This is a genomic window from Streptomyces taklimakanensis, assembly GCF_009709575.1.
GTDB lineage: Bacteria > Actinomycetota > Actinomycetes > Streptomycetales > Streptomycetaceae > Streptomyces > Streptomyces taklimakanensis.
Genome location: NZ_WIXO01000001.1, coordinates 1954302 through 2010021, shown reverse-complemented (window position 1 = coordinate 2010021; position 55720 = coordinate 1954302). Strand labels below are relative to the sequence as shown.

General features: G+C 73.7%; 51 protein-coding genes and 4 tRNA genes (1 of these 55 running past the window's edge). 28 read left to right on the top strand and 27 right to left on the bottom strand.

The window, feature by feature from the left end; all coding sequences use genetic code 11:
- Together F0L17_RS08780 and rdgB are read left to right on the top strand one after the other, a co-directional pair.
- A protein-coding gene (locus tag F0L17_RS08780) for a hypothetical protein (protein WP_155070629.1) crosses the window boundary here: on the top strand, window positions 1–315 show its 3' portion. Its footprint begins 63 nt before the window's first position; only the last 315 of its 378 coding nucleotides appear in the window; its start codon lies off the left edge, out of view; its stop codon occupies window positions 313–315.
- 84 nt (window positions 316–399) lie between these two features.
- Window positions 400–1005, top strand: a complete 606-nt coding sequence (gene rdgB, locus F0L17_RS08775; RefSeq protein WP_155070628.1) for an RdgB/HAM1 family non-canonical purine NTP pyrophosphatase — start codon at window positions 400–402, stop codon at window positions 1003–1005.
- 79 nt (window positions 1006–1084) lie between these two features.
- On the opposite strand, the gene F0L17_RS08770 is transcribed toward rdgB, so the two are convergent.
- Window positions 1085–1168, bottom strand: a tRNA-Leu gene (locus F0L17_RS08770).
- Window positions 1169–1378: 210 nt separating this feature from the next.
- Window positions 1379–1846: a thioredoxin-dependent thiol peroxidase gene (bcp, locus tag F0L17_RS08765; protein WP_155070627.1), complete on the bottom strand. Its 468-nt coding sequence runs from the start codon at window positions 1844–1846 to the stop codon at window positions 1379–1381.
- A gap of 217 nt (window positions 1847–2063) precedes the next feature.
- Between bcp and F0L17_RS08760 the strand changes: the two genes are divergently transcribed.
- The gene (locus F0L17_RS08760; RefSeq protein WP_162465974.1) at window positions 2064–2384 is read left to right on the top strand and encodes a DUF3618 domain-containing protein; all 321 of its coding nucleotides are present in this window, start codon (window positions 2064–2066) and stop codon (window positions 2382–2384) included.
- 64 nt (window positions 2385–2448) lie between these two features.
- A complete protein-coding gene (locus F0L17_RS08755) occupies window positions 2449–2751 on the top strand; it encodes a GroES family chaperonin (protein ID WP_093655608.1) in 303 nt (100 codons plus the stop codon).
- A gap of 88 nt (window positions 2752–2839) precedes the next feature.
- Here the strand turns inward: F0L17_RS08755 and F0L17_RS08750 are convergent, their stop codons facing one another.
- A complete protein-coding gene (locus F0L17_RS08750; protein WP_238419302.1) occupies window positions 2840–5236 on the bottom strand; it encodes a transglycosylase domain-containing protein in 2397 nt (798 codons plus the stop codon).
- Window positions 5237–5425: 189 nt separating this feature from the next.
- Between F0L17_RS08750 and F0L17_RS08745 the strand changes: the two genes are divergently transcribed.
- Together F0L17_RS08745 and F0L17_RS08740 are read left to right on the top strand one after the other, a co-directional pair.
- The gene (locus F0L17_RS08745; RefSeq protein ID WP_155070624.1) at window positions 5426–5839 is read left to right on the top strand and encodes a hypothetical protein; all 414 of its coding nucleotides are present in this window, start codon (window positions 5426–5428) and stop codon (window positions 5837–5839) included.
- Between the two features lie 154 nt (window positions 5840–5993).
- On the top strand, window positions 5994–6236 hold the full coding sequence (locus F0L17_RS08740; RefSeq protein ID WP_420802401.1) for a hypothetical protein: 243 nt from the start codon (window positions 5994–5996) through the stop codon (window positions 6234–6236).
- Here F0L17_RS08740 and F0L17_RS08735 read toward each other — a convergent pair.
- A complete protein-coding gene (locus F0L17_RS08735; protein WP_162465973.1) occupies window positions 6219–7529 on the bottom strand; it encodes a GDSL-type esterase/lipase family protein in 1311 nt (436 codons plus the stop codon). The genes F0L17_RS08740 and F0L17_RS08735 overlap by 18 nt on opposite strands.
- Window positions 7530–7767: 238 nt before the next feature.
- Between F0L17_RS08735 and F0L17_RS08730 the strand changes: the two genes are divergently transcribed.
- The gene (locus F0L17_RS08730) at window positions 7768–9138 is read left to right on the top strand and encodes a DUF445 domain-containing protein (protein WP_155070622.1); all 1371 of its coding nucleotides are present in this window, start codon (window positions 7768–7770) and stop codon (window positions 9136–9138) included.
- Between the two features lie 141 nt (window positions 9139–9279).
- Complete coding sequence (locus tag F0L17_RS08725) at window positions 9280–13464, top strand: non-ribosomal peptide synthetase (RefSeq protein WP_155070621.1); 4185 nt, start codon at window positions 9280–9282, stop codon at window positions 13462–13464.
- A 43-nt stretch (window positions 13465–13507) separates the two neighbouring features.
- Here F0L17_RS08725 and F0L17_RS08720 read toward each other — a convergent pair whose 3' ends face one another.
- Window positions 13508–14635: a Gfo/Idh/MocA family oxidoreductase gene (locus F0L17_RS08720; protein ID WP_155070620.1), complete on the bottom strand. Its 1128-nt coding sequence runs from the start codon at window positions 14633–14635 to the stop codon at window positions 13508–13510.
- Window positions 14636–14691: 56 nt separating this feature from the next.
- On the opposite strand from F0L17_RS08720, the gene F0L17_RS08715 reads away from it, so the two are divergent.
- The 5 genes from F0L17_RS08715 (at window position 14692) to F0L17_RS08695 (ending at window position 18762) form a co-directional block, all read left to right on the top strand.
- Window positions 14692–15981 carry an ROK family protein gene (locus tag F0L17_RS08715; protein WP_420802400.1) on the top strand — a complete coding sequence of 430 codons (1290 nt, stop codon included), beginning with the start codon at window positions 14692–14694 and terminating at the stop codon, window positions 15979–15981.
- 91 nt (window positions 15982–16072) lie between these two features.
- Window positions 16073–16852, top strand: a complete 780-nt coding sequence (locus F0L17_RS08710; protein WP_155070619.1) for an HAD-IIA family hydrolase — start codon at window positions 16073–16075, stop codon at window positions 16850–16852.
- 112 nt (window positions 16853–16964) lie between these two features.
- Window positions 16965–17711, top strand: a complete 747-nt coding sequence (locus F0L17_RS08705; RefSeq protein ID WP_155070618.1) for a hypothetical protein — start codon at window positions 16965–16967, stop codon at window positions 17709–17711.
- A gap of 26 nt (window positions 17712–17737) precedes the next feature.
- Window positions 17738–18442, top strand: coding sequence for a class F sortase (locus F0L17_RS08700; protein ID WP_338018011.1), 705 nt, complete (start codon window positions 17738–17740; stop codon window positions 18440–18442).
- Window positions 18443–18609: 167 nt separating this feature from the next.
- Window positions 18610–18762, top strand: a complete 153-nt coding sequence (locus F0L17_RS08695; protein ID WP_155070617.1) for a hypothetical protein — start codon at window positions 18610–18612, stop codon at window positions 18760–18762.
- An 86-nt stretch (window positions 18763–18848) separates the two neighbouring features.
- Here F0L17_RS08695 and F0L17_RS08690 read toward each other — a convergent pair.
- A tRNA-Lys gene (locus F0L17_RS08690) sits at window positions 18849–18922 on the bottom strand.
- A gap of 149 nt (window positions 18923–19071) precedes the next feature.
- On the opposite strand from F0L17_RS08690, the gene F0L17_RS08685 reads away from it, so the two are divergent.
- The 3 genes from F0L17_RS08685 (at window position 19072) to F0L17_RS08675 (ending at window position 21150) form a co-directional block, all read left to right on the top strand.
- On the top strand, window positions 19072–19725 hold the full coding sequence (locus F0L17_RS08685) for a nucleoside/nucleotide kinase family protein (protein ID WP_155070616.1): 654 nt from the start codon (window positions 19072–19074) through the stop codon (window positions 19723–19725).
- Window positions 19726–19828: 103 nt separating this feature from the next.
- Entirely contained in the window at window positions 19829–20422 is a 594-nt protein-coding gene (locus F0L17_RS08680; protein ID WP_155070615.1) for a lytic polysaccharide monooxygenase auxiliary activity family 9 protein, read from the top strand.
- A 236-nt stretch (window positions 20423–20658) separates the two neighbouring features.
- Complete coding sequence (locus tag F0L17_RS08675; protein WP_338018010.1) at window positions 20659–21150, top strand: phospholipase; 492 nt, start codon at window positions 20659–20661, stop codon at window positions 21148–21150.
- A gap of 66 nt (window positions 21151–21216) precedes the next feature.
- Here F0L17_RS08675 and F0L17_RS08670 read toward each other — a convergent pair.
- From F0L17_RS08670 to ehuB, 5 genes are all read right to left on the bottom strand, one after another.
- Window positions 21217–21290: transfer RNA gene (locus tag F0L17_RS08670), tRNA-Lys, on the bottom strand.
- Between the two features lie 133 nt (window positions 21291–21423).
- Entirely contained in the window at window positions 21424–22239 is an 816-nt protein-coding gene (gene ehuA / locus F0L17_RS08665) for an ectoine/hydroxyectoine ABC transporter ATP-binding protein EhuA (RefSeq protein WP_155070613.1), read from the bottom strand.
- Window positions 22229–22879 carry an ectoine/hydroxyectoine ABC transporter permease subunit EhuD gene (gene ehuD, locus F0L17_RS08660; RefSeq protein ID WP_162465972.1) on the bottom strand — a complete coding sequence of 217 codons (651 nt, stop codon included), beginning with the start codon at window positions 22877–22879 and terminating at the stop codon, window positions 22229–22231. The genes ehuA and ehuD overlap by 11 nt, the downstream gene beginning before the upstream one ends.
- On the bottom strand, window positions 22876–23622 hold the full coding sequence (gene ehuC, locus F0L17_RS08655; protein WP_155070612.1) for an ectoine/hydroxyectoine ABC transporter permease subunit EhuC: 747 nt from the start codon (window positions 23620–23622) through the stop codon (window positions 22876–22878). The genes ehuD and ehuC overlap by 4 nt, the downstream gene beginning before the upstream one ends.
- Complete coding sequence (ehuB, locus tag F0L17_RS08650) at window positions 23619–24575, bottom strand: ectoine/hydroxyectoine ABC transporter substrate-binding protein EhuB (protein WP_155070611.1); 957 nt, start codon at window positions 24573–24575, stop codon at window positions 23619–23621. Before ehuB ends, ehuC begins: the two co-directional genes overlap by 4 nt.
- A gap of 133 nt (window positions 24576–24708) precedes the next feature.
- Here ehuB and F0L17_RS08645 point away from each other — a divergent pair, with 133 nt between their 5' ends.
- Window positions 24709–25209 (top strand): DUF3830 family protein, encoded by a 501-nt coding sequence (locus F0L17_RS08645; protein WP_155070610.1) that lies wholly within the window; start codon window positions 24709–24711, stop codon window positions 25207–25209.
- On the opposite strand, the gene F0L17_RS08640 is transcribed toward F0L17_RS08645, so the two are convergent.
- The gene (locus tag F0L17_RS08640; protein ID WP_155070609.1) at window positions 25190–26698 is read right to left on the bottom strand and encodes an amidase; all 1509 of its coding nucleotides are present in this window, start codon (window positions 26696–26698) and stop codon (window positions 25190–25192) included. The genes F0L17_RS08645 and F0L17_RS08640 overlap by 20 nt on opposite strands.
- Window positions 26695–27705 carry a D-2-hydroxyacid dehydrogenase gene (locus F0L17_RS08635; protein WP_155070608.1) on the bottom strand — a complete coding sequence of 337 codons (1011 nt, stop codon included), beginning with the start codon at window positions 27703–27705 and terminating at the stop codon, window positions 26695–26697. Before F0L17_RS08635 ends, F0L17_RS08640 begins: the two co-directional genes overlap by 4 nt.
- 234 nt (window positions 27706–27939) lie before the next feature.
- On the opposite strand from F0L17_RS08635, the gene F0L17_RS08630 reads away from it, so the two are divergent.
- The 3 genes from F0L17_RS08630 to F0L17_RS08620 all read left to right on the top strand — a co-directional run bounded on the left by F0L17_RS08630 (window position 27940) and on the right by F0L17_RS08620 (window position 31051).
- Window positions 27940–28887 (top strand): maleate cis-trans isomerase family protein, encoded by a 948-nt coding sequence (locus F0L17_RS08630; RefSeq protein ID WP_155070607.1) that lies wholly within the window; start codon window positions 27940–27942, stop codon window positions 28885–28887.
- 109 nt (window positions 28888–28996) lie between these two features.
- On the top strand, window positions 28997–29725 hold the full coding sequence (locus F0L17_RS08625; protein WP_155070606.1) for a maleate cis-trans isomerase family protein: 729 nt from the start codon (window positions 28997–28999) through the stop codon (window positions 29723–29725).
- Window positions 29726–29896: 171 nt separating this feature from the next.
- Window positions 29897–31051, top strand: a complete 1155-nt coding sequence (locus tag F0L17_RS08620; RefSeq protein ID WP_155070605.1) for an LLM class flavin-dependent oxidoreductase — start codon at window positions 29897–29899, stop codon at window positions 31049–31051.
- On the opposite strand, the gene F0L17_RS08615 is transcribed toward F0L17_RS08620, so the two are convergent.
- A complete protein-coding gene (locus F0L17_RS08615) occupies window positions 31021–32847 on the bottom strand; it encodes an EAL domain-containing protein (RefSeq protein WP_162465971.1) in 1827 nt (608 codons plus the stop codon). The genes F0L17_RS08620 and F0L17_RS08615 overlap by 31 nt on opposite strands.
- 377 nt (window positions 32848–33224) lie before the next feature.
- Here F0L17_RS08615 and F0L17_RS08610 point away from each other — a divergent pair, with 377 nt between their 5' ends.
- A complete protein-coding gene (locus tag F0L17_RS08610) occupies window positions 33225–34571 on the top strand; it encodes a M6 family metalloprotease domain-containing protein (RefSeq protein WP_155070603.1) in 1347 nt (448 codons plus the stop codon).
- A gap of 91 nt (window positions 34572–34662) precedes the next feature.
- On the opposite strand, the gene F0L17_RS08605 is transcribed toward F0L17_RS08610, so the two are convergent.
- From F0L17_RS08605 to F0L17_RS08580, 6 genes are all read right to left on the bottom strand, one after another.
- A tRNA-Lys gene (locus F0L17_RS08605) sits at window positions 34663–34736 on the bottom strand.
- The gene (locus tag F0L17_RS08600; protein ID WP_155070602.1) at window positions 34727–35380 is read right to left on the bottom strand and encodes a hypothetical protein; all 654 of its coding nucleotides are present in this window, start codon (window positions 35378–35380) and stop codon (window positions 34727–34729) included. The genes F0L17_RS08605 and F0L17_RS08600 overlap by 10 nt, the downstream gene beginning before the upstream one ends.
- A 120-nt stretch (window positions 35381–35500) precedes the next feature.
- Window positions 35501–35860 carry a hypothetical protein gene (locus F0L17_RS08595; protein ID WP_155070601.1) on the bottom strand — a complete coding sequence of 120 codons (360 nt, stop codon included), beginning with the start codon at window positions 35858–35860 and terminating at the stop codon, window positions 35501–35503.
- Between the two features lie 112 nt (window positions 35861–35972).
- Window positions 35973–37250: an AAA domain-containing protein gene (locus F0L17_RS08590; protein WP_338018249.1), complete on the bottom strand. Its 1278-nt coding sequence runs from the start codon at window positions 37248–37250 to the stop codon at window positions 35973–35975.
- A 116-nt stretch (window positions 37251–37366) separates the two neighbouring features.
- Window positions 37367–38902 (bottom strand): hypothetical protein, encoded by a 1536-nt coding sequence (locus F0L17_RS08585; RefSeq protein ID WP_155070600.1) that lies wholly within the window; start codon window positions 38900–38902, stop codon window positions 37367–37369.
- Window positions 38893–40080 (bottom strand): hypothetical protein, encoded by a 1188-nt coding sequence (locus tag F0L17_RS08580; RefSeq protein ID WP_338018009.1) that lies wholly within the window; start codon window positions 40078–40080, stop codon window positions 38893–38895. The genes F0L17_RS08585 and F0L17_RS08580 overlap by 10 nt, the downstream gene beginning before the upstream one ends.
- Before the next feature lie 209 nt (window positions 40081–40289).
- On the opposite strand from F0L17_RS08580, the gene F0L17_RS08575 reads away from it, so the two are divergent.
- Window positions 40290–40886, top strand: a complete 597-nt coding sequence (locus F0L17_RS08575) for a histidine phosphatase family protein (protein WP_155070599.1) — start codon at window positions 40290–40292, stop codon at window positions 40884–40886.
- 52 nt (window positions 40887–40938) lie between these two features.
- On the opposite strand, the gene F0L17_RS08570 is transcribed toward F0L17_RS08575, so the two are convergent.
- Complete coding sequence (locus F0L17_RS08570) at window positions 40939–42423, bottom strand: NsdA family TPR-like regulatory protein (RefSeq protein ID WP_155070598.1); 1485 nt, start codon at window positions 42421–42423, stop codon at window positions 40939–40941.
- 176 nt (window positions 42424–42599) lie between these two features.
- Here F0L17_RS08570 and F0L17_RS08565 point away from each other — a divergent pair, with 176 nt between their 5' ends.
- A complete protein-coding gene (locus F0L17_RS08565) occupies window positions 42600–43058 on the top strand; it encodes a hypothetical protein (RefSeq protein ID WP_420802466.1) in 459 nt (152 codons plus the stop codon).
- A 33-nt stretch (window positions 43059–43091) separates the two neighbouring features.
- Window positions 43092–43970, top strand: a complete 879-nt coding sequence (locus F0L17_RS08560; protein WP_155070597.1) for a spermidine synthase — start codon at window positions 43092–43094, stop codon at window positions 43968–43970.
- Window positions 43971–43992: 22 nt separating this feature from the next.
- Here F0L17_RS08560 and F0L17_RS08555 read toward each other — a convergent pair whose 3' ends face one another.
- Window positions 43993–44583 carry a hypothetical protein gene (locus F0L17_RS08555; protein ID WP_155070596.1) on the bottom strand — a complete coding sequence of 197 codons (591 nt, stop codon included), beginning with the start codon at window positions 44581–44583 and terminating at the stop codon, window positions 43993–43995.
- A 97-nt stretch (window positions 44584–44680) separates the two neighbouring features.
- Between F0L17_RS08555 and F0L17_RS08550 the strand changes: the two genes are divergently transcribed.
- The 3 genes from F0L17_RS08550 (at window position 44681) to F0L17_RS08540 (ending at window position 47212) form a co-directional block, all read left to right on the top strand.
- Entirely contained in the window at window positions 44681–45397 is a 717-nt protein-coding gene (locus tag F0L17_RS08550; RefSeq protein WP_155070595.1) for a response regulator transcription factor, read from the top strand.
- A gap of 40 nt (window positions 45398–45437) precedes the next feature.
- Window positions 45438–46847 (top strand): ATP-binding protein, encoded by a 1410-nt coding sequence (locus tag F0L17_RS08545; RefSeq protein ID WP_162465968.1) that lies wholly within the window; start codon window positions 45438–45440, stop codon window positions 46845–46847.
- 140 nt (window positions 46848–46987) lie between these two features.
- Window positions 46988–47212: a hypothetical protein gene (locus F0L17_RS08540; protein ID WP_155070594.1), complete on the top strand. Its 225-nt coding sequence runs from the start codon at window positions 46988–46990 to the stop codon at window positions 47210–47212.
- Between the two features lie 200 nt (window positions 47213–47412).
- On the opposite strand, the gene F0L17_RS08535 is transcribed toward F0L17_RS08540, so the two are convergent.
- From F0L17_RS08535 to F0L17_RS08520, 4 genes are all read right to left on the bottom strand, one after another.
- Entirely contained in the window at window positions 47413–48843 is a 1431-nt protein-coding gene (locus F0L17_RS08535; protein WP_155070593.1) for a GH1 family beta-glucosidase, read from the bottom strand.
- A 78-nt stretch (window positions 48844–48921) separates the two neighbouring features.
- Window positions 48922–49854, bottom strand: coding sequence for a carbohydrate ABC transporter permease (locus F0L17_RS08530; protein ID WP_155070592.1), 933 nt, complete (start codon window positions 49852–49854; stop codon window positions 48922–48924).
- Window positions 49851–50891: a carbohydrate ABC transporter permease gene (locus F0L17_RS08525; RefSeq protein ID WP_162465967.1), complete on the bottom strand. Its 1041-nt coding sequence runs from the start codon at window positions 50889–50891 to the stop codon at window positions 49851–49853. Before F0L17_RS08525 ends, F0L17_RS08530 begins: the two co-directional genes overlap by 4 nt.
- Window positions 50892–50898: 7 nt before the next feature.
- Window positions 50899–52182 (bottom strand): ABC transporter substrate-binding protein, encoded by a 1284-nt coding sequence (locus F0L17_RS08520; protein ID WP_155073349.1) that lies wholly within the window; start codon window positions 52180–52182, stop codon window positions 50899–50901.
- 340 nt (window positions 52183–52522) lie between these two features.
- Here F0L17_RS08520 and F0L17_RS08515 point away from each other — a divergent pair, with 340 nt between their 5' ends.
- Window positions 52523–53560, top strand: a complete 1038-nt coding sequence (locus tag F0L17_RS08515; protein WP_155070591.1) for a LacI family DNA-binding transcriptional regulator — start codon at window positions 52523–52525, stop codon at window positions 53558–53560.
- Between the two features lie 224 nt (window positions 53561–53784).
- Here F0L17_RS08515 and F0L17_RS08510 read toward each other — a convergent pair whose 3' ends face one another.
- Entirely contained in the window at window positions 53785–55539 is a 1755-nt protein-coding gene (locus F0L17_RS08510) for a glycoside hydrolase family 6 protein (RefSeq protein ID WP_155070590.1), read from the bottom strand.
- Window positions 55540–55720: the final 181 nt, after the last annotated feature.

Sequence of the window (55720 nt, the reverse complement as noted above, 5' to 3'; positions counted from 1 at the left end):
GGCTGCAGCGCGGTCCAGAACGCCCTGGACTGCGCCAACACCGCCGTCGTCGTCGACAGCGCCGGCGCCCTCCAGCAGGCCGTCGCCGACGGCGTCGAGAACCCCGCCGAGATCAACGAGTCCCTGGACCGCATCGACACCAACCTCGACAAGATCGCCGACAGCACCGAAAACCCCGACATCACCAAGGTCGTCGACGACCTCCGGCAGGCCGCCGACAACGTCCGCGAATCCGTCGAACAGGGCAAGGCCCCCGACGCCGGCCCCGTCGTCGACGCCGCCGACGAACTCACCCAGGTCTGCTCGCCCGCCTGACCGAGGGCGCTTCGGCGGACGGGCCACCCGGTGACGGCCGACCGCCCCCGCGGCACGGCCGGCACACCGGGATAATCGGATCCCATGAGCCAGCGCCTGATCCTCGCCACCCGCAACGCCCACAAGGTCCGCGAACTGGAGGCCATCCTCTCCGCCGCCGGACTCGACCTCGACCTCGTCGGCGCCGACGCCTACCCCGAGGTCCCCGACGTCAAGGAGACCGGCACCACCTTCGCCGAGAACGCGCTCCTCAAGGCCCGCACCCTCGCCCGCGCCACCGGCCTCCCCGCCGTCGCCGACGACTCCGGGCTGTGCGTCGACGTTCTCGGCGGAGCCCCCGGCATCTTCTCCGCCCGCTGGGCGGGACGCCACGGCGACGACAAGGCCAACCTCGACCTGCTGCTCGCCCAGCTCTCCGACATCGCCGACCCCCACCGCGCGGCGCACTTCACCTGCGCCGCGGCCCTGGCCCTTCCCGACGGCACCGAACGCGTCGTCGAGGGGCGCCTCCCCGGCACCCTCCGCCGCGCCCCCGCCGGCGCCGGCGGTTTCGGCTACGACCCCATCCTCCAGCCCGAGGGCGAGACCCGCACCTGCGCGGAGCTGACCCCGGAGGAGAAGAACGCCATCAGCCACCGCGGCCGGGCGTTCCGCGAGCTGGCGCCGGTGATCAGGGAACTGCTGAGCTGACGGGCGGGCCTGCCGGACGGTTCCGCCGGCAACGCCGAAGGCCCGGCTCGTCGGGCCGGGCCTTCGAAACCGAGGTCTGTGCGGCCGGAGGGACTCGAACCCTCAAGGGATTTCTCCCACAGCATCCTAAGTGCTGCGCGTAGGCCAATTCCGCCACGGCCGCCGGTCGTACGTCATCGTATCGGTCGCCGGGCACCGTCCGCAGGCAGGTGGAGCCGGCCGGTGACGGCGCGGCCCCTCCCCCGGTGGACGATCCGCGCGGTGGTGGATCGGTCCCCCGTCGCGCGGACCGCACCGGTCGACGGCTCCGGTGACGGTCGGTCACGCCGTCCGGGGAGGGCGGGGGAGGGCGGGGGAGGGGCCGAGGCGCGGGTCAGATGGCCAGGTCCCGGATGAGCTTGGCGACGTGGCCGGTGGCCTTGACGTTGTACAGGGCCCGCTCGACCTTCCCCTCCTCGTCCACGATCACCGTGGAGCGGATGACGCCGGTGACGGTCCTGCCGTAGAGCTTCTTCTCGCCGAAGGCCCCGTACGCCCGCATGACCTCCTTCTCCGGGTCCGAGACGAGGGTGACCTTCAGGTTCTCCTTATCGCGGAACGCCGCCAGCTTCTCCGGCTTGTCGGGGGAGACGCCGATCACCTCGTAGCCCGCCTCGGCGAGGAGGTCGAGGTTGTCGGTGAAGTCGCAGGCCTGCTTGGTGCAGCCGGGAGTGAGGGCGGCGGGGTAGAAGTAGACGACGACCTTGCGGCCGGCGCGGTCGGCGAGCGAGACGGGGTTGCCGTCGGCGTCGGGCAGGGTGAAGGCGGGGGCGGTGTCGCCGGGTTGCAGTCGCTCGCTCATCGGTGGCTCCTCGGGCGGGGCTCTGTGCGGTCGGGGCCGTCGGATACGCGGGCCCGCTGTCGGTTCGAAAGCCTAGCCACGGGGTGTGTCGGGGGTGGCGCGGGGCACCGGAGGTGGGGAGCTGCCACACTGTCCGATGGCCGGATGCCCGGTGCGGGGCAGCCCGGGTGGGGCAGACGAGACGGACGAGACGGACGAGACCTACGGAGGCAGTGCGGTGTCGGAAGCCAGGACCCCCGCGGAGATCGAGGCGGCGATCGTCCGCAGGCGGCAGGAGCTCGCCGCGACGCTGGACGAGTTGGCGGTGCGGGTGCACCCGAAGACGATCGCGGGGGACGCGAAGGCGCGGGCCGCGGCGGTGGTGGACCGTACGGCGGGGCGGGCGTACGTGGCGGTGAACCGTGCGGTGTCCGACGTGCGGGAGAGGTTCACGGACGAGGAGGGGCGGCCGCGGACGGAGCGGATCGTGCCGGTGGCGCTGGTGGCCGTCGGAGTGGTGGGCCTGGTCGTGTTGTCGGCTCGGCGTCGGCGCGGTTGAGCGGCTGAGATACGGTCTTGTCGTGAGTTCCCAGACGTCCCACCATGACAAGCTGCCCATCCGGATGCTGCACGACCGGGTGCTGGTGCGTACCGACATTCCCGAGGGCGAGCGCCGGTCCTCCGGTGGCATCGTCATTCCCGCGACGGCCGCGGTCGGCCGCAGGCTGAACTGGGCCGAGGTGGTCGCCGTGGGGCAGAACGTGCGTACGGTGGAGCCCGGCGACCGGGTGTTGTTCGATCCGGCGGACCGTGCCGAGGTGGAGGTGCGGGGCGTGGCGTACGTGTTGATGCGCGAGCGCGACCTGCACGCGGTGGCGGCCGAGCGGTTGCAGGGCTCCGAGGATTCCACCGGCCTGTACCTGTAGCGGTTCTTCTCGACGCGTCACCTCGTGGGCCCGGACCGGTGGCGGTCCGGGCCCCTGGCGTGCGTGCCGCGGTGCCGCGGTGCCGCCGTCACCGGGGCCCGGCGACGGCGGCGGGGGAGTGGTGCGCCGAGGGGGCGGGAGGCTTCGGGGTGGGGGAGGCACCGGTCCCGTGGCGGTCGTCCGCCTTGTCGGTCCCGGTCCGCCCGCCGTGGCCGGCGGGCCCGTCGGGGTTCTTCCCGGCGTCCCCCGGGGGCGACGGCTCGGTGCCGGGGGCCCGTGCGTCCCGGTGGGCGGGGTCGTCGTGCCCGTTGCGTCCGTCGTCCCGGTCGGCGGCGCCGTTCTCGGCGTCGTTCTCGATGTCGTTCTCGGCGTCGTCGCTGTCGGTGCCGGGGCTCCCGGACCCGCCCGGACCGGGGGCTTCGGGCTCCTCGGTGCCGGTGATCGGCGTGGCGTCCTCCTCGGGCGGGGACGAGGCCCCGTCGGAGGGGTCGGGGGAGGCCGATCCGGGGGCGCGGTTCTTGCCGGGCTTGAGCCGGAAGTCCTGCACGGGCGTGCCGCGCAGGGCGCGTTCGGTGTAGGCGGCCCAGATGCGGGCGGGGAAGTCGGCACCGTTGACGCGGGGGAGCCCGGCGGCGCCGTAGAGGGGTTTGTGGGCGCCGGTCTTGGGGTCCTGGCCCATGACGGCGACGACGGTGGCCAGTTCGGGCGTGTAGCCGGCGAACCAGGCCGCCTGGTCCTCCTCGGCGGTGCCGGTCTTGCCCGCCGCGGGGCGGCCGGCGGCCTGGGCCGCGGTGCCGGTGCCCTCCTTGACGACGCCGCGCAGCACGGCGGTGGTGGCGTCGGCGGAGGAGCGGGAGACGGCCTGTTCGGTGCGGCGTTCGGGGAGACGGACGGGGTCGCCGTTGTGGGTGATCTTCTTGACGAGGGTGCGGTCGACGCGTTCGCCGTGGTTGGCGAGGGTGGCGTAGGCGTGGGCGAGGTCGAGGGTGCTGGGGGTGGAGGTGCCCAGCGCGACGGCGCCCAGGGCGTCGCTCATGCCGGGGGTGTCCCGGGGCAGGCCGAGCGCGGTGGCGGTCTTCTTGATCTTCTCGGGGCCGACGTCCATGCCCATCTGGGCGAAGACGGCGTTGACGGACTTGTTCATGGCGGTGGTGACGGGGATGTCGCCGTAGTCGACGTCGTCCTCGTTCTCGGGCCGCCAGTCGGTGGGGCCGTGGGGGCCGACGACCGTGCGTCCGCTGGTGCCGTCGTAGGTGGTGCCGGGGCCGATGAGGTCGCCGCCGCGGGTCCTGGCGCGGTGTTCCAGGGCGGCGGCGTAGACGATGGGCTTGAAGGTGGAGCCGGCCTGGTAGTCGCGGCGGGTGGCGTTGTTGACGTACTGGCGGGTGTAGTCGACCCCGCCGTACATGGCGACGACCTCGCCGGTGTCGGTGTCGATGGAGGTGGCGCCGGCACGGACGTAGCGGTCGATCTCGCGTTCGTCGTCGAGTCGGGAGAGGAGTTCGCGTTCGACGGTCTCGACGAGGGCGTCCTGCTTCTTCCGGTCGATGGTGGTGGTGATGCGGTAACCGCCCTGGGAGAGCTCTCGCTCGGTGAGGACGTCGTTGGCGGCGAGGTGCTGTTTGACGGCTTCGACGAGGTAGCCGCGCTGACCGGAGAGGCTGTTGGGGGGAGTGGCGGGGTTGGGCTCGGGGAATTCCATGGCGTCGCGTTGGCGGGGGGTGAGCCAGCCCTCGTCGACCATGCCGCCGAGGACGTACTTCCAGCGGGCGACGGCGCGGTCGCGGTTCTCGGGGTGGGCGGCGACGTCGTAGAGGTTGGGGGAGTTGAGGAGGGCGGCGAGGTAGGCGCCCTCGGCGGTGGTGAGGTCGCCGGCGTCCTTGCCGTAGTAGGCGTGGGCGGCGGCCTGGATGCCGTAGGCGTTGCGGCCGAAGTAGCTGGTGTTGAGGTAGCCGGTGAGGATCTCGTCCTTGCTGGCCTCGCGGTCGAGCTTGAGGGCGATGAAGAGTTCCTTGGTCTTGCGGGCGAGGGTCTGCTCCTGACCGAGGTAGTAGTTCTTGACGTACTGCTGGGTGATGGTGGAGCCGGACTGTTTCCCCTCGCCCTGGAGCATGTTCCAGCCGGCGCGGATCATGGCTTTGGGGTCGATGGCGGGCTGGTGGTAGAAGTCCCGGTCCTCGGCGGCGAGAACGGCCTGTCGGGTGGTTTCGGGGATGTCGGAGAGCTCGACGTTCTGGCGGTTGACCTCGCCGTCGCGGGCGAGGGGGGTGCCGTCGGCGTAGAGGTAGACGTTGTTCTGGGCGGCCGCGGCGGAGTTGGGCTCGGGGATGTCCACGAGCAGGTAGCCGGCGACCAGGGCGCCGGCGCCGGCCAGGACGGTCACGGTGCCGGCGGCCAGGGTGGTCCGCCAGGTGGGCAGCAGCCGGCGCAGGCCGGCGCGCCGCGGCTGCTCGTCGCCGTTCGGCGCCTCGGGATCCTCGTTCATGACCGCAGGGCTCCTTGTCGGTGGGTGAGCTTTGTGCCGTTTTCCGGTGGATTGCCCCGTAGGACACTCTGGCACCATCCGGGCCGTTGGGCGAGGGCAGATCACACCTGTGGTGGTGCGCGGCGCGCGAGCCGTCCGAACGGACATTCGGTGTGGCCGTGGTGTGCCGCCGACCGGTGGCGGTGCGCTGTGCGGGCCGGCCGGGCCCTGACGTTCCGCCTCCACCTGGCCGCCGCGCGCGGTGATCTCCGCGGGTACGTCACCTACCGGGTCGCGACCTTCCCGGGAATCCTCACCGACACCGTCTTCGGGTTCTTCCTCTCCGACGCGTTCGTCGCCCGGTGGGACGAGCGGCCGAACCCGGGCGGTCACGGCCAGGCGCAGGCGCTGACGTTCGTGTGGACGGGGCGGGCGCTGCCGGCGGCGATGGCGATGGCGGGCGGCGGGTTCGAGGGGGAGCTCCGGGCGCGCACCCGTTCGGGGGACGTGGTGGCGGATCCGTACCGTCCCGCGGACCTCCGGGCGTGGTGGCCGCCGACCGCTCCGCCCTGCGGCGGCCGGGCCGGGTCGGCCAGGGCGGGGCGGCGCTGGTGTGGGCGCTGACGCGGGTGGAGGTGGCTGGACACCGGGGAAGGCGGCGACGCGCCGGACGTCGGCGCCGTGAGGTTCGCGAGGCGCGGTCCCTCCTGCGGGAGGTCGACGCCGAGCGCGGGGTCACCGTCCCGCTGACCCCCACGATCCGACCGACACCCGACGGTTGTGCGACCGGGTGATGGTCGTCGACCACGGCCGTCCGGTGTACGACGGCGCTCTGGCGGGACTGCACCGGACGGGTGACGGGGAGCGCACGCTGGTGGTGGACCCGTCGGTGCGCGAGCCGGAGATCGAGGACGTCATCGCCCGGATGTACGCCCGCGACACCGTCGGCGCGCCCGCGCCCGCGCCCGTGCCCGCCGGCCCCGCGCCCGCGGGGCCGGACGCGTCACAGGACGGCCGGTGAGGGGGCGTCGAGCAGCCGCAGGTCCACCGCCTCGGCCATCGCGCGGTAACCGCTGTCGCTGGGGTGCAGGTGGTCGCCGGAGTCGTGGACGGGACGCAGCCGTCGCGGGTCCGCGGGATCGCGCAGGGCCGCGTCGAAGTCGACGACCGCGTCGAAGACGCCGCCGCGCCGGATCTCCTCGTTGACCTGCCGGCGCACCGCCTCCAGCCGCGCGGTGTGCTTGCGGTGGCCGCCGAACGGCGTCAGCGTCGCCCCGATCACCCGTACCCCGCGCTCGTGGGCGAGCCGGGTCATCCGCCGCAGGCCGGCCACGATCTTGTCCGGGTCGGTCTGGTGGGGCGTCTTGAGGATGTCGTTGATGCCGAGTTGGACGACCAGGACCTCCACCCCGGTGCGGGAGAGGGCGTCCCGGTGGAGTCGGGACAGTCCGCTGGGGCCGCTGTCGGGCGAGTTGGGGGCGGCGTCCAGAAGGACGCGGTTCCCGCTGATGCCCTGGTTGACGACGCTGTAGCGGGGAGCGTCGCGTTCGGTGCGCAGCCGGTCGGCGAGGAAGTCCGTCCAGCGCCGGTTGGCGCCGAGGCTGGAGGTGATGCCGTCGGTGATGGAGTCGCCGAGCGCCACGACGGTGCCCTCGGCCTCGTCCGTCCACACGTCCACGGCCGTCAGGTACCGCCAGTGGGTGGTCCGTTCGGTGTAGGCGGTGCCGTCGATGTCGGCGGCGTGGTCGCCCCGGGCCAGGTAGCTGGTCTGACGGGCGTGGGGGTGGTGGGTGACGGGGCCGGAGCCGGTGGGGGTGTAGAGGGTGACGAGCAGGTCGGCGGCGGCCGGCACGTTCAGCCGGACGGCGTCGCTGGTGACGGCGGAGCCGGCCGGGATCACCACCTCGGCGCGTTCGCCGAACGTCAGCCGGCGCATGCTGCCCGGGGCGGCGGCCGGACTGCTGGGCTCGGCGGCCAGGGCGAGGGTGGCGCCGGTGACGGTCAGCGGCCGGGTGCCGAAGAGGTTGGAGAACCTCACGCGGGCGGCGGTCCCGCCGACCGAGGTGTGCACCACGTTCCGCAGGGACGAGTCGGGGTGGCCGTCCGGTGCGTTCGGCTCGGCGGAGGCGGGGGAGGCGGACCAGGTGCCCACCCAGGTGCCGGTGGAGGCGGGGGCGACCGAACCGCCGCCGCGTGGCGCGGTGGTGTCCGGGCCGGGGGCCACGATCCCGGCGCCGACGAAGAGGGCGGCGGAGATCAGGACGGCCACGGCCGCGAGTCCCACCGGCAGGGCGTATCCCGTGTTCCTGGTCACGACCGGCGTCCTCGCTCGTACACGGTGAAGAATCCCCCCTCGGGCACGGCGGCCCACAGGCGTGGAAGTGATCGGCGGTCCCACCATGATCCCATGGGCGGCGGGGTGCCCCGGACCGGAGCCCCACCCGTTACGCGATCGATGACGACCCGTGGGACGGGGCGGTGGGGCGTCGTCCACGTCCCGCGACCGACCCTTGCGACAATGCGGACGGGGAAGGCGCGAACGGGTGGAGCTGATGGAACGAACGACATCGCACGACGGCACCCCGACGGACGGCGTCCCCGGGGGCGGACCCCGGGAACGGCGGAAGGGGCGGGCGAGCGGGACGCGGCCCGCCTTCGATCCGTCGGCCTTCACGGCCGCCGACGAGGAGAAGCAGCGCGGCGTGCGCCGCATGAAGGCCATCGCCACGGGGGCGCTGCTGCTGGCGGCGCTGGTGTTCGCGCTGGCGACCTGGGCGGAGAGGTCGGGGGCGGGCGCCTGGGCGGGCTATGTCGCGGCGGCCGCCGAGGCCGGCATGGTGGGCGCGCTGGCCGACTGGTTCGCGGTGACCGCGCTGTTCAAGCGGCCGATGGGCCTGCCGATCCCGCACACCGCGATCATCCCCACCAAGAAGGACCAACTGGGGCGCAGCCTGGGCGACTTCGTCGGCGACAACTTCCTGTCGGAGGAGGTCGTGCGGAGGCGGCTGCGGGCGGTGGGCATCGGCGACCGGCTGGGCGCCTGGCTGGCCCGGCCCGAGAGCGCCGACCGGCTGACGGCGGAACTGTCCACCGCGCTGCGCGGCGCCCTGACCGTGCTGCGGGACGCCGATGTGCAGGCGGTGGTCGGCGAGGCGATCACCCGCCGCGCCCAGGCCCGGGAGGTGGCGCCGAGCCTGGGGCGGATGCTGGAACGGATCGTCGCCGACGGCGGCCACCGCCGGGCGGTGGACCTGGTGTGCGCCCGGGCCCACGACTGGCTGGTGTGGCACAGCGACTCGGTGATGGAGGCGGTGGCCGGGGGCGCCCCCGGCTGGACGCCGCGCTTCGTGGACCGCAGGGTCGGCGAGCGCGTCTACAAGGAACTGCTGCGCTTCGTCGGCGAGATGCGGGACATGCCCGACCACCCGGCGCGCGAGGCGCTGGACCGCTTCCTGCGGGACTTCGCCGTCGACCTGCGCTCCGACGACGAGACCCGGGCGCGGGTGGAGCGGCTGAAGTCGGAGGTGCTGGCCCGTGACGAGGTGCAGGACCTGATCGCCTCGGCGTGGTCGTCGGTGCGGGCCATGGTGGTGGCGGCGGCCGAGGACGAGCGCAGCGAACTGCGGCTGAGGGTGCGTTCCTCGGTGCTCTCGCTGGGCGCGCGACTGTCGGCGGACGGCGGCCTGCGGGGCAAGGTGGACGGCTGGGTCGAGGGAGCGGCGGCGCACGTGGTCACCACCTACCGGCACGAGATCACGTCCCTGATCACCGAGACGGTCGAGAGCTGGGACGCCGAGCACACCTCCCGCAAGATCGAGGCCCACATCGGCCGGGACCTGCAGTTCATCCGCATCAACGGCACGGTGGTGGGCGCCCTGGCGGGGCTGGCGATCCACACCGTGGCCCACGTGCTGGGCGGTTGACCCTACCCCCCTCGGGGGACGGCGCGTTCCGCGGAGCCGCGCCGCCGCGTTGAACCGGGAGAACCGGCGGACGCGGCGGGCGCGACGGACAGGGCCCGCGGCCGGCCGTCCCACTCACGGACGAGAGCACGAGGGGCTACCTTGCAGTCAGACGTACGGGGCACCCGCCTTCCCCTGTCGGCCGCCCAGCGCGAGATCTGGTTCAGCGAGCAGTTGAACCCGGGCGGGCCGGGCTTCCGGATCGCCGAGTACCTGGAGATCCACGGCCCCGTCGATCCGGAGGCGTTCGAGGCCGCGGTGCGCCGGGCGGTGGCGGAGGCCGAGCCGTTCAACGTGCGGTTCGTCGAGTCGGGCGGGGAGGTGGCGCAGATCCACCATCCGGTGACCGACTGGGAGTTCCCCGTCGTGGACGTCGGCGCCGAGGCGGACCCGCGGGCGGCGGCGGAGAGCCGGATGCGCCGGATCCTGGCCCGCCCGATCGACCTGGGGCGCGCGCCGCTGTTCTCCTACGCCCTGTTCCGGCTGGGCCCGCGGCGGTACGCCTGGTTCCACAGCGCGCACCACATCGTCTCGGACGCGGCGGGCGGCGCCCTGGTGGCGCGGCGCGCCGCCGAGCTGTACACCGCGGCGATGACGGGGGTGGCGGACGCAGCGGCGGGCGGTGCGGCGGACGGTGCGGGAACCGGCGGCGGGACCCGGCTCGGCCCGCTGCGGCTGATGTTGGAGCGGGACGCGGCCTACCGCGCGTCCGAGGCGTTCGAGGCCGACCGCGCCCACTGGACGGAGCGCTTCGCCGACCGTCCCGAGCCGGCCCGGCTCGCCGGCCGCCCGGTGGGCGAACCCTCGGCCGTACGGCGCCGCACCCTGCTGCTGCCCGAGGAGGAGGCGGTGTCGCTGCGTCGGGCCGCGCGCCGGGCCGGAACCCACTGGTCGGTACTGGTGATCGCCGCGACGGCCGGCTACCTCCACCGGATGACCGGGGCCCGGGACGTGGTGCTGACCCTGCCGGTGGCGGCCCGCACCGACGCCGCCCTGCGCACCGTGCCCGGCATGTTCGCCAACGTGCTGCCGCTGCGCGTGGCGGTCACCCCGCACCTGACGGTGCGGGAACTGGCGCGGCGGGTCTCGCGGGAGGTGCGGCAGGCGCTGCGGCACCAGCGCTACCGCCGCTCCGACCTGGTGCGGGCGCTGGACCTGCCCGACGGGGGCCGAAGCCACCTCGGTCCACACGTCAACATCATGTCCTTCGACTACGACATCGCCTTCGCCGGGCACCGCGTCACCGCGCACAACATCTCCAACGGGCTGGTCGACGACCTGTCGGTGATGGCGTACGACCGGTCCGACGGCACCGGCATCCGCGTGGACCTCAACGCCAACGCCGACCTCTACTCCGAGGAGTGCCTGGCCGCGCACGGCCGCCGCTTCGAGCGGGTGCTGCGTTTCCTCGCCGACGCCGACGCCGACGCCGACGCCGACGCCGACGCCGACGCCGACGCCGACGTCACCGGCCCCGCGCCGGGCCGGACGGTGGCCGACGTCGAACTGACGACCGCGGCCGAGCGGCACCGCGAACTGCGGGAGGGCAACCGCACCGCGCGGCGGACGCCCGCCACCACACTGCCGGAGATGTTCGCCGCCCAGGCCGCCCGCACCCCCGGTCGCGAGGCGGTGGTGGACGGCGACGGCGCCCGCCTCGACTACGCGGAGCTGGACGGCGCCTCCGCGCGCCTGGCCCGTCTGTTGGCCGAACACGGAGCCGGCCCCGGGCGGACGGTGGCCGTCGCCGTGCCCCGCTCCGTCGACCTCGTCGTGGCCCTGCTGGCCGTGCTGAGGACCGGCGCCGCCTACCTCCCGCTGGACGCCGACCACCCCGCCGAGCGCCTGGCACTGGTGTCGGCGGACGCCGCCCCCGCGCTCCTGGTCGGCCGGACGGACACCGTGGCGAAGCTGCCGTCGGCCGCGGCGCCCGGCGCGGGCGCGCGCCGGCTGTTGCTGGACGACCCGCGGGTGCGTGCGCGCGTCGCCCGACCACGGCCCGGGGAGGGGGCCCCGTCCGCGCTTCCGCCCGGTCCGCGGCCGCAGGACGCGGCCTACGTCATCCACACCTCCGGCTCCACCGGGCGGCCCAAGGGCGTGGTCGTCCCCCACCGGGCGATCGTCAACTGCCTGTTGTGGATGCGGGACACCTACCGCCTCACCGGTGACGACCGGCTGCTGCAGAAGACCCCCGTCGGGTTCGACGCCTCCGTACCGGAGTTCTTCTGGCCGCTGACCTGCGGCGCGACCCTGGTGTTGGCCGAGCCCGGCGCCCACCGGGAACCGGCCCGGCTGGGGCGCGCCATCCGCGACGGGCGCGTCACCACGGCACAGTTCGTGCCGTCGGTGCTGCGGGCCTTCCTCACCGATCCCGACGGCGCCGCGCGGTGCGCCGGCACCCTGCGACAGGTGTTCTGCGGTGGGGAACCGCTGCCGCGCGAGACGGTCGAGCTGTTCCACGCGGTGCTGCCGGGGGTGGCCCTGCACAACCTCTACGGGCCCACCGAGACCGCCGTCGACGTCGCCCACCATCCGTGCGGGCCGGGCGACACCGGGCCGGTGCCCATCGGCCGGCCGGTGTGGAACACCCGGCTGTACGTCCTGGACCCGGCGCTGCGGCCGTGTCCGCCCGGTGCCACCGGCGAGCTGTACGTCGCCGGTGCCCAGCTCGCCCACGGCTATCTGGGGCGGCCCGCGGCGACCGCGGACCGGTTCGTCGCCGACCCCTACGGACCGCCCGGTGAACGCATGTACCGCACCGGGGACCTGGCGCGCCGCCGGCCGGACGGGACTTTGGAGCACGTCGGTCGCGTCGACGGCCAGGTGAAGCTGCGCGGCGTCCGCGTCGAGCCCGGTGAGGTGGAGTCGGCGCTGCGCGCCCTGCCCGGGGTGATGGACGCGGCGGCCGCCGTCCGCGCCGACGCCTCGGGGGAGCCGCGGCTGGTCGGCTACCTCGTCGGGGGCGAGGGCGGACCGCCGGACGAGGAGGAGGCGCGCGAGGCGCTGGCGCGCGCCCTGCCCGAGCACCTGGTGCCGTCCGCGTTCGTCGTCCTCGACGCGCTGCCGCTGGGGCCCAACGGCAAGCCGGACCGCGGTGCGCTGCCCGCGCCCGCGGTCCGGGCGGCTCCCGGCGGGCGGGCGCCCCGCACCGCCGCCGAGCGGACGCTGTGCGCACTGTTCGGCGAGGTCCTGGGCGTCCCCGGGGTCACCGCCGACGACGACTTCTTCCGGCTCGGCGGTCACTCGCTGCTCGCCTCCCGGCTGGCCGCCCGCGTCCGTGCGGCGCTCGACGCGGAGATCACCCTGCGCGACCTGTTCCGGGCGCCCACCCCGGCACGGCTGGCGGAACGCCTGGCCCGCGCGACGGGCACCGCCGGCGGCGGGGAAGGCGGCGGGGAAGGCGGGGCGACGCGCGGCGGTCTGGCCCCCCTGCTGCCGTTGCGTGGCCGCGGCGGCCTGCCGCCGCTGTTCTGTCTCCCGCCCAGCGGTGGCATCGGCTGGGTCTACGGCGGCCTGTTGCGGCACGTGGAGGAGGACCGCCCCGTCCACGCCCTCCAGGCCCGCGCGCTGACGGCCCCGGAGGCGCTGCCCACCGGGGTGAAGGAGGTGGCCGACCACTACGCGGAGCTGATCCGCTCGGTGCGCCGCCGGGGCCCGTACCACCTGCTCGGCTGGTCCTTCGGCGGACTGCTGGCGCACGCCGTCGCCACGCGGCTCCAGGACGACGGGGAACGGGTCGCCACTCTGGCCGTGCTTGACGGCTACCCCGGACGGGGAGTCCCGTCCGGTCCCGGACGGGACGACTGGTTGCGCGCGCTGGTGGGCAGCCCGGCGGACGGTGTGACGGCGCTCTCGGGGGCGGAGCCCTCCAGGGCGGGGCGCACGGCCCCGGTGGGCGCCGAGGAAGGCGCCGACGCGCTGCCGTCGCCCGCCGAGCTCGCACGGGTGACGGGGCTGCCCGTCCGGTTGCTGCGGCCCGTGGCGGGGGAGGGGCCCTGTCCGTTGGAGGCCATCGTGCGCAACGACATCGAACTGGCCGCCCGCTTCACGCCCGGGGTGTTCCGCGGCGAACTGCTGCTGTTCGCCGCGGAACACCCCGGGCCCGCCCCGTCCCGGCGGTCGGCGCCCGGCCCCGAGGCGTGGCGGCCGTACGTCGACGGGCCGATCACGGTCCACCGCGTTCGCGCGCGGCACCACCGGATGCTGCGGGACGAGCACCTGGCGGGGATCGGCCCGCGGCTGGTCGCCGCGCTGGCCGGGGCGGAGGCCGCGGGTACCCGTCGGTGATCGACCCGTGCCCATCGGCGCACCGCCTGGCGCACCGCCCGGCTCACCCCAGGCGGACGGTGCGCCCTTCGGCCGCCGAGGTGCGTGCCGCCTCCAGCACCCGCAGCGCCTCGGCCGCCTCCCGCGCGCCGACCGGGGGCTCGCCCCCCTCGCGCAGGGCGGCGGCGACGGCGGCGTAGTAGGCCGGGTAGTCGCCGGGGCGGGAGGGCACAGGCTCCGCTTCCTGTCCCGGCCCCGCCGGGGAGGCCGACGTGTCCGCGCCGAGCACGCCCCAGGCCGACTCCGGTTCCTCGCCCCAGGGCTCGCCCGGCCGGGGGCGGGCGCCCGCGCGCAGAGCGTCCTCCTGTGGATCCAGGCCGTACTTGACGTAGGCCGCCCGGCTGCCCAGGACCCGCATCCGGGGGCCGAGGGCGGCGGCGGTGGAACTCACCCACAGGTGCGAGCGGGTGCCCGAGGCGTGGTGGAGGGCGACGAAGGTGTCGTCGTCGGTCGCGGCGCCGGGGCGGCGGACGTCGGACTCGGCGTAGACGGAGGTCACCGGCCCGAAGAGGACGAGTGCCTGGTCCACCACATGGCTGCCCAGGTCGTACAGGAGGCCGCCGAGCTCGCTCGGGTCGCCGGACTCGCGCCAGCCGCCCTTGAGCTTCGGCCGCCACCGTTCGAAGCGGGACTCGAAGCGCCACACCTCGCCCAGCGCGTCCTCGGCCAGCAGACCGCGCAGGGTGAGGAAGTCGCTGTCCCAACGGCGGTTCTGGAACACCGACAGCAGCAGCCCGCGGCGTTCGGCGAGGTCGGCCAGCGCCTCGGCCTCGGCTGCCGTGGCCGCCAACGGCTTGTCGACGACGACCGGCAGACCCGCCTCCAGGGCACGGCGGGCCAGCTCGACGTGGGTGCGGTTGGGGGAGGCGACGACCACCAGGTCCAGCTCCCCGGCGCGCGCGAACAGCCCGTCGGCGTCCGCGACGGTGCGCAGCTCCTCGCCGTGTTCGGCGCGGGCCTGCCGCTGCCGTTCGGGGTCGGAGGTGACGACGGTGTCCAGGACCAGGCCGTCGGTGGCGGCGATCAGCGGGGCGTGGAAGACGGCGCCGGCCAGGCCGTAGCCGAGCAGTCCGACGCGCAGCGGGCGGGTGGTGGCGGGGGCCGCCGGGGCGGCGGTGGGATCGACGTCCATGGCGCCCACTTTGGCAACAGTGTTGCGTAAGCGCAAGCGGGCGCCACAATGGCGGGGTGACCCACGACTGCCCCGGCGACCGCCCCGCGTCCCGCACCGGACTGTCCGGCGCCGTGAACCTGCCCGCCCTGCGCGGCCACAACGCCGCTCTCGTCCTGGACCTGCTGCGCGCCGCGGGAGAGACGGGCGCGAGCCGACCGGAGCTGGCCGAGGGCACGGGGCTGACCCCGCAGGCCGTCAGCAAGATCACCGCTCGGCTGCGGGACGCGGGTCTGGTGGCCGAGGCCGGCCGGCGCCCCTCGACGGGGGGCAAGCCGCGCACGGTGTGGCGGCTGGTGCGCGACGCCCGCCACGCGGTGGGACTCCACCTGGAACGCGACGAGCTCACCGCCGTCCTGCTGGACCTGCTCGGCGGTCCGGTCGCCGTCCACCGGGTCCCCTTCGACCTGGGCGCGCCCCCCGAACGTGCCCTGGACGCGGCGGTGGACGCGGTGCGCGCGCTGCCCCTCCCGCGCCCCCTGTCCCGCCCCCTCCCGCACGCGCCGGTCGCGCCGGTCGCGTCGGGAGCCCCCGGAGTCGGGGGCGCCGCAGCGGGGGTGTTGGGCGTGGGAGTGGCCTGCCCCGGTCCCCTGGACCACCACACGGGGGTGCTGGGCAGGGTCACCGGGTTCCCCCAGTGGAACGGCCGGCCGCTGAGGGACGCCCTCGCCGGGCGCCTCGGGCTTCCGGTCGCGCTGGACAAGGACACCAACGCGGCCGCGCTCGGGCTCGCCCTGCGCGCCGGGAGCGGCGGCACGAGCGGTACGGGCGGCCCGGGCGACGCGAGCGGCTCCGCCGGTGACTCGTTCGCCTATCTGCACCTGGGCACCGGCCTGGGCGCCGGACTCGTCCTGGGCGGGAGGCTGTACCGGGGGGCGCGCACCGGTGCCGGGGAGTTCGGCCACCAGGTCGTCCAGCTCGACGGCGGTCCGAGGTGCGGCTGCGGCGGCCGCGGCTGTCTGGAGGCGCTGTGCCTGGCCGCCGTCGCGCGGGGCGACGCCGCCGGGGCGGCCCGCGTCCTGGGCACCGGCGCCGCGGGCCTGGCCGGGCTGTTGGACGTCGACCGTGTGGTGCTCGGCGGCCGCACCGTGCTGGCCGATCCCGAGCCGTACCGCGCGGGCGTCGCGGCCGTCCTCGCCGAACGGGCCGCGCGCACCGACGGCCGTGCCGTACCGGTCTCGGTGGCACCCGACGGCGACCGACTGGTCGCGGACGGCGCCGCGCATCTGGTCCTGGCCCCGGTCTTCGGCCGGCTCGAACAGGGAAGTCGACCATGGAGGGGTCCCCGAGGGGCGGCCAGTGGCTAGGCTGGGGCCGTCGGCGCAGCACGGCGCGGTGCCGCCGCACCCACAGCCGTACCCGCACAGGCGCAGTGCGTACGACGATCAGGAGTGACGAATGGCGGAGCGCAAGCCGATCGAGTCGTGGCTCACCGACATGGACGGGGTCCTCGTCCACGAGGGCGTGCCGATCCCGGGGGCCGACGCCTTCATCAAGCGGTTGAGGGAGTCGGGCAGGCCGTTCCTGGTGCTGACGAACAACTCGATCTACACGCCCCGTGACCTGCACGCCCGCCTCAGGCGCATGGGGTTGGAGATCCCGGTCGAGAACATCTGGACCTCCGCCCTGGCCACCGCCCGGTTCCTGGAGGAGCAGCGCCCGAACGGCACCGCGTACGTCATCGGCGAGGCGGGACTGACCACCGCCCTCCACGACATCGGGTACATCCTCACCGACACCGACCCGGACTACGTGGTCCTCGGCGAGACCCGCACCTACAGCTTCGAGGCCCTCACCAAGGCGATCCGGCTGATCAACGGGGGCGCGCGGTTCATCGCCACCAACCCCGACGAGACCGGCCCTTCCACCGAGGGAGCGCTGCCCGCCACCGGCTCGGTCGCGGCGCTGATCACCAAGGCCACCGGGCGCGAACCGTACTTCGTCGGCAAGCCCAACCCGTTGATGATGCGCGCCGGGCTCAACGTCATAGGGGCCCACTCCGAGACCAGCGCGATGATCGGCGACCGGATGGACACCGACGTGCTGGCCGGGCTGGAGGCGGGGATGGAGACCTTCCTCGTCCTCACCGGGCTGACGCGCCCGGCCGACGTCGACCGCTTCCCCTTCCGCCCCTCGACGGTCGTCGACTCGATCGCGGACCTGGTCGAGCGGGTCTGAGGCCGCCCGGCCACGGGCGGCGGGCGCCCGAACGGAGCAGTGTCCCGCGGTGCCGGGATGCGCCCGGGGACGGGGCGGCGGATCTTCGGGAGTACCGACCCGGAGGTTCGACATGGGCATCTTCCGCACCGCACGACCCGCTCCGCGCGTCCGCACGGTGGCGCTCACCGTCCTGGCCGCGGTCCTGTCCGCCGCTCCCGCGGCGGCCGTCCCGAGCCCGGACCCCGGCGCCGGACCCTCCCGTTCGGCCGACGCCCGGACGGCGGAGGGCGGTGCGAGGGGGACCGACGCGGAGGTCGAGCTGCGGGTGACGCCCGCGCGGGCCCGTCCCGGCGCCGAGATCGAACTGCGGCTGCCGTCCTGTGGGGGCGCGGTGGTGACCGCCCGGTCGGAGGCGTTCGTCACCGACGCGTTGTTGTCCCCGGCGCCCGGCGGAGGGCTGCGCGGCGAGGCGGTCGTCCGGTCGGACGCCGAGGAGAAGGACCACGGGATCACCGTGGAGTGCGCGGGGGTCCGGGTCACCGGCCGGGTGACCGTCCACCGCGGAGCGTCGGGCTCCGGTTCTCCCCCGCCCCCGCCGCACGGGGAGGACCACCCCTCCGCCCACGGCACCCTTCCGCCCACCGGACCGGCCGAGAGCCCCGTCGCTCCCGTCCCCGCAGGAGGCGGTGGCGCCGCCGGGGAGGCGCCCGGCGGCGCCGGAGCGGGGAGCGCCGAGGACACCTCGGATGCCGGACCGGGCGCCCTCCACACCGCCCTGGGCCTCGGTCTGGCGGGCACCGTCACCCTGATCGCCGTCCGCAGGGCCGTGCTCCAACGCCGCCGCGCCGCCGAGGGCACCGACGGCGGCGACGGCTGACCCGGGCCGCCGCGGAGGCGAGAACCGTGTACGACGACGTCCTGGCGCGGGAACCGCGCACGAGCGCCGGAGGACGCCTGGTCGCCCTGGTGGTGTGGACGGTGCTGCTGCTGGGGGTGTGGTGGTGGGGGCGTGAGCTGACCGACCCCACCCCCGCCCCGTCCCCCGCGCCCCCCGCCGTGTCCGCCGTCCCGCCCGACGGATCGGCGCGCGGCGGGGCGGGGATGGGCCGGGCGCTCCCGCCGGCCCGGGAGCCGCTGCCCGGGTCCGAACCCCGACGCGTGGAGGTCGAGGCCGCGGGCGTCGACGCCCGGGTCGTGGCGCGCGGGCTGGACGGCCACGGCGCGGTCGAGCCACCGCCGATGACGGAGCCCGACCTGGTCGGCTGGTACGAGGACGGCGCCGCGCCCGGCGCCGAGGGCGTGGCGGTGCTGGTGGGTCATCTGGACACCGACACCGGGACGGCGGTCTTCCACCGCCTGCCCTCCGTGCGCCCCGACGACCGGGTCCGGGTGGCGCGCGCGGACGGCACGGTCGCGGAGTTCACCGTCGAGGAGGTCGCCACCGCCGAGCGCGAGGGCTTCGACCCGGACGAGGTCTACGGACCCCGTCGCCCCGGGCGTGCCGAACTGCGCCTGATCACCTGTACCGGGGAGTTCGACCGGGAGGACGGCTCCTACACCGCCAACCTGGTGGTGTCGGCCTACCTCACCGGTGTCCGGCCCGCGTGAGGACCGGGCGCCCGGGAGGGGCGAACCGTTGCGCCGCGCCCGCCGGGTGTCCGCACGGGTGAATCCGGGACGATACCGGTGACCGGAGGGGAGCGCCGGGGATTGAACGTCCGGGGGCGCGGTACCCGGACGCCGAGACCCCAGGACACGGAGGCTGTCGTTCCGCCATGTATGACACAGCTGAACCGGAAGCCGAGGACAGGCCCGCCACAGCGCGGCTGCACGAGGGGCTGCCGCTCCTGCTGCCGCCGCTGTTGCGTCTGGCGGGGGACGGCGACGAGGACGAGGGCGAACAGCACATCTGCCGCGGCATCGACTGACCTCGCGCGGACCGCCGCGGCCGGCGGCCGTTCCCGGCGGAACGCGATCGGGCCCACCGCACACGCGGTGGGCCCGATCGGAGAGGTACGCCGCCAGGGACTCGAACCCCGGACCCGCTGATTAAGAGTCAGCTGCTCTAACCAACTGAGCTAGCGGCGCCCGCAGGGACATCGCTCCGCGCCGAGGCGCGGAGAATCATGCCCGCCTGCTGTGACCAGCATACCCGACGTCGGGCGGTGCTCTGTCCACGGTCGCCGGGGGGGACGGGGCGAACAGGACGGGTGGGGACGGGGCGCTAGGTTCCCGCCATGCGTACCGGTGAGTTGATGGATCTGGCGTGGCGACTGGTGGAGGGCGAAGGGGGGAGGGCGCGGGCCGTGCTCGGTCTGGCCGGTCCACCCGGAGCGGGGAAGTCCACCCTGGCCCGCGTGCTGGTGGACGAGCTGCGGCGACGGCACGGCCCCGACGCCGCCGCGTACGTGCCGCTGGACGGCTTCCACCTGTCGAACGCCCAGTTGGACCGGCTCGGGCTGGTCTCCCGGAAGGGGTCGCCGCCCACTTTCGACGTCCACGGGTACGCCGCCCTGCTGCGGCGCCTGGCGGACCGGCCCGGCCACGACGTCTACGTGCCCGACTTCGACCGGAGCCTGGACGAGCCCGTCGCGGCCCGGCACGTGGTCGGCCCCGGGGTCCGGCTGGTGGTGACCGAGGGGAACTACCTGGCCTGCGACCTGCCCGGCTGGTCCGCGGCGCGGGAGTGGATCGACGAGCTGTGGTACGTGGACGCCGACGCGGACGAGCGTCGTCGGCGGCTGGTGGAGCGGCAGCTCGCGGGGGGCCGTACCGAGGGAGGGGCTCGGGCGTGGGTCGAGGGAAACGACATGCCCAACGCCGAAGTCGTCGAGTCCTCCAGGGACTCGGGGTGGGTGAAGCGAGTGTTCCATTGGTCTGGACATGACTAGAAGGAAGGGTTACGGTCACCTTGGTCTAGACCGCAAACCGCAACCCCCTCCTGTGCCGCCTCCCCGCGGATCCTCAGGAACCCCCCATGTCCAGGAGTGAAGGATGCGCAAGAAGATCACCACCGCGCTGCTCGGTCTCGGTGTGGCCGCGACGACCGTGCTCGCCACCGGCGGCAGCGCCCAGAGCCACGGCTACACCCAGTCGCCCACCAGCCGGCAGGCGCACTGCGCCAACGGGACCGTCTCGAACTGCGGCGGGATCCAGTGGGAGCCGCAGAGCGTCGAGGGGCCCAAGGGCTTCCCGGCCGCCGGGCCGGCCGACGGACGGATCTGCTCGGGCGGCAACTCCCGCTTCGCACAACTGGACGACCCGCGCGGCGGCAACTGGCCCACCACGAACCTCACCCCCGGCCAGGGCTTCACCTTCACCTGGAAGATGACGGCGCGGCACAGCACCACCGACTTCCGTTACTACATCACCAAGAACGGCTGGGACCCGACCAAGCCGCTCACCCGGGCCGACCTGGAGCCCTACCCCTTCATGACGGTGCACATGGGCGGCCGCCAGCCCTCCTCCACCGAGAGCCACCAGGGCAGCGTCCCGACCAACAAGTCCGGCAGGCACCTGATCCTGGGCGTCTGGAACGTCCACGACACGGCCAACGCCTTCTACGCCTGCTCCGACGTGAAGTTCTGAGCCGCGCCGAGTGAGGAAGGGGCGGCCCCGACGGGGCCGCCCCTTTCGGTCCCTTCCGTCCGGACAGGCGTCATCCGTCTGTCATGTTCATGGAAAAGATTCGGCCAACGGAGGAGAGGAACCGGCCATGCGGCCGGCGCCGTGCATGGGGCTCCGGGGCGTGGGCGATATCCCCGCCGAAAGGATCGCCAAGATCGCCGTCCCGCCGTTCCGGCGGGCCCCCATCGGAGGTTCCCGTGCGCCGTCGATTTGTCGTGTCCATGATTGTCGGTTCCCTGGCCCTGCCCGCCGTGCTGGTGTCGGCGGGCCCCGCCGCCTCGGCTCCCGCCGACAAGTCCCGGGTCCTCGGCAGTTGGACCCAGACCAGCGCGAGCAGTTACAACGCCTGGCTCTCGGCGAGAAACAACCAGTCGGCCTGGAGCGCCTACGGCTTCGACTGGTCCACCGACTACTGCAGCACCTCGCCCGACAACCCCTTCGGCTTCCCCTTCGGCACCGCCTGCGCCCGCCACGACTTCGGCTACCGCAACTACAAGGCCATGGGGGCCTTCAGCGCCAACAAGGCGCGCCTGGACGACGCCTTCCACGCGGACCTCAAGCGGGTGTGCGCCCGCTACAGCGGCGCGACCAGGACGTCCTGCGACAGCACGGCCTGGGTCTACTACCAGGCCGTCGACAAGTTCGGGAACACCCCGGCGGCGGACGCCGGCCGCGACACCCGGAGCTGACGCGTCCCGGAGGCACCCGGACGCGACGGAGGCCCCTCGCGCCGGCGAGGGGCCTTCCGTTTCCGGTGCGCCGCCAGGGACTCGAACCCCGGACCCGCTGATTAAGAGTCAGCTGCTCTAACCAACTGAGCTAGCGGCGCCTGGTCGGCAGCGGCCCGCGAGAAGCTCGTGGGGCGCGCTGTCCGGAACCATACTACCCGCTCCGGGGAGCGCCCTTGACCACGCGCGCCGGCCGTGGCCCCGACGGGGGCCACGGCCGGCACGGTCGCGGGATCACAGGATCGCGCTCAGGAACTCCCTGGTGCGCTCGTGGTCCGGGTCGTTGAAGATCTTCTCCGGCGGGCCGGACTCGATCACCTTGCCCTCGTTGAACATCAGCACGTCGTCGGAGATGTCGCGGGCGAAGTTCATCTCGTGGGTCACGACCAGCATGGTGATGTCGGTGGTGTGCGCGATGTCCCGCAGGACGTCCAGCACGCCGGCCACCAGCTCGGGGTCGAGCGCCGAGGTGACCTCGTCCAGCAGCAGCACCTTGGGGCGCATGGCCAGCGCGCGGGCGATGGCCACGCGCTGCTGCTGACCGCCGGAGAGCTGCGTGGGGTACTTGTCGAGGTGCTCGGTCAGCCCGACCAGCTCCAGCAGCTCGCGGGCCCGCTGGTCGGCCTCGTCCTTGCTCATCCCCAGCACGTGGACGGGCGCCTCGGTGATGTTCCGCAGCACCTTCATGTTGGGGAAGAGGTTGAACTGCTGGAAGACCATGCCGATCTTCTTGCGCACCTCGCGGACGTGCTTCTCGCCCGCCGGGACGAGCCGGCCGCCCCTCTCCTCGTGGGTGAGGTAGTCGCCGTCGACGGTGATGGTGCCCTCGTCGGGCTTCAGCAGCGTCATCAACAGCCGCAGGATCGTGGTCTTGCCCGATCCGGAGGGGCCGATGAGGGTGACGTGCTTGCCCGCGGACACGTTGAACTCCAACTGGTCCAGCACGACGTGGTCGCCGAAGCGCTTGGTGACCTTGTCGAAGCGAATCAGCTCGCGACCGTCCGCGGCGGTGTTTCCGGTGGCCTTCTCGGGTGTGGTGTCAGCGGGCAAGACGACGCTCCAGGGCTCGGATGAGGAGGGAAGCCGGGTAGGCGATGACGATGAAGGCGATGCCGACGACGGTGATCGGCTCCAGGAGGCGGAAGGTCTCGGCGCCGTAGGCGCGGGCCTCGCCGAGCATCTCCAGGGCGCCGATGATCGCGATCAGCGGCGAGTCCTTCAGCATGGCGATCACGTAGTTGCCCAGCGCGGGCACCACGCGGCGGATCGCCTGCGGCAGGATCACGGCCGTCCAGGTGCGCACCGGCGGCAGGCTGAGGGCGGTGGCCGCCTCCCACTGTCCCTTGGGCACGCCGTCGATGCCGGCCCGGTAGACCTCGGCGGTGTACGTCGAGTAGTGCAGGCCGAGGCCGATCACACCCGTCATCAGCGGGGTCATCGCCGGTCCCCACTCGGGGACCACGTAGAAGAGGAAGAACAGCTGCACCAGCAGCGGGGTGTTGCGGACGAACTCGGTGACCGCGGTCACCGGCATCCGGATCCAGGCCTTGTCGGACCGCTGCGCGATGGCCCACACCAGTCCGAGGGAGAAGGCCAGCAGGGACCCCAGCACCAGCGCCTGGAGGGTGACGAGCACCCCGTCCCAGAAGCGCGGCATGAAGTCCGAGACGACGTCCCAGTCCCAGTTCACTTGTCGCCCCCCGTGATGGTCGCCGTCCCGGTGACGGGGTCGGCGGTCGTCGTCCGTGCGCGCAGCCCGCCCAGCAGGCCGCCGCGCGGCGGCGCCTGCCCGATGCCGGCCTTGGCCTTCCGCTCCAGCAGCCGCATGCCGCGGGTGATGACGAAGGCGAGCACGAAGTACATCAGCAGCAGGAGCGTGTAGATCGGGGCGCTCTCATTGGTGGTGAACCGGATGAGGTTGGCCGCGAAGGTCATGTCGGCGACGCTGATCACCGAGACCAGCGCGGTGCCCTTCAGCAGCTCGATGGAGAGGTTGTTGAAGGGCGGGACCATCTCCGGCCACGCCTGCGGCAGCTCGATGCGCCGCAGCCGCTGCCAGCGGGTGAAGCTCAGGGCGATGCCGGCCTCGCGCTGGGCGGGGGAGACCGCCGCCAGCGCCCCGCGCACGACCTCCGAGCCGTACGCCCCGTAGGTCAGACCCAGCGCCAGCACACCCGCCCACATGGGGACGAGCTGCCAGCCGAAGGCGATCGGCAGCGCGAAGAACAACCAGAACATGAAGACCAGCGCCGACGCGCCGCGGAAGATCTCGAAGTAGGCACCCGACAGGAAGCGCACGATCCACAGGTCCGAGCTCCGCATGATGCCGACGGCGAAGGAGACGGCGGCGGCCAGCGCCGCGCCGTAGACCGTCACCTGGATGGTGATCCAGATGCCGGGCAGCATGTAGGACTCCCACAGGGCCCAGGTCATGAGGCGCACAGCTCCTTCGCGGTCAGGTCGGTCATCTCGTCCTCGGTGAAACCGAAGGGCTTGACGATCTCCAGCAGCTCACCGCTCTGCTTGAGCTTGCGCAGCTCCCGGTTGAAGGCGTCGCGCAGGTCCGTGGAGGTGGGCCGGAAGGCGAAGCCGCCCGCGCCGACCGCGGGCTCGCCGTCCACGACGGGCTGGAAGGGCTCGGTGGCCTCGGCCCGGTTGCTGCCCTCGACCACCTGGCGGACGGTCAGGGAGGTGCCGGCGAACACGTCCACGCGGCCCTGCTCGACGGCCGCCAGACCGGCGACCTGGTCGGGGAGGATGAGGATGTCGTCGCGCGGGACGCCGTTGGCCACCGCGTAGTCGATCTCGGCGTACGCGGTGCCGCTCGCCATTCTGGCGTTCTTCTCGACGATGTCCTGGTAGGTGTACAGGCCCTTCGGATTGCCCTTGCGGACGATGAAGGCGTCGAGCATGACGTATTCGGGATCCGAGAAGATCACCTGCTCGCACCGCTCCGGTGTGATGTACATGCCCGCGGAGACCACATCGAACTGCTGCGAGCGCAGTCCCGGGATCAGCGAGCCGAACTCGGTCGGCACCGGGACGACGTTCTCCACCCCCAGCCGCTTGAAGATGACCTTCGCGATCTCCGGAGCCTCACCGGTCAACTCGCCCTGCTTGTTGATGTAGCCGTAGGGCACCTCGCCCGCGATCCCCACGCGGACGGTGCCCTGTCCCCTCAGCCGTTTCAGCAGGCTCTCGTGGCCCTCGCCGACCTCCGGCACCCGGCTGCACCCGGCCGCCGCGCCCATCACGCCCGCGGCGCCGACGGCGCCCAGGCCCGCCAGCAGCGAGCGGCGGCTTATTCCCCCGAAGGATCTGTTCCGATTACTGGGACTCTCGTGGATGTCCGTTTTTTCTCTCTCGTTCCTTTGTGGTGGAGCCATGGGCGCGCCACTACCCCGCTTCTCGGAAAATATGCCAGTCGTTTCCGGCCCTTGATGTGGCTGTTGCGGGGTTGACCGCACAGCGTGACCACTGCGTCAGTATTGACGGGGAAATCAACGGACAGGAGGCGAAATGACAGACCGTTTCATCGAAGTTTCACTCGACAAGAGGGGAGTGCGCTGCACCGCGAAGCTCCTCGACGACCGCGCGCCCGTCACCTGCGACGCGGTGTGGAACGCCCTTCCGCTGGGCGGGGACGTCTACCACGCCAAGTACGCGCGCAACGAGATCTACACGCTCCTGCCGGCGTTCGCGCCCGACGAGCCGCCGCTGGAGAACCCCACGATCACGCCCATCCCGGGCGACCTGTGCTACTTCACCTTCACCGACACCCAGCTCGGCACCGCCTCGTACGGCTACGAGGACGACGCCGGGCACCGGGGGAGGAAGACGGTGGTGGACCTGGCGCTGTTCTACGAGCGCAACAACCTGTTGATCAACGGGGACGCCGGGTGGGTGCCCGGGATCGTCTGGGGCTCGGTCGTGGACGGGCTGGACCGGATGGCCGACGCCTGCCAGGACCTGTGGCGGGCCGGAGCCCTGGGCGAGACCCTCACCTTCCGCAGGGCCTGAGCCCGGGGCCGGGGTCCGGGCCCGGGGCCGCGTCGGGCCCCGGCTCGGGCCCCGGCTCGGGCCCCGGGCCCCCGGAGGCACCGTCCGCGAGCGGCCGGGGCGGCGGGACGTCGGCGACCCCCGCCCCGTACAGCGCGTGCGCCGCGCGCAGCACCAGCGCGTCGGCGTGCCGCGCGCCCACCAGTTGCACGCCCACCGGCAGCCCGCGGCCGTCCACCCCGCAGGGCACCGACGCGGCCGGCTGCTGGGTCATGTTGAAGGGGTGGGTGAACGGGGTCCATCCCGTCCAGCGGGCGTACGGCGAGCCCGGCGGGACCTCGCCCCCCAGCTCGAAGGCGGTGATCGGCAGCGTCGGGGTGACCAGCAGGTCGTACCGGGTGTGGAAGACGCCCGCGAGCCGGCCCATCGCCATCCGCACGTCCACCGCCGCCAGGTAGTCCAGGGCACTGTAGGACGCGCCCTGGTCGCAGACCTCCCGCAGGCCCGGGTCCAGCAGCGCCCGCCGCTCGTCGTCCAGGTGCTGGGTGACGCGGGCGGCGCCGCTGAACCACAGGGTGTGGAAGGACTCCACCGCGTCGGGCAGTCCCGGATCCGCCTCCTCCACGCGCGCGCCCAGCTTCTCCAGCGCCTCCACGGCCCGCCGCACCGCCGCCGCGACCTCGGGGTCGACCGTCACCCGGCCGCCGAGGTCGGGCGAGTACGCCACCCGCAGCCCCGCGACCCCCTCGTCCAGCCCGTCGCGGAAGCTGCCCGGCACCGGCCCCAACTGCGACCAGTCCCGGGCGTCGGGACCGGTGATCACGTCCATCAGCAGCGCCGCGTCCCGTGCGTCGCGCGTCATCGGGCCGACGTGCGCGAGCGTCCCGTAGGCACTGGCCGGGTACAGCGGCACCCGTCCGTAGGTCGGCTTCAGCGCGAAGATCCCGCAGAAGGAGGCGGGGATGCGCACCGACCCCCCGCCGTCGGTGCCCAGGCTCAGCGGTCCGGCTCCCAGGGCCACCGCCGCCGCGCTGCCACCGCTGGAGCCGCCCGCGGTGAGCGACGGATCGTACGGATTGCCCGTCGCGCCGTGCCGCGGGCTGTCGGTGACGCCCTTCCAGCCGAACTCCGGGGTGGTCGTCTTGCCGGTGAACACCGCGCCGTGCTCGCGCAGCCGGGCCACCGCCGGGGCGTCCTCGTCCCACGGCCCGTCGGTACGGACGGTGCGGGAACCGCGCAGCGTCGGGCCGCCGCGCAGCAGCAGGATGTCCTTCACCGACACCGGCACCCCGTCCAGCAGGCCGGCCGGCTCCCCGCGCCGCCACCGTTCGGCCGACTCGGCGGCCTGCCGCGTCGCCTCCTCGGCGTCGATCCGCACGAAGGCGTTCACCAGCGGCTGGATCTCCTCGGTCCGCTCCAGTACGGCGCGGACCACCTCCACGGGCGTGAACTCCCCGCGGGCGTACCCCGCCACGAGCCGGGCCGCGGTCAGGGTGGTGGGATCGGTCATCGTGCGCTCCTGTCCGGGACGTAACCGAGCTGTTTGTCGACGACGTTGAGGAGCGGCTCGCCGGCCGCCCAGCGGTCGAAGTTCTCGCGGAACTGTCGGGCGAGGTCGTCGCGCCAGCCGACGGTGTCGCCGCTCATGTGCGGGGAGACCAGCAGGCCGGGGACGTCCCACAACGGGCTGTCGGCGGGCAGCGGCTCGTCCGCGAAGACGTCCAGCGCCGCGCCCCCCAGGTGTCGGGAGAGCAGCGCCCGCACCAGGTCCTCCTGCACCACGTGCGCGCCGCGTCCGACGTTGACGAAACGGGCTCCGCGCCTCATCCGGGAGAACGCGGCGGCGTCGAACATCCCGGCGGTCCGCGGGGTGAGGGGCGCCGCGCACACCACCCAGTCGGCGGTGGGCAGCAGGTCGTGGAGCGAGTCGGCGGCGTGCACCTTTTCGAATTCCGGATCGTCGTCCCGTTCCCGGCGGCCCACCAGTTCGACCTCGACACCGAGTGCCAGAAGAGTTCTGCCGATTGCCCGGCCGATCGGACCCGAACCTACGACAATCGCGTGAGTCCCGGAGATCCGCACGGTCTCCCGGTGCCGCCAGCGGCGTTGACGTTGCAATTCCCAGCTTCCGTGAAAATCTTTGGCCAAAGCCAGGACGAGGCCGGCGGTGTATTCGGCGATCGGCTGGTCGAAGATCCCCCGCGCATTGGTGATCACGGTGTCCGAGGCGACGAGTTCCGGACAGGCCAGCAGCCGGTCCACACCGGCGCTGGCGGTGTGCACCCAGCCCGGCCGCGGTCCCGGCCCCGGCCAGGCGTGGCGCACGGCGTCGGAGGCGAAGTCCCATACCAGGAGGGCGTCGGCGGTCGGCAGCGAATCCGCCAGCGACTTCTCGTCGACGTACCGCACCCGGGCGCGGCCGGCGAGTCGGTCGAGGTCCGGCGGGGGAACGTCCCCGGGGGCGTCCGGATCGCCGCCGAGGACGAGGAGGCGGGGCGGATCGGTGTTTTCTGACATGGGCGGGAAACCGTTTCGCAACGAGGGATCAACGAAGGTCGGAAAGCATGGGAGTTACGCGCGCGAAGGCGTCGGGACACCGTTCGGAGGTACGAATCGGCGGAAGGATTGACCACGGTAGGGACCGGTAACTACCTTCGTCAACGAAGGCATCTGTCCCGGCGTCCCGGCGGCTTCCGCCGGTTTTCCCGTCATCGGCCCTCGGCCGCCCCATACCCTCTTTTAGGGGTGCTCATGGATGTCTCGTTCCTCGGTGGGCCACACCCGCAGCGCGGAGTGGGTGTCGTCGCTCCCTTCGACTTCGCCCTCGATCGCGAACTGTGGCGATGGGTGCCCGACGACGTCTCCCTGCATCTGACGCGGACACCGTTCGTCCCCGTCGAGGTGAGCCTGGACCTGGCCCGGCTGGTCAGTGAGCACCAGACCCTGCGGGAGGCCGTCCAGGCGTTGTGCGCCGTGGCGCCCGAGGTGGTGGCGTACGCCTGTACGTCCGGTTCGTTCGTGGGCGGCGCCGCCGGGGAGCGGGCCATGTGCGCGGCCATGGAACTGGCCGGGGAGGCTCCCTCGCTCACCACCTCCGGCGCGCTGTTGGAGGCGCTGGAGGAACTCGACGCGCGGCGGGTCGCCGTCGTCACCCCGTACACCAGGTCGGTGACGGACGCGTTGGGCACGTTCCTGGGCGAGGCCGGGATCGAGGTCACCGGCCGCAGCTACCTCGGACTGACCCGGGAGATCTGGCGGGTGCCGTACCGCGACGTGGTCGACATGGCCCGCCGGGCCGTGGTGGGCGCGCCCGACGCCCTCTTCATCAGTTGCACCAACCTGCCGACCTACGACGTGATCCCGCAGTTGGAGGCGGAGTTGCGGATGCCGGTGCTCTCCGCCAACCAGGTCACCGTCTGGTCCGCGCTGCGGCGCATCGGCAAGCAGGCGGTGGGGCCCTACCAGGCGTTGCTGGACGCGGTGGCGCGCCGCGGTCCGGCGTCGATGTCGGCGCCGCCGCTCTCCTCCGCGCCGCCGGCCGCACCACCCTCGCTGCCGACCCCGGCCATGGAGCCCACTCCGCTCGGACCGGAACCGGAGGCGGCCCTGGCGGGATCGGCGTACGAGTCGGTGGAGAGGGCCGAGGGGCTGGAACCGCCGACCTTCCCGGACGATCCCGGCGGCCGGCCGGGCCTGTGAGGCCCGCCCGTCCCGCCGCGCACGCGCACACGCTCGTGCGCGCACACCGCCCGCACGCCCCGACGTCCCGGGAACGGCCCGGGAACGACCGCAGCAGCAGGAGGACTGGATGACGGACACGGTCGGCTTCCTCTACCCCGGCCACTCGGCCGAGGACGAGTACCCGAGGCTGGAGGCGATCCTCGGCGAGGTGGGCGCGGCGGTCCGACTGCCGCTGGTGCACACCGACATCGGCGAGGACGCGCACCGCGTGGACGCCCTGCTGGAGATGGGCTCGGTGGCCCGGTTGGCCGCCGCGGTGGGGGAGTTGAGGGAGTCGGGGGCGCAGGCGGTGGTGTGGGCCTGTACCAGTGCCAGTTTCGTCTTCGGCTGGGAGGGCGCGCACGAGCAGGTGCGCGAACTCTCCGCACGGGCCGGGCTCCCCGCCTCCAGCACCTCCTTCGCCTTCGCCCGCGCGGTGCGGGCCCTGGACGTGGCGCGGGTGGCCGTCGCCGCCACCTACCCCGAGGACGTGGCCGAGCACTTCAGGGCCTTCCTCAAGGAGGCCGGTGCCGAGATCGTCTCGGTGCGCGGCGCCGGGATCGTCACCGCGGCCGAGGTCGGCACCTGGGGACGGGAGGAGGTGCTCGCCCTGGCGCGGGCGGGCGACCACCCCGACGCCGATGCCGTGCTGCTGCCCGACACCGCCCTGCACACCGCCGATCGGATCCCCGAGCTGGAGGAGGAGTTGGGCAAGCCGGTCCTCACCGCCAACCAGGTCACCGTCTGGGAGGGACTGCGGCTGTTGGACCGCACCGTCGTCTGCCCCGCCCTGGGCACGCTCTTCACCCGGGGGTGACCGGGGGCGCCCGGCTCGGTGACGCCGGTCACCGCCGCGGGCGCGGAGGCGGTGGCGGGAATAACGGACGGGCTTCGGGGGCTGTCTCCTTCCGTCGTCCGCCGCGCGGCCGCGCACGGCGGCGCGGTACGGCGGGCGACGACGCAGAAGCACCATGAGAGGCGGCCCGCGATGGACCAGGCGAACGATCCCGGCACGGCGAACCACACGGCGAACGACACGGCGAACGGCGACCCGGTGCGCGGCACGGCCCGCGGTACCGCTCCCGTACCGCTGTCCGTGCTCGACCTGGCCACCGTGGGCGCCGGCCGCACCGCCTCCGACGCCCTGCGCACCTCCGCGGAGCTCGCCCGGCTCGCCGAGAGCCGCGGCTACCACCGACTGTGGGTGGCCGAGCACCACTCCATGCCCGGTGTGGCCAGCTCCTCCCCCGCCGTGATCCTGGCCCATCTGGCCGCGCACACCTCTGCCATACGCCTCGGCTCGGGCGGGGTGATGCTGCCCAACCACGCGCCCCTGGTGATCGCCGAGCAGTTCGGCACCCTGGAGGCCCTCGCCCCCGGCCGGATCGATCTGGGTCTGGGACGCGCCCCCGGCACCGACGGCGCCACGGCCGCCGCGCTGCGGCGCACCGACCGTCCCCACGAGGCGGCCGACGAGTTCCCGAGGCAGCTCGCCGAGCTGGTCCGCTTCCTCGACGACGACTTCCCCGACGGGCACCCCTACTCCCGCATCCACGCCGTCCCCGGCCCCGTCCAGGGCAGCGTGCCCGGCGGGGTGCAGTCGGCGAACCGGCCGCCGGTGTGGCTGCTGGGCTCCTCCGGCTTCAGCGCCCGGCTCGCCGGGAGCCTCGGGCTGCCCTTCGCCTTCGCGCACCACTTCTCGGCGGCCAACACCCTTCCCGCCCTGGAGCTGTACCGCTCGTCCTTCCGTCCCTCGGCGGTACTGGACGAGCCGTACGCCCTGATCGGCGTCTCGGCGCTGGCCGCGGACGAGGAGGCGGAGGCACACCGCCAGGTGATGACCGGCGCCCTGTCGATGCTGCGGCTGCGCACCGGACGCCCGGGGCTGGTGCCCACCCCCGAGGAGGCCGAGGAGTACGAGCGGAACATGGGCGAGATGGAGCGCGACTTCGTGCGCGGCTGGTTGGCCGACGTGGTGTACGGCACGCCCGAGGAGGTCCGCGACGGGCTGGACGCCCTGGCGAAGCGCACCGGCGCCGACGAGCTGATGATCACCTCGCAGTCGCACGGCGGTGCGGCGCGGCTGCGCAGCTACGGGCTGATCGCCGACGTCTACGGCCTGCCGCCCGCCACCAACAACTGACTGATGCGCTCCGGCGACACCGGCTTGGAGTAGTGCCACCCCTGGCCGGTGTCGCAGCCGATCCGCCGCAGCCGGTCGGCCTGGGCCGGGCCCTCGACGCACTCGGCGGTGACCGTCAGGCCCAGGTCGTGGGCGAGCCGGACCAGTGAGGTGACGATCGTCTCGTCCGCCGGGTTGAGGGAACGGGCGGTGCGGAACCCGCGGACGAACGTTCCGTCCAGCTTGAGCCCGCGCACCGGGAGCCTGCTGAGGTAGGCGAGGTTGGAGTAGCCGGTGCCGAAGTCGTCGATCGCGATGCGCACCCCCATCCCGGAGAGCGCCTGGAGCGCCTTCAACGGTCGTCCGGCCGATCCCATCACCGCCGACTCGGTCAGCTCCAGTTGGAGCAGCCCCGGCGACAGTCCCGTCTCCGTCAGGATCGAGGCGACGTCGGCCACCAGGTCCGAGTCCCACACCTGGCGCACGGCCACGTTGACGCTGACGTACAGCGGCCGCTCCGGGTGCTCCCGCTGCCAGTGGCGCGCCTGGCGGCACGACTCGGCGAGGATCCAGCGGCCCAGCGGCACGATGGCGCCGTTCTCCTCGGCCAGGCCGACGAACCGGTTGGGGCCGAGGGTGCCGAACCGGGGGTGCCGCCACCGCACCAGGGCCTCCACACCGGCGAGCGTGTCGTCGCGCAGGGAGACGATCGGCTGGTACTCCAGGGCGAACTCGCCGCGCTCCAGCGCGGGGCGCAGCGTGCTGGACAGCGCCTGGCGGGTGACGCGGTGGGCGTTGCGCTCCGGGTCGAAGAGGGTCCAGCGGGCCTTGCCGTCGGCCTTGGCCCAGTAGAGCGTGGTGTCCGCGGCCTGCATCAGTTCGGTGGCGGTGGTCCCGGTGGCGGGCCGCTCCACCACCCCGATGCTCGCGGAGACCGCCAGCCGGTGCCCGGACAGGTCGAACGGTCGTTGGACCGAGGCCAGCACCTCCTGGGCCAGCTCGGTCAGGGACTGGGTGCCGGTGGACGCCTCGGCCAGCAGGACGAACTCGTCGCCGCCCAGCCGCGCCACCAGGTGCCCGCCCGGCTCGGCGCACCGGCGCAGCCGTTCGGCGACCGCGCCCAGGAGCTGGTCGCCCACATGGTGTCCGAGGGTGTCGTTGACGGCCTTGAAGCCGTCCAGATCCAGGTAGCACAGGCCGATCCGGCCGGTGGTGGACTCGGTGAGCGCGATCGACAGCCGTTCGAAGAACAGGGCCCGGTTGGGCAGCCGGGTGACGGGGTCGTGCACCTGGAGGTGGCGCAGCCGCTCCTGGAGGTCGTGCCGCTCGCTGTCGTCGGCGACGGACAGCAGGGCGGCACCGGCCCGCCCACCGCCCGCCTCCCCGGTGGGCACCACGGTGACCCTGGCCCACACGGAGCGGCCGTCCCCCTGTTTGAGCCGGCGCGTGCAGCTCATCAGTTCGCTGCGGCCCTCCAGGACGGCCCGACAGGCGTCGCGGGACCGATCGTCGAGGCCGAGTCCGGCCAGGGAGGTGACGGGTGTGCCGGCGAGTTCGGCGGCGGAGGAGCCCAGCAGCCTCTCCAGCGCCCGGTTGGCGGCCAGGACGCGCCCCTCGGCGTCGATCACCGCCATCGCCACCTGGGCGGCCTCGAAGGCGGCGCGGAAGGCCGACGGATCGAGGGGGGCACCGGCGGACGTCCCCGGGGGAGGGGAGGGGGTGGGACCCGCGGTCCGGTCACCGTCCGTGACGGGCTGGGGGGTCGAGCCCGGGTCGTCGTCCGGCTCCCTGCCCGGTCCGTCGTGGGTTCCATTCACCGATCGCTCCCGCGGGGGACTCGTCTCACGTAGCCGGCTCGGGCGGTGGGCCGGCGGCCTTTGTGGGGTTTCCGCCCTGGAAATGTGCCGATCATAGAGGCTTATCTGGCGACCGAGCCAGTGTCGCGCGGAGTGTTCGGATCCCGTGTGACGGACTCTGCGGACGCATTTTCGATAGGGTGATCGTTCCTGCGCGGCAACTTCCCGCCGGCGATCGATGATGACCGCTTGTTACGCAGGGTAGTTCTGTGGGGGCTCACTCGTACGGTCTAGCGGAACGGGGCACGCGGGGACCGGAGGGCACACAGTGGGTGCCGTGCCCGCACCCACCCGGGCGCCGTGCCCCGACACCACAGCGGGAGGACGATGTGCGGCGTATGAGCAGGGCCGAACGGACCGGCGGGGACCGGCACGCGGCCGCCCCCGCGGCGGCCGGCCACTGGCCGGGCCACCGCTCGCGCAGGACCGGCGCGGTGCTCACCGCCCTCTCCGCCCTGATCGGCACCAGCCTGGTCGCCGGTCCGGCCGCCGTCGCCGCCACCGCCGACTCCTGCGCCCTGGAGCGGACCGACGTCCACCACTCCGAGGGGCTGGACACCTGGAACCCGGACTACCCCCGGCCCCGGGGCGAACTCGACGCCCTGATGATCTTCCTGGCCTTCCCCGAGAACCGGCCCGCCGTCACCCCCGGGCGGTTGGCCGCCGACTACTTCCCGGAGACCTCGCGGTTCTTCGAGCGGGCCTCCTACGGCACCTTCACGCTGCGCCCCCACGCGGTGCCGCGCTGGTTCGAGATGGCGGCCGACTCGCGGGCGTACGGGATACAGCGCGACTGGTCCCCCGAGCTGCGGAGCGCCTACCTCGACGACGCCGTCACCGCCGCGGACCCGCACGTGGACTTCGCCGACTACGACGTCGTCTACCTCGTCGCCGACCCCGACGCCCCCGGTGTGAACTCCGACGCCACCAAGGTCGTCAACCTCGAGGAACCGATATCCGTGGACGGCACCGAGCTGCACCGCGTGGTGACGGTCTTCGAGAGGCACCCGCCGGACCGCAACGTCCTCGCCCACGAGACCCTGCACGTCTTCGACCTGCCCGACCTCTACCACCAGCCCGAGGAGGACGACGGCGACTGGGACACCCACGTCGGCGACTGGGACCTCATGGGCAGCCAGTTCGGTCTGTCCCCCGAGCCCCTCGGCTGGCACAAGTGGAAGCTGGGGTGGCTGGACGACCGCGGCATCGACTGCCGCGTCGATGCCGGCACCACCCGACACGTCCTGCGGGCGATCGCCGCACCGACCCACGACGGCCTGCTGCCCGGCTCGGACGACACCCGGATGGTCGTGGTCCGCACCGGCCGCAGCGAGGTGCTCGCGATCGAGGCCCGGGAGCCCGTCGGCAACGACATCACCTCCTGCACCGACGGAGTGCTGGTGTACCGGGTGCGCGGCGACGTCGCCTCGGCGCAGGGGCCGGTGAAGGTGATGGACGGCCACCCCGACAGCGAGGCGTGTGCCCGGATCTCGGTCTACCCGGAACTGGCCGACGCCCCGCTGGGAGCCGGCGAGAGCCTGGAGGTGGACGCCGGCACGAGCACGGTGCGGGTGACGGTGGGGGAGCGCACCACGGCGGGGTGGACCGTGGAGGTCACCGTGCGCGGGACCCCCGGGTCCCTGCCGGACACGGGCCCGGGAACCGGGGCCGACGGCAGGGTGTGAGCGCCGGTCGGCGGCCGCCGGTCGCCGACCCGCGGAAGGGGGCACGGAAAAGCGGAAGGCCCTCGCTTCCGCGAGGGCCTTCCGCTGTCCGTACGCCGCCAGGGACTCGAACCCCGGACCCGCTGATTAAGAGTCAGCTGCTCTAACCAACTGAGCTAGCGGCGCCTGGTGACGTGGTAAACCTTAGCACCCTGGTCCGAGGGAGCGGAAATCGATGGGTCGGACCCACTTCCGCCCCCGACCGGACGGGCCGTCCCGCGCCCGCCGCCCCCCGCCCGAACGGCCCGCACACAGGCCCACAGCAGTGCTTCCGTGCCCGGCAGCCAGGGGTGCCGGACGTCGGGGGCGACCAGCCAGCGGGTGGTGGGCGGGCAGTTCCCGCCGGGGACGGGCGGAGGGACGGTCACGGCGTCCCCGAGGCCGTAGCACAGCAGCGGAGGGATCGTTTCCGCAGTCGAATCCCCGGCCGCCTCCCGGCCGACGTCACGCACGGCCCCGGTCCCCCGCCACTCGTGCCAGCGCAGCAGCGCGGGCAGCCGCTGGGCGGTGCCGGGTTTGGCGAACAGCAGCATCCGACCGCCGTGCAGGGCCACCGGGCCGGTGCCCGGCCCGGCCGTCCACAGTCGGTCCAGCATCCTGCGGCCGAACAGCGGGCCGACGCTGACCACGTCGAAGGCCGTGCCGCAGGGCAGGGTGCTGGGGGTGCCCGGGCGCACCGCCCACAGGGCGTGGACACTGCGCGGGAACGCGCTGGAGGAGGCGAGCCAGTCGGCTCCGGCGGGGGTCACGTAGGCGGCGGGATCGCTCATGTCCACTACATCTACCGGCAGCCTGTGTACCGTCCCTGGAAAATCGCGAAACTCGTACACGGCCTGTCGGGATCCGGTATCTTCCGCCCGCGCATATGCCTCCGGCCGAGGCCCGAGTCACTACTCGTGGGTACGGTCGGCCAGCAGCTCGCGGCCGAACTCGATCATCTTGCGGGCGTAGTCGGCGGTCCACTCCGCCCGCTCGGCGATCGCCTCGTCCGGGAGCCGGTCGAAGCGCTTGGGGTCGGCCAGCTGTGCCGCCGCGAGGGCCTGGAACTCCATCGCCCGGTCCGCCGCGGCCCGGAAGGCCAGGGCCAGCTCGGTCGCGCGCCCCAGCAGCTCACGCGGATCCTCGATGGACTCGAGGTCGAAGAAGTGCTCGGGATCCGCCGCGGCGTCCGGCGGTTCGAAGAGCAGCGGTGCGGGACGCCGGTAGCGCGGTCCACCGCGCGGATCCGGCGCCGGTCGCGGCTCGGACATGGAGGTACCTCCGTCGATCGTGAACAGCGTTCCATTGTGCTCCCTTCCCCCTGTGTGCCCACGGACGGCCCGGACGAGCCGCCCCGCCGGACACGCGAGGAAGGCGGACCGGTCACGGGCGGACGGCGTGCTCCGCCAGGTGCTCCAGGACCGCGTGGTTGGCCTCCCACCCGTCCGGGAACTTCACGGTCACGCCGAGCTGCACGGGATCGGCCGAGGGGTGCTCGTCCAACAGCTCGGTCACCCCGGCCCGGCAGACCACCACACAGGCGTGCCGGTGGCGCGAGGCCAGCACGCACAGCCGTCCCGTCTCCAGGTGGAAGGCCGTGGCGTCGGGGCGGCCCGACAGCGGGTGGAGCACCACCGTCACGTCGAACTCCCGCCCCTGGAGACGGTTCGCCGTGTCCACCGTGACGCCCGTGACCCCCGAGGAGAGCAGCGCCGCGCGGACCGCCGCCGCCTGGTCGCGGTGGGCGGTCCCCACCGCGACCCGGTCGGCGGTCACCGGCGCGGGCTCCGCCGAACGCTCGCCGTGCGCCAGCCCGCCGCGCTCCAACAGCCGCCGCACCACGTCCGCCACCGCCGCCACGGCCTCCGGATCGGTGCGCGGGGTGTGCCGGGCGGGAAGCTCCAACAGCCCCCAGCCGGACGCGGCCGCCTCGTCCAGCACCCGGTCCGCGCAGGAGCCGTCGGACGGCACGGAGAACTCCAGCCGCCGCTCCCCGGGACGGGTGCCGCTGCGGAACGGGGTGTACGGGTAGAACGCCCGCGACACCAGTGACGCGGCCGAGGCCGGCAGCCGCCAGGAGACCGGCAACCGGTGCACGGGCAGCTCCGGGTTGTGCGCCAGCAGCGTGGTCACCGCGCCGGCCGACGGGTCGTAGGACAGCCCCGCCCACTGCTCGGCGCCGACCTGGCTGAACGGGTCCAACTGGCCCGGGTCGCCGACGAACAGCGCCCGCTCGAAGAGCCCGGCGACGGCCAGCAGCGCGTCGGACCGCATCTGGTACGCCTCGTCCACGATGGCCTGTTCCCACGGGCCCGCGCCCTTCACGTGCGCCCACTTCGCGGCCGTGGAGACCACCACGTCCAAGCCGGCCAGCTCCGCGACCTTCGCCGACTTCACCACCGAGTCGTGCCGGTCCAGCACGGGGTCGTAGGGCTGGGCCTCGCTGCTGTGCAGACGCCCCACGGGCAGTTCGGGATCGGCCGTGGCCAGCCGGTCCACCAGGTCGTCCACCTGGGCGTTGGTCTGGGCGACGACCATCAGCGGCCGTCCCGTCGCGGCCAGCTCGCGCGCCGCCCGCACCACCAGCGTGGTCTTGCCGGCGCCCGGCGGCGAATCCACCACCACACCCCGGTGGGCGCCGGAGAGGGTGTCGCGCAGGATCGCCCCGGTCGCCGCGGCGGCCGCGGCGGCGGGGTCGGCTTCGGACGCGGGGTCGGACGCGAGGTCGAACGCGGTGTCGGACGCGGTGTCGGTGGGGTTCGCGGTTCCGGTCACGGTCACAGCAGGTCCTCCGCGGTCACGGGGTCGGGCGCGTCGAGTGCGTCGGGGTCGGGCGGACCGCCGTGGGTCCACGGGGTGTCCTCCGGATCCGGCAGCTCCGGCCCGCCGCGCGGCGCGTGCTCGAAGAGCGTCCAGCACACCGTCTCGCCCTCCTCGGGCACCGATCCGGCCTCGGGCACCTTCCCGCGTCCCATGCCGCCGGTCAACCGGACGGTCAGCAGGCCCGGCGCCGGAGCGGCGACGAACTCGCCCGGCTGGGCCCTCCCGTCCGCCAGGGCCCGGTGCACCCGGTCGCCCTCCTCCAGGTGCGGCAGGTCGTCGGTGCGGACGGTGACCAGCGGGCGCGGCATCGGCCGCTTCCCCGCCGAGTACGCCATCTCCGTCCGGACGACCTCGCCCACGAACGCCTCGCCGACCAGCCGCCGCTCGGCCATCACCAGCGGATCGTCCAGCGCCTCCTGCGCGGCCAGCTCCGCCAGCGCGGTCTCCCGCGCGGCGAGCTTGCGGGCCGCCGTCACCGCGTCGTCCCGTCTGGGCTGCGGGGGCTCGCCGGCGCGCAGCCGGTCGCGGTGGGTGGTGTAGGACCAGCGGTCCCGCTTCCACCGGTCGGCGACCCGGGCGCCCGGCGGCAGTTCGCGCAGCAGGTCCAGGGCCCGCCACACCGCGTCCCAGGTGGGTCGCAGTTGGGAGGCGACCAGCGCGCGGACCTCCTCCTCGGCGCCGGGCACTCCCGCGTCGTGACGGGCGACGGCCGGGGCCAGCCGCCGGTTGTCGAAGGCCGGGTCGGTGGCCGGCCCGGCGGGCGGGGTGAGCAGCAGCCCGTCGGCGTCGCGCGCCAGCTCCGCGTGGCGGGCGGCCTCGGCGCCCGAGACCCCCTCCCCGGCGGTGATCCAGGCCAGCAGCGCGCCCAGGTGCCGGTCCTCCAGCCGGCTCTGTCCCGTCGCCCAGTGTCGGGCCAGCAGTTCCGTGGCGGCGACCAGCAGCGAGGAGCCGGGCACCCGGGACCGCTCCCCGTAGTGCGTCAACCACCGTCCCAGCAACGGCAGTCGGGCCGGGGCGGGGTAGGGGGTGTCCGGGTCCTCCTCGGCGGTGCGGCGGAAGCGCGTGGAGCGGCCCAGCAGCCGTACGTAGGCGATGCCCGCGGTGTTCGGCACGACCAACTGCGGTGCGTCGGCGCACAGTTCCGCCTCGACCTTCACCCGCTTGCCGGTCTCCGGGTCCTTCTCGGTGCGCTCCTGGAGTTCGACCTCGTCCTGCGCGGACTCCAGGTGGGGCAGGACGACGTCGGCCAGTTCGGCGAGGAAGGCGAACCGCAGCGTGCGGTCGCGCGGCTGCGGCACCACCAGCAGGTGCGGCGCGTCCCGGTCGGTGCCCACCATCGCGCCCAGCGGCGCGCCGGCCTCGCCGGCCGTGGTCAGCGGCACCAGGACCATCGGGCGTTCGGCCAGGTGTCGGTGGCGCACCGTCGTCAGGGGCCGGGCGCGCCCGGTGGCGGCCGCCTCGACGCGGGCCAGGGTGGAGATCAGGGACATCGGGGCCTTTCCGGAGGCGGGACCGTCGCGGTGGGATCCGCGGTGGACAGGGCCTCGGCCCGCAGCCGGGCCGCACGGCGCAGCGCGGCGACGGACGGGTCGTCCGGCCCGTCCCCCGAGGCGCCGTCGGAGCCGTCGGAGCCGTCGGGACCGGAGTGGGCCGCCGCCAGGACGGCCGCCAGCGTCGTCAGCTCGCCCAACTCCCCGCGCACCTCGCGCCCCAGGACCTCCACGGCACCCGCCGCGCGGGCCCGCTCCCGGCAGTGGAACGCCAGCTCACAGGTGGACAGGCACTGGGGCGCGTACGCCGCCGGGACCGCGCGCACGGCGTCGGCCAGCTCGTCGGGCGGCCGGTCCGGGGCGAAGGTGACGCCCTCGGGCAGCGCGGCGGCGATCTCCTCCAGCCTGGTGAGCCGGGCGAGTTGACGCCGGGTGGTGGCCCGCTGCCGGCGCAGGTCGACGGCCTCGGCGGTGGGCAGGTTGGAGAAGTCCTTCGGGCAGACCAGCAGGGCCCGCTCGTCCACCCGACCGCCGAGCGGCTCCAGGGCCAGGGCGTAGACGGCGGCCTGCCGGGCGGCGGCGCCGACCTTGGCCGGGTCGGCGGAGCCGTCCAGGATCGGGAAGGACTTGATCTCCACCACCGTCCGGCGCCCGTCGGGGTGGACCGCCACCGCGTCGGGCTCCAGGTAGACGGGCGAGCCGGCCACCTCCAGCTCCAGCATCGGGTGGTCCAGCAGCGTCCAGCCGCCGTCGGCCGTGGCCCGCTCCAGGGCGAGCGCGGTCCGCTCCGCCCGTCCGGCCGGGCCGGCCGCCGTCAGGTCGGGGACGGTGACCTCGTCGGGCTCGGGGGGCGGGGTGCCCGGGGCGCCGGTGCGCGCGTGGACCAGCCGCATCAGCTCGCCGCCGCCGTCCCCCTTCACCCGGGCCTCGAACGCGTGGCCGCGGGAGAACGCGAACTGGGACTGTCCGAAGGGGGCGGGCGCGCCCAGTGCCCTGGCCAGCGCGCCCTTGTCCACCCCGGCGCCGTCCAGCAGCGCGCGGCGGCGGCAGCCGGGATTGGCGGCCAGCGCGGCGAGCGCCCGGGCGTCGAGGGCCCGCGGGGCGACGTCCGGACCGCGCAGCTCGGCGAGCCGCCGGCGCAGGGCTGTCGTCGGTTGGCTGTCGGGGATGTCGCTCACCCGCCGAAGTGTGGCATCCGACTGTGACAACGGGGGAGTTGAGGTGCCTTCCCGGGACGCCGGAACGGGTTTCCGCGACGATCCCGGCGCTCCGGGGCGGGGGAGGGTCGCCCGACGGCCGTGGCACCGGGCACGTGATGATGACGGGAGCGGTGGATCGCGGGTACGCGGACCGCCGTGGAAGATGCCGAACCTGCGGAAGGAAACCGATGGCAGCGCGCGTCCTGCTCGTCCGACACGGCCAGACCGAGTGGTCCCGTTCCGGGTGGCACACCGGCCGCACCGACGTCCCCCTGCTGGAGGAGGGCCGCCGGATGGCGAGAGCGCTGGGCGAACGGCTGGCCCGCGCACCCTGGAACGGCCTGCCGGACGCCGAGGTGCGCACCAGCCCGCTCTCCCGGGCCCGGGAGACCTGCGACCTGGCGGGGCTGGGCGACCGGGCCGAGGACTGGGACGCCCTGCTGGAGTGGGACTACGGCGCCTACGAGGGGTTGAGCACGCCGGCCATCCGGGAGCGGGTCGGCGAGGACTGGCTGATCTGGCGCGACGGCGTGGTGGGCGGCGAACGGCTGGCGGAGGTCGCGGCCCGCGCCGACGAGGTGGTCGCCTGGACGCGCGGGACGGACCGGGACGCGGTCGTCTTCGCCCACGGCCATCTGCTCAGGGTGCTGGGCGCGCGGTGGCTGGGGCTGGACCCGTCCTTCGCCGCCCGGCTGCGTCTGGATCCGGGCGCGCTGTCGGTGCTGGGCTGGGCGTACGGGGAGCCCGCGATCGAGAGTTGGAACGACCGGGGCCACCTGGAGTGAGCGGCCCCGGCCCGGCCCCGGCCCGACTCCGGCCCGGTCCCGCCGGGCGGCGTCAGGCCGGTCGTGCGGGACGGACCGACTCGGCGCGGCGGTCCAGGAAGTCCGCGACGGCCGGGACGCCGCGGTGGTGGCGCAGACGCCGGGCGGTGCCGTCCAGCATCGACAGGACGCGCGAGGAGCGCACCCGGTCGAGCAGGTCCAGCGCCCGGCACCCGGCCTCGGCGGCTCCCGCCACGTCCCCGTGGCCGGCGAGGTCGTCCGCCAGCTCGGCCGTGAACAGCGCGGTGTTCCGCACGAAGTGCGGGCCCTGTAGGACCACCGCGCGGCGGGCGCGCCGCGCCGCGCGTCCCCAGTCGCCCAGCGCCGCCCAGCACTGCGCCTCCAGCCCGTTCAACTCGGCCTCGCCGTAGAAGGACATCCACTCCGGGTCGGCGTCCGAGGGGCCGCGCTCGAACAGGGTGCGGGCCCGGCCGATGGACTCCTCGCAGGCGGAGCGGTCCGCCAGGCCCGCCCAGCCGCCCGCCTCGCGCGCGGCCAGCAGGGACAGCAGTCGGGGCGATCCCAGGTGTTCGGCCACGTGCTGCCCGGCCTGCGCGGCCCGCACCGCCTCCCGGGGGCGCCCGGCGTCGCGGGCCAGGAAGGAGGTGTTGCAGAAGGCGTGCGCCTCCAGGGCCGGGTCACCGGCGACGCGTGCGGTGGCCAGGGCCTCGGCGTAGTGCGGTCGGGCCTCGGCGAGGCGGCCCGAGTCGTGGGCCAGCCAACCCACCGAGATGGCCAGTTCCCCGGCGCCGGTGTGCAACCGGTCGACGATCGACTGGCGGCGCGCGCCGGCGTCCAGCAGGCCGTAGGCGGCGCGCAGGGCCTCGCCGGCCTGTCGGTAGATGTCGTCCGCGCCGTGCCGGTCGTCCAGCAGCCGGATGTGGCGCACGGTCTCCTCGACGGCCTCCGCCTCGGCCTCGCCCGGCCGTCCCGCGAGGACGGGTCGGGCGCCGGGAGCGCCCGGACCGGCGGGCGCGCCGGTGGACGTGTCGCGGGCGGCGGCCTGGTCCGGGAACGGGGTCGGGCCCAGGGACATCGCCGCCATGGCGGCCGGGCCGCCGGTCATGAACGCGCGACGCAGCACGTCGCTCTCCTCGTCGCTCGGTCCGGGGGTTCCGGAAGGGTGCTCGGTGCGGGTGGGGACGGGGCGTACCCGGGCTCCCCGGGGAGCGTCCCCACCGCCGTACGCCCCTCGTCCGCGCGCGGTGCGCCCGCGGACCGCCTGCCGGGGCTCGAAGCCCAGGTCGGTCAGTGAGTACCCCGGGAACATGTGCAGGAACACCCGCTCGTAGGCGTAGTTGGGGCACCGGATCTCTCCGGCCTCCACCCGGCCCACGTACCGGGCGTCGCAGGAGACCCGCTCGCCTATCTCCCTGCCCGCCCTGCGCACGGCCGCGGCGAACTCGCCGGGCGAGAGCCGTCCGCGCAACCGCCGGAAGGCCAGGTTCGGCTGGCGGTCCGGTCCCGCCGGCGCTGAAGGTGACGGTGACGACGCCATGGCCCGGACCGTACCGGGAGGCGCTCGGCGGAATCGGCGCGTTATGCCGAAAAAAGGGATATCCGACACGTGATCTGCCATGAACTGCCATCCTTTGCGGGCGGATTGCCCCGTAGCGGTTGACACCCCGGTTCGTTGCACCCTGTGCAGAGACCGTGGAGGAGGAGTCCCCCTTGTTGGACACCGGCTACGAGATCGACGGCCGCCCACCGGCCGCCGTCGAACGGCGTTCCGCCCCGGACGGCGACGGGGGCGGAACGGCACGGACGCCCTACGACCTGGTGACCGTGCCCGCGCGCCAGGGCCTGGAGGCCGTCGACATCCTGCGTCTGCGCGAGGGCGTCGGCCCGGTGCTGCACGACGGCGCGGGCGACACCCTCGGATTCCTGGTGCCGCCGGGCACCGCGGACGGCTGGGAGCTGCCCGGCAGCGCCTGCACCCGCACCCACCGCCCCGGCGCCCCGCAGGGCGCCCCGCCGGTGGTGGGCGCGGAGTGGCTGGTGCCGCCGGAGAGCGCCCACGTCCGGGCCACCGAGCCGGCGCGGCTGCGTGCCGCGCTGGGCGAGGCGGCCCGGACGATCGCCGCCGCCGAGGGCCGCGCCCGCGACCGGACCCGCCCCCGCGACCTCGACTGAGCCGGGACGGGCCGCGCGGGCGATACTGGCCCGATGGCGAGGAACGGACGGCGGCGCGGGGACGGCAGGCGGAGCCGGGAGCCGGTGAGCGAGCGGGTCGGCGGCGGGTTGGCCGAACTGCTGCCCGACCCCGACCGGCCGCGCGCCTGGACCCTGACGCTCGACGGCGCCCCGCAGTCCCACGTGGATCTCGACGACCCGACGTACCTGGACTTCGAGTACCAGCGCAGGATCGGCCACCTGATCGACCTGGCCGCCCCGCGGGGGCGACCGCTGCGGGTGCTCCACCTGGGCGGCGGCGCGCTCACCCTCGCCCGCTACACCGCGGCCACCCGCCCCCGCTCCACCCAGCAGGTGGTCGAGTCGGACACCGCGCTGACCGCCCTGGTCCGTCGCGAACTGCCCCTGGAGGGCTCCTGGCGGATACGGGTGCGCGCCGGCGACGCCCGCGCCGTGTCGGCCAGGATCCCCGAGGACTGGGCCGAGGTGGTGGTCGCGGACGTCTTCGCCGGTGCCCGCACCCCCGCGCACCTGACCAGCACCGAGTTCCTGGCCGAGGTCCGCCGGGTGCTGTGCCCCGGCGGACTCTACGTCGCCAACCTCGCCGACGGCCCGCCACTGGCCCACCTGCGCGGGCAGATCGCCACCGCCGCCGCCGTCTTCCCCGAGCTGGGCCTGACCGCCGATCCGGCCGTGCTGCGGGGGCGGCGCTTCGGCAACGCCGTGCTGGCCGCCTCCGACCGGGAGCTGCCCGTCGCCGAACTCACCCGGCGCGCGGCCTCCGACCCGCACCCCGGCCGGGTCGAACACGGTCGGGCGCTCGCCGACTTCACCGGCGGCGCGGCTTCCGTCACGGACGCCGACGCCGTCCCCTCCCCGCCGCCGCCCGCCGCCGTCTTCCGACGGCGCTGAGGCCGCCCGGGACCGGCGTCCGTCAGCCGCCGTGCTCGTCGATCACCACCCGGGGCGGGGAGCCGTTCCACACGCAGTGGGCGGACGACGCCGCGCCGCCGCGGGTGAAGGTCACCCGTATCCAGTGGCTCTCCCGCCAGACCCGCATCTCCCAGCCCTCGTTGGGCGCGGCGGACACCAGCGTCGCCGAGGCCGGCCCCAGGTCGAAGACGACCCGGCCGCCGCGCAGGTCGTGGCTTTCCACCGTGCCGGACGTCACCGTGCCGGACGCCTCGCGCGGCCGCTGCCCGCCGCCGGAGCCGGGGCTCCCGCCCTCACGGGCGGCCCGGTCCGCGGCACGGGGGCCGGAGGCGTCCGGCGGTTCGGTGGTGGTGGCCGGGTGCCCGGCGGAGGCGCCCGTGCTCGGGGAGGAGCCGGGGCGCCGGGTGGAGTCCGTCTCCGGCTCGACGCTCGGACGCCCCGGGGACGGAGTCGACGGCTCTTTGGCGACCGGCAGGGCGGGCGGACCGTCGTGGACGGTGTCCGACACGACGTGTATCCCGAACCAGGAGAGCGTCACCGCCGCTCCGCCGGCGAGCACCCACGCTCCCGCGTGGACCAGTCCTCGTCGCATTCCGCGCACCCTAGCCGCTTTCGTCCGCCCGTTCGAGGTTCCGTCGCTTCCGACGACGGCTCCTTGACGTGTCCGCGCATGCCGTAACGTGCCGCACATGGCACGTGTACTCGTCGTCGAGGACGACCAGTTCGTCCGCTCCGCGCTGATACGGCATCTCACGGAGGCGTCCCACACCGTGCGCAGCGTCGGGACCGCCCTGGAGGCGCTGCGGGAGGTCGCGCACTTCGGGTTCGACGTGGTGATCCTCGACCTCGGCCTCCCCGACCTGGACGGAGCCGAGGCGCTGAAGATGCTGCGCGGCGTCACCCAGGTGCCCGTCATCGTCGCCACGGCGCGGGACGACGAGACGGAGATCGTCCGGCTGCTCAACGACGGCGCCGACGACTACCTGGTGAAACCGTTCTCCGTGGAACACCTGTCCGCCCGCATGGCCGCCGTGCTGCGCCGGGCGCGCGGCACGGCGGCAGGCACGGGGGCGCCGGGCGGTGAGGACCGGGTGATCCGGGTCGGCGGGCTGGCCATCGACCCGCTGCGTCGACAGGCCGAACTCGACGGCCGGCGCCTGGACCTGACGCGCCGCGAGTTCGACCTGCTGGCCTTCCTCGCGCAGCGCCCCGGCGTCGTCGTGCCGCGCAGGGAACTGCTGGCCGAGGTCTGGCAACAGAGCTACGGCGACGACCAGACCATCGACGTCCACCTCTCCTGGCTGCGCCGGAAACTCGGCGAGACGGCCGCCAGTCCCCGCTACCTCCACACGCTGCGGGGCGTGGGGGTCAAGCTGGACCTCCCGCAGGAGTCCGCGCGGCCGTGAGGCGGGGGGAGCGGACGGCCCGGGGGGAGGGGAGGGGCGCGTGAGGTGGGCCCTGGTCAAGGTGTGCATCGCGGTGACCACGATGGTCGTGGTGGCCTTCGCGGTCCCCCTCGCCCTGGTGGTCGGGGAGATGGCCCGGGACCGGGCGTTCGCGGGCGCCGAGCGGGTGGCCTCCTCGGTGACGCCCGTGCTCGTGGTCACCGACGACCGGGAGGAGCTCCGGCGCGCGCTGGCCAGCCTGCCCCGGGGGCTGGACGAGCGGGTCGCGGTGTACGCGCCCCCCGGCCGGGACGGCGGGGCCGCGCAGCTCGGCACCCGGCGGGTACCCGAGGACGACCTCAGGGCCGCGGCACCGCTGCAGGGGGCCACCGTCCTGGAGGTGGCGGGCGGTTTCGCGCTGCTCCAACCGGTCTTCACCACCTCCGGCACCTCGGTGGTCGAGGTGTTCGTGCCCGAGGAGGAGACGACCGGCGGCGTCACCACCGCCTGGCTCGTCCTGGCCGGGACGGGGCTCGCGCTCGTCGCCGCCTCCGTCGTCATCGCCGACCGGCTCGGCACCCGGATGGTGGGCGCCACCGAGCGGCTGGCACGGGCCGCGAGGGAGCTGGGCGCCGGTCGGCTGGCGGTACGGGTCCCGGTGGAGGGGCCCACCGAACTGCGCTGGGCGGCGGCCGCGTTCAACTCCATGGCCGACCAGGTCGCCCAACTGCTCTCCAACGAACGGGAACTGGCCGCCGACCTCTCCCACCGGCTGCGCACCCCGCTGACCGTGCTGCGGCTGAACACCGCCTCGCTGGGCGACGGGGACGCCGCCGAGCAGACCCGTGCGGCCGTCGCCCAACTGGAGCGCGAGGTGGACCACATCATCCGCACCGCCCGCGAACATCGCACCCAGCCCCCGGGCGCGTCCGGCGGGGCCGTCTGCGACGCCTCGGAGGTCATCCGGGACCGGATGGCGTTCTGGGCCGCGCTCGCCGAGGACGAGGGCCGCGAGGTGCGGTTGGCCGGCGTCGAGGAGCCCGTCCGCGTGCCGGTGGCCCGCCCCGACCTGGCCGCCGCCCTCGACGCGCTGCTGGGCAACGTCTTCCGGCACACCCCCGAGGGCACCGCGTTCGCCGTGGACGTGCACCGGGGCTCGTCCGGCGACTCGGTGATCGTGCTGGTCTCCGACGCCGGACCGGGCATCGACGACCCCGACGCGGCGCTGCGCCGCGGTCACGGGGACGGCGGTCCGGGCTCGACCGGGCTGGGCCTGGACATCGTGCGCCGGGTGGCGGAGTCGACCGGCGGCGACGTGCGGATCGGCCGCTCGGTGCTCGGGGGGACCGAGGTGCGAATCCTGTTCTCCCTGCGCGTCACGCCCGCGGACGGTGGGACCGGGCGCCGGGGCCGGCGCGGACACGGGCCCGAGCGGGGACACGGAATGCGACGCCGGATGCGCCGAGAGTGACGTTTCCTCAGTGGTTCCGTAGGCCCGCCTTAAGAGAGGCATAAGTTCCCCGGTGGCCGTCTCCCACGGGTGGTCGGCCGAGACCGGGGTCGCTAGCGTGCTCCTCGTCCACCCCCGACGGATCGAGGCAGGAGCGGAAGATGGACATCGCCGCGCAGTGGCGCCGCCCGAGCGGGCGGCGACAGCCGATCGCCGACGCGGCCGTCGCGGCGGTCCTCGCGGTCGGCGGCCTGGTCCTGGCCGGCACCGTGACGTCGAAGCCGCCCCCCGGAGCCGACACGGTCTCGTCCGACGCCCTTCCCCCCGGCCCACGCCGGGCGGCGGCGGACGGCTCGGGCGGGTACGCCGCCCGAGCCGTCCGGTAGCACCACCCCCACGGGAGTCCGGGTCCCCACCGGGCCCCCGTCGCGAACCGGCCACCCCCCACGGCGGGCGGGGCGCAGCGGTCTCCACCCCCCACACTCGCTGTGCCCCGCCCGACCGGGCCTTCGGCCCCGGTCCGGTCCGGGTCCGTCCCGGCCGGGCTCCCCGGAACGGATCGTCGGTCGGCCGGTCGGCCGGTCGGTCAGTCGGTGACCGGCTGCGGTGCGGTGTCCGGGGCCTGGAGCACTCCGGTCCGGGCCACCTGGGCGTACCACAGGGCGCTGGACTTGGGGGTGCGGGCCAGGGACTCGAAGTCCACGTACACCGCGCCGAAGCGCTTGCTGTAGCCGTAGGCCCACTCGAAGTTGTCCAGCAGGGACCACAGGAAGTAGCCGCGCACGTCGACGCCGTCGGCGATCGCCCGCTGCACGGTACTCAGGTGGCTGTGCAGGTAGGCGACGCGGTCGGGGTCGTGGACGGTGCCGTCGGGGGACGGCTTGTCGTCGCAGGCCATGCCGTTCTCGGTGATGTAGAGCGGCAGTCCGCCGGTCTCGCGGTGGTAGTGCACGAGCAGGTCGTGCAGGCCGGTCGGGTCGATCGTCCACCCCATGTCGGTGGTCTCGCCCGGCGTCTGGTGGAAGGCGATGTCCTCCGAGGCCGGCCAGGGCGACTGCGCGCCGCCGCCGTGACCGTCCCGGCGGGGCAGCTTCCGGTCGGCGGAGGCGGAGACCAGGGTGGGCGTGTAGTAGTTGATGCCCAGCGCGTCCAGCGGCTGGTGGATGTTCTCCAGGTCGCCGTCCTCGACGAAGCTCCAGTCGGTCAGGCGGGCGGTGTCCCGGATCAGGTCCTGGTCGTAGACGCCGCGCAGCATCGGACCGTCGAAGATCCGGTTGGCCAGGGCGTCGATGCGCCGCCTGGCGTCCAGGTCCTCGGGCTCGTCGGTGAGCGCCCGCACCGCGGCCGGGTTGAGGCTGATGCCGATCTGGGCGCGGCCGGGGAGGGAGGCGCGCAGCGCCTGGACGCCCAGGCCGTGGGCGAGGTTGAGGTGGTGGGCGGCCCGGAGCACGGCGGTGTGGTCGGTGCGGCCGGGGGCGTGGACGCCGGAACCGTAGCCGAGGTAGGCCGAGCACCAGGGCTCGTTGAGGGTGGTCCACCGCTCCACGCGGTCGCCGAGCGCGTCGGCCACCAGCGAGGCGTACTCGGCGAACCGCTCGGCGGTGGCGCGCTCGGGCCAGCCGCCGGCGTCCTCCAGCTCCTGCGGGAGGTCCCAGTGGTACAGGGTGATCCAGGGGGTGATGCCCTTCTCCAGCAGTCCGTCGACGAGCGAACGGTAGAAGTCCAGGCCGCGCTGGACGGCGGGGCCGCGGCCGGTGGGCTGGACCCGGGACCAGGAGATGGAGAAGCGGTAGGCGTTGAGGTTGAGGTCGGCCATCAGCCGCACGTCGTCGCGCCAGCGGTGGTAGTGGTCCACCGCGATGTCGCCGGTGTCGCCGCCGAGCACCTTTCCCGGTACGCGGCAGAAGGTGTCCCAGATCGACGGTGTCCGGCCGTCCTCGGCGGTGGCGCCCTCGACCTGGTAGGCGGAGGTGGCCGAGCCGAACAGGAAGTTCGCGGGGAAGGAGGATTGGCTCATATGGGAGCGCTCCCAACAATGGTCGTACGGAGGGTGGTCGGTGGGGGGTGGAAGGGGCGGGGCGGGCGGACCGGACGGTCAGCCCTTGACCGCCCCCTGCATGATGCCGCCCACGATCTGCTTTCCGAAGAGGGTGAGGATCAGCAGCAGCGGGAGGGTGCCCAGCAGCGCGCCGGCCATGATCACCGATTGATCGGGGATGTAACCGCGTCCCAGACCGGTCAGGGCCACCTGGACGGTGGGGTTCTGCTGGGTCAGCGCGATGATCGGCCAGAAGAAGTCGTTCCAGGCCATCACGAAGGTCAGCATGCCCAGCACGGCCATCGCGGGCCGGGCGGCGGGGAAGACCACGTGCCACAGGATGCGCAGGCTGCTGGCGCCGTCCACCCGGGCGGCCTCGATCAGCTCCGTCGGCAGGGCCTCCAGCAGGTACTGCCGCATGAAGAACACGCCGAAGGCGCTGACGAAGGTCGGCAGGATGACGGCCTGGAGCTGGTTGGTCCACTCCAGCTCGGCGATCGCCATGAACAGCGGAACCACGCTGAGCTGCGGCGGAACCATCATGGTGCCGATGGTCAGCAACAGCAGCAGGTTGCGGAAGCGGAATCGCAGCTTGGCGAAGGCGAAGCCGGCGATCGTCCCGAACAGCACGGTGCCGATCGCGATCGACCCGGCGACGATCGCCGTGTTGAACAGCGCCAGGCCCATGTTGGCGTCCGTCCAGGCGATCTCCAGGTTCTTGAACAGGTTGCCGCCGAACCAGAACGGAGGGGGATTCTCCGACAACCGGGTGTTGTTCCGGGAGGCGGCCACGGCCGTCCAGAACAGCGGGAACAGCGCGATCACGGTGACGACGATCAGCACCGCGTAGGTGATCCTGCCCGCGTGCAACTGACCGCCGGCGCTGGAGGCACGCCCCCGACCCGGTCTCCGGTCGCCGCGGTGCCCGGGGCGCGCCCGGTCGGGGACCGTCCGCGGGGACGGCGCGTGGTCGGTCTTCAACGCGCTCATGAGCGCCTCCTCGCGGTCTTGCGGCCCAGCTCGCTCTTCTGCATCCACCGGGTGACCAGCCAGTTGAGCAGTCCGATCAGCACCAGGAGGAGGAACATCATCCAGGCGATGGCCGAGGCCCGCCCGAGGTGCAGGTTGGTCCACCCCTGCTCGTACAGGTACAGGCCGAGGGTCTGGTACTGGTGGTCCGGGCCGCCGTTCGCGCCGCCACCGGGGTTGAACAGCAGGGGTTCACCGAAGAGCTGTGTCGCGCCGATGGTGGAGACGACGACCGTGAACAGGATCGTCGGCCGCAGCGAGGGGATGGTGACGTGGACGAACTGCTGCCAGCGCGAGGCGCCGTCCAGCGAGGCCGACTCGTACAGGTCCTTGGGCACGGCCTGCATGGCGGCGAGGTAGATGAGGGTGTTGTAGCCGGTCCAGCGCCAGATCACGATGGCGGAGATCGCCAGGTGGGAGTTGAGGGTGTCGTTGTGCCAGTCGATCGGGTCGATCCCGGCGGCTCCCAGCGCCCAGTTGATCATCCCGTAGTCGTAGCCGAAGAGCATGACGAAGACGAGGGTCGCCGCGGCCACCGAGGTGGCGTAGGGAGCCAGCATCGCCACGCGGTAGAACGTCGCCCCGCGCAGCTTGTAGTTGAGCAGGTGGGCCAGGCCCAGGGCCATCAGCAACTGCGGGACGGTGGAGATGATCCCGATGCTGAAGGTGTTGCGCAGGGCGTTCCAGAAGAACTCGTCCTCGAAGAGTCTGGAGAAGTTGTGCAGACCGGCCCACTCCATGTCGGTGGGGGCCGTGAGGGACACCTTGTGCAGCGAGGCCCAGCCCGTGTAGAGCAACGGGAAGAGACTGAAGGCCCCGAAGAAGAGGAAGAACGGGGCGACGAACGCGTACGGGCTCCACTTCACGTCCCGCTGGTACCAACGGCTGCGGCGTTCCCGCCGCTTCTCCTCGCGGGAGGGTGGAGACGTCCTGTGGCGCGGGGCCGCGCCCCCCTGCTCGGTGGGGGGCGCGGACACCGGCGAACCGGTAGTGGTCACTTGTCGATCACTCGTCCAGTGCGTTGTCGACTGTCTTGACGGCCGACTCCCACGCCTCGTCCGGCGAGACGCCCTTCTGGTCGATCTGGAGCAGGCCGGTGTTGGCGATGTTCTCCTGGACGATCTGGTCCTTGGGACCGATCACCTGGGTGGGAACGCCCTTGGCGGCGGTGGAGAAGATCTGGCCGATCGGCGCGTTGGAGAAGTACTCGTGCTTGGCGTCGGCGACCTCGGGGGTCTCGTACGACTTCGGGGTGCTGGGGAAGCTGCCGCGCTCGGCGAAGAGCTTGGCCTGCTGGGTCGGGGCGGTCAGCCAGGCGGCGAGCTTGATCGCCTCCTCCTTGTGCCTGCTCGACTCCGGGACGCCGAGGAAGGCGCCGCCCCAGTTGCCGGGCTTGGGGGCCTGGGCGACGTCCCACTTGCCCTTCGCCTTCTCGCCGCCCTTGTCCTGGATGTAGCCGAGCATCCACGGCGGGCAGGAGATGGTGGCGAAGGTGCCGTTGTTCATCGCCTTGTCCCAGGGCTTGGTGAACTGCTGCTTCTTGTCGGTCAGCCCCTCGGTGGCGGCCTCGGCGGCCAGGTCCCAGGCCTCCTTGACGGCGGGGTTGTCCTTGTAGATCAGCTCGCCCTGCTCGTCGTAGTACCGCTTGGCGCTGGAGGAGATCACCGCGTTGTACACGCCGCCGGCGGAGTCGGTCCAGGCCACGCCTTCGGGGGCCTTCTCCTTGAACTGCTTGCCGACCTCGATGTACTCGTTCCAGTCACCGGCCCACAGCTTGGCGACCTCCTCGCGGTCGGTGGGCAGACCGGCGGCCTCGAAGTGGTCCTTGCGGTAGCACAGGGCCATCGGGCCGACGTCGGTGCCCAGGCCGATGGTCTTGCCCTCGGGGTGGGTGGCCTGGTTCCACTTCCAGGGGAAGTAGTCGTCCTTGTTGACGCCGTCCGCCTTGCCCAGGTCCACGAACTTGTCGGACTGGGTCCGGACGACCTCGGCGATGTTGGCCACCTCGATGGCCTGGATGTCGGCGAGACCGCTGTTGCTGGCCAGACGCGTGAGGAGCTGCGGGTAGTAGTTCTCGTTCCGCTCGATGACGGTCTGCTCGATCTTGACCTTCGGATTGAGCTTCTCGTACTCCTCGTAGAGTCCGGCCTCCTGGAAACCGAACGTTCCGAAGAGGCCGACGGTGATGACGGTCTTCCCCTCGCTGTCGCCGCCGGCGGCCCCGGTGTTCGAGTCCTTGTCGCTCGCGCACCCGGCGAGCAGGCCGGCGCCGATCGCCGCGGCGGCCATGAGGGCCGTGGCTCGGCGGGTGGTGCGGGTGTTGCGCACTGCGTCCTCCTAGCGCCCTGACGTTTCACTCCCGGCCGTGGAAGGGTGTGGGGGACCGCGGTGTGACTTCATGCGCTGCGGCTCGGGTGGGAACGTACGGGTTCTGTATGGGTCCGATCCTTTGGGAGCGCTCCCAGATGTGATGGGTTGAAGGGTCGCGGGTCCCTGGCGCGGGTGTCAAGGGAATGGACAGACTGACCGGGTGCAGTTATCCGGCTGTTAGCTTCTGTGGCGATCGATACTTGGGCGCGGGGCCGGCCGGCCCCGCGCAGGTGAGCCCGTACGACCCGGGGAGGCGGTCATGACAGTGAGCGGAAGGCGGGGCCAGAGGCCCACTCTGGAGCAGGTCGCCGCCTACGCGGGGGTGGGCCGCGGCACCGTCTCCCGGGTGATCAACGGTGCCGCCAACGTCAGCGACCAGACCCGCACCGCCGTCCAACAGGCGATCGCCGAGCTGGGCTACGTGCCCAACCGGGCGGCCCGGGCGCTGGCGGCGGGCAGCACCGACGCGATCGCGCTGGTCATCCCCGAGGCCGAGACCCGACTCTTCGCCGAACCGTACTTCTCCGGGATCATCCGCGGCGTCAGCTCCGAGCTCGCCGACACCGACATGCAACTGCTGCTCACGCTGATCCGCACCCCCAAGGAGCGCGACCGCTTCGCCCAGTACGTCACCGCGCACCGGGTGGACGGGGTGCTGCTGGTCTCGGTCCACGCCGACGACCCCCTCCCCGACCTGCTGGAAAGCATCGAGATGCCCACCGTCCTCAGCGGTCGCCGCAGCGGCGACGAGCCGGTGCCGTACGTCGACTGCGACAACACCGCCGGAGCGCGGGCCGCCGTGGAACACCTGACCGGACGGGGGCGCCGCGCGGTGGCCACCGTCACCGGACCGCTGGACATGTACGTCGCCCAGTGCCGCCTCGACGGTTACCGCGACGCGCTGCGCGCCGCCGGGTTGGAGGAGGACGAGCGCCTGGTCGTCGAGGGGGACTTCACCGAGGAGGGCGGCCGCCGCGCCGCGCGGGAACTGCTGGGGAGACGGCCGGATCTGGACGCCGTCTTCTGTGCCTCCGACGTCATGGCCGTCGGGGCCCTGGCCGAGCTGCGCGAGAGCGGCCACCGGGTGCCCGAGGACGTGGCGCTGGTCGGCTTCGACGACTCGGCCGTCGCCCGTCACACGGAACCGCCGCTGACCAGCGTCCGACAGCCGATCGAGGAGATGGGCCGGTCGATGGCCCGGGCCCTGCTGGATCGGATCGAGGCCCGCAAGACGGGGCGGGACGACCGTTCCAGCCGAGTGCTGCCCACGGAACTGATCCGCCGCGCGTCCTCCTGAGCGAGCGCCCCGGCACCTCGCGGACCGACGCCCGTCCACCACCCGGCCGTCCGCCGTTCGCCGTCGTTCCCTCCCCGCCGCCCCGCCCCGCCCCGTCCGCCGCCGCCCCCCGCGTCCGCCGGTCCCGGACACGACGAAGGGGCCGGTCGGCGTACCGACCGGCCCCTCCCGTTCATCGGGCCGGCTCCGTCACCCCGGGTCCGGGACCCGGGACGGAGCGGTGATCAGTCGATCGGCGGGTAGGCGTTGCGCAGCAGCTCCTCGAACTGCTCCTGGAACCAGTGGCCGGAGACCGGCGCGTTGGGCAGGGCACCCGACATGCTGTTGCCGTTGCGGACGTTCCCCTCGTACTCGGGGTTGCACATCTCGTCGGCGCGCTTGCCCTCGTCGTTCGGGATGTCCTCGCTGGAGCCGTCCGACTCCCCCGGCGGCTTGATCCACGCGTAGGCGTCGATACCGGAGGCGGGGGCCGCCTTCGGCCGCTCACCGAGGCCGGCGCCGGCCTGGTTGCACCAGTTGCCGGTGTGGACCCGGCGGTCGACGCGGCTGTTGTCGACGAACGCGTCCACGGTCGTCTTGGCGGCGGGAGCGGTCGGGCGCTCCGGGCCGCCCCAGCCGTTGCGGGAGGTGTCGATGATCACACCGACGTCGGAGTCGAAGCCGGCCCGGACGGCCTCCTGGCGGAAGGCCTGGGCGTAGGACTGCTCGTCGACGTAGCGGTTCCAGTCGACCCACTTGGACTGGCGCACGGAGGTGCCGTTCACCGAGTCGTTGATGGTGAAGTGCGGCTCCTTGAGCGCGCCGTAGTTGGCGACGTTGGCGGCGAAGCCGGCGACGTCGTCGGGCGTGGCGCCCTCGGCGTTGGCGGCCTCGAAGAGGAGGTCGGCGGAGGCGCCGAAGTTGTCGTCCCAGCCGAGCCAGCCGTGGTGGCCGATGTCGATGTAGTTGTAGACGTTGTCGAACTGGCCGAGCGTGGCCAGGTTGTAGCCGACGCCCTTGACGTAGTTGCCGTTGGCCAGCATTTCGTCGCAGTTCTCGGTGGCGGTGGGCCGGCCGCTGACGTTGGTGACCAGGTTCGGCAGCGAGTCGATCTCGACGATGTTCACGATGCGCAGGTCGGCGTACTTCGGGTCGCCGACGATCTCCGCGATCGGGTCGATGAACTCGTTCTTGTACCGGTCGATCTCGTCGGGACCGAGCTCGCCCTGGGAGGCCAGCGCGGCGCAGTCACGGCCGGGCAGGTTGTAGGTCACCATCTGGAGCACGTCGGCGCCCTGCTCCAGGGCGGCGTCGAGGTGGTCGCGCAGACCCATGGTGTTCTCGCCCGCGGAGCCCGACTCGATGGCGGAGATGCGGTCCAGCCACACGGCGGTGGGCTGGTCGGCGATCGCCTCGCCGCCGCTCTCGGCGGCCTGCTCGGACCAGTCGGGGTTCACGTAGACCTGGGCACCCGCGTACGGGTTGTCCACGCGGTCACCGGGCTGGGGGTTGTCCGGGTCGTCCGGGTCGTCGGGCTCATCGGGGATGTCCGGGTCCTCGACGTCCACGTTGCAGGTGGTGCCGTTCAGCTTGAACGTGGTGGGCTTCGGGTTGGAACCGGAGTGCACGCCGTTGAAGCCGAAGTTGGCGGAACCGCCCGCGGCCAGCGTCGAGTTCCAGGACGGAGCGGACGCGGTCACGTGCGTGCCGTCCTGGGAGACGGTGGCGTTCCAGGCCTGCCCCGCCTTCTGGCCGCTCGTCGCGTAGTCCCATTCCACCCTCCAGTTGTTCAGTGTGGAGGAGGCGTTGTTGGTCACGGTGACCGAGGCGGTGAAGCCGGAGCCCCAGTCGTTCATGACCTGGTAGTCCACGGTGCAGGCGGGGGCCGCCACGGCGGTGCCCTGCATCATGCCGCCTGCCCCGAGCGCGCCGCCTATCAGCGCACTCGCGGCGAGTAACGCCGTCCGACGCTTGCGCGCCGGCTTACTGGTGCCTGTCATGCGATCTTTCCTCTTCCTTCCGGTGGTGCTCCGGATGACGACGGAGTCCAGCTCCGCGTGGGGGGTACGGTCGTCTCACGGGTGCGAGCCCCGGATGGGGCGGCCTCCGTCGGTGGTGGGGAACGACCGCCGCCGTGGCACGGATCGCACTCCCGTACGTCCCCCGCCCCCGGACGGATCC

Coding starts and splice junctions, on each gene's coding strand:
- rdgB (WP_155070628.1), top strand. CDS start 400: ATGAGCCAGCGCCTGATCCTCGCCACCCGCAACGCCCACAAGGTCCGC.
- bcp (WP_155070627.1), bottom strand. CDS start 1,846: ATGAGCGAGCGACTGCAACCCGGCGACACCGCCCCCGCCTTCACCCTG.
- F0L17_RS08755 (WP_093655608.1), top strand. CDS start 2,449: ATGCTGCACGACCGGGTGCTGGTGCGTACCGACATTCCCGAGGGCGAG.
- F0L17_RS08750 (WP_238419302.1), bottom strand. CDS start 5,236: ATGAACGAGGATCCCGAGGCGCCGAACGGCGACGAGCAGCCGCGGCGC.
- F0L17_RS08730 (WP_155070622.1), top strand. CDS start 7,768: ATGGAACGAACGACATCGCACGACGGCACCCCGACGGACGGCGTCCCC.
- F0L17_RS08720 (WP_155070620.1), bottom strand. CDS start 14,635: ATGGACGTCGATCCCACCGCCGCCCCGGCGGCCCCCGCCACCACCCGC.
- F0L17_RS08710 (WP_155070619.1), top strand. CDS start 16,073: ATGGCGGAGCGCAAGCCGATCGAGTCGTGGCTCACCGACATGGACGGG.
- F0L17_RS08705 (WP_155070618.1), top strand. CDS start 16,965: ATGGGCATCTTCCGCACCGCACGACCCGCTCCGCGCGTCCGCACGGTG.
- F0L17_RS08695 (WP_155070617.1), top strand. CDS start 18,610: ATGTATGACACAGCTGAACCGGAAGCCGAGGACAGGCCCGCCACAGCG.
- F0L17_RS08685 (WP_155070616.1), top strand. CDS start 19,072: ATGCGTACCGGTGAGTTGATGGATCTGGCGTGGCGACTGGTGGAGGGC.
- F0L17_RS08680 (WP_155070615.1), top strand. CDS start 19,829: ATGCGCAAGAAGATCACCACCGCGCTGCTCGGTCTCGGTGTGGCCGCG.
- ehuC (WP_155070612.1), bottom strand. CDS start 23,622: ATGACCTGGGCCCTGTGGGAGTCCTACATGCTGCCCGGCATCTGGATC.
- ehuB (WP_155070611.1), bottom strand. CDS start 24,575: ATGGCTCCACCACAAAGGAACGAGAGAGAAAAAACGGACATCCACGAG.
- F0L17_RS08645 (WP_155070610.1), top strand. CDS start 24,709: ATGACAGACCGTTTCATCGAAGTTTCACTCGACAAGAGGGGAGTGCGC.
- F0L17_RS08640 (WP_155070609.1), bottom strand. CDS start 26,698: ATGACCGATCCCACCACCCTGACCGCGGCCCGGCTCGTGGCGGGGTAC.
- F0L17_RS08635 (WP_155070608.1), bottom strand. CDS start 27,705: ATGTCAGAAAACACCGATCCGCCCCGCCTCCTCGTCCTCGGCGGCGAT.
- F0L17_RS08630 (WP_155070607.1), top strand. CDS start 27,940: ATGGATGTCTCGTTCCTCGGTGGGCCACACCCGCAGCGCGGAGTGGGT.
- F0L17_RS08625 (WP_155070606.1), top strand. CDS start 28,997: ATGACGGACACGGTCGGCTTCCTCTACCCCGGCCACTCGGCCGAGGAC.
- F0L17_RS08620 (WP_155070605.1), top strand. CDS start 29,897: ATGGACCAGGCGAACGATCCCGGCACGGCGAACCACACGGCGAACGAC.
- F0L17_RS08610 (WP_155070603.1), top strand. CDS start 33,225: ATGAGCAGGGCCGAACGGACCGGCGGGGACCGGCACGCGGCCGCCCCC.
- F0L17_RS08600 (WP_155070602.1), bottom strand. CDS start 35,380: ATGAGCGATCCCGCCGCCTACGTGACCCCCGCCGGAGCCGACTGGCTC.
- F0L17_RS08595 (WP_155070601.1), bottom strand. CDS start 35,860: ATGTCCGAGCCGCGACCGGCGCCGGATCCGCGCGGTGGACCGCGCTAC.
- F0L17_RS08585 (WP_155070600.1), bottom strand. CDS start 38,902: ATGTCCCTGATCTCCACCCTGGCCCGCGTCGAGGCGGCCGCCACCGGG.
- F0L17_RS08575 (WP_155070599.1), top strand. CDS start 40,290: ATGGCAGCGCGCGTCCTGCTCGTCCGACACGGCCAGACCGAGTGGTCC.
- F0L17_RS08570 (WP_155070598.1), bottom strand. CDS start 42,423: ATGGCGTCGTCACCGTCACCTTCAGCGCCGGCGGGACCGGACCGCCAG.
- F0L17_RS08560 (WP_155070597.1), top strand. CDS start 43,092: ATGGCGAGGAACGGACGGCGGCGCGGGGACGGCAGGCGGAGCCGGGAG.
- F0L17_RS08555 (WP_155070596.1), bottom strand. CDS start 44,583: ATGCGACGAGGACTGGTCCACGCGGGAGCGTGGGTGCTCGCCGGCGGA.
- F0L17_RS08550 (WP_155070595.1), top strand. CDS start 44,681: ATGGCACGTGTACTCGTCGTCGAGGACGACCAGTTCGTCCGCTCCGCG.
- F0L17_RS08540 (WP_155070594.1), top strand. CDS start 46,988: ATGGACATCGCCGCGCAGTGGCGCCGCCCGAGCGGGCGGCGACAGCCG.
- F0L17_RS08535 (WP_155070593.1), bottom strand. CDS start 48,843: ATGAGCCAATCCTCCTTCCCCGCGAACTTCCTGTTCGGCTCGGCCACC.
- F0L17_RS08530 (WP_155070592.1), bottom strand. CDS start 49,854: ATGAGCGCGTTGAAGACCGACCACGCGCCGTCCCCGCGGACGGTCCCC.
- F0L17_RS08520 (WP_155073349.1), bottom strand. CDS start 52,182: ATGGCCGCCGCGGCGATCGGCGCCGGCCTGCTCGCCGGGTGCGCGAGC.
- F0L17_RS08515 (WP_155070591.1), top strand. CDS start 52,523: ATGACAGTGAGCGGAAGGCGGGGCCAGAGGCCCACTCTGGAGCAGGTC.
- F0L17_RS08510 (WP_155070590.1), bottom strand. CDS start 55,539: ATGACAGGCACCAGTAAGCCGGCGCGCAAGCGTCGGACGGCGTTACTC.